General features: G+C 49.8%; 44 protein-coding genes (2 of these 44 only partly in view). 26 read left to right on the top strand and 18 right to left on the bottom strand.

Annotated elements, in window-relative coordinates; all coding sequences use genetic code 11:
• Positions 1-531, top strand: the 3' portion of a protein-coding gene (locus KTO58_RS10525) for a zinc-binding dehydrogenase (protein WP_095839401.1). The gene continues 432 nt to the left of window position 1, outside the view; 531 of the gene's 963 nt are visible here — the last part of the coding sequence; the start codon falls outside the window, past its left edge; its stop codon occupies positions 529-531.
• Between the two features lie 74 nt (positions 532-605).
• On the opposite strand, the gene KTO58_RS10520 is transcribed toward KTO58_RS10525, so the two are convergent.
• Positions 606-1,697 carry an amidohydrolase family protein gene (locus KTO58_RS10520; RefSeq protein WP_095841618.1) on the bottom strand — a complete coding sequence of 364 codons (1,092 nt, stop codon included), beginning with the start codon at positions 1,695-1,697 and terminating at the stop codon, positions 606-608.
• 85 nt (positions 1,698-1,782) lie between these two features.
• Complete coding sequence (locus KTO58_RS10515) at positions 1,783-2,031, bottom strand: hypothetical protein (protein ID WP_225860185.1); 249 nt, start codon at positions 2,029-2,031, stop codon at positions 1,783-1,785.
• 94 nt (positions 2,032-2,125) lie between these two features.
• Here KTO58_RS10515 and KTO58_RS10510 point away from each other — a divergent pair, with 94 nt between their 5' ends.
• From KTO58_RS10510 to KTO58_RS10500, 3 genes are all read left to right on the top strand, one after another.
• Positions 2,126-3,058 carry a phosphoribosylaminoimidazolesuccinocarboxamide synthase gene (locus tag KTO58_RS10510; RefSeq protein ID WP_095839403.1) on the top strand — a complete coding sequence of 311 codons (933 nt, stop codon included), beginning with the start codon at positions 2,126-2,128 and terminating at the stop codon, positions 3,056-3,058.
• A gap of 113 nt (positions 3,059-3,171) precedes the next feature.
• Positions 3,172-4,968, top strand: coding sequence for an ABC transporter ATP-binding protein (locus KTO58_RS10505; protein WP_095839404.1), 1,797 nt, complete (start codon positions 3,172-3,174; stop codon positions 4,966-4,968).
• A 158-nt stretch (positions 4,969-5,126) separates the two neighbouring features.
• Positions 5,127-5,573, top strand: coding sequence for a DUF3276 family protein (locus KTO58_RS10500; RefSeq protein ID WP_095839405.1), 447 nt, complete (start codon positions 5,127-5,129; stop codon positions 5,571-5,573).
• Between the two features lie 76 nt (positions 5,574-5,649).
• Here the strand turns inward: KTO58_RS10500 and pgi are convergent, their stop codons facing one another.
• Positions 5,650-7,302 carry a glucose-6-phosphate isomerase gene (pgi, locus tag KTO58_RS10495; RefSeq protein ID WP_095841619.1) on the bottom strand — a complete coding sequence of 551 codons (1,653 nt, stop codon included), beginning with the start codon at positions 7,300-7,302 and terminating at the stop codon, positions 5,650-5,652.
• Positions 7,303-7,401: 99 nt separating this feature from the next.
• Positions 7,402-8,214, bottom strand: coding sequence for a TspO/MBR family protein (locus KTO58_RS10490; protein WP_095839406.1), 813 nt, complete (start codon positions 8,212-8,214; stop codon positions 7,402-7,404).
• A gap of 198 nt (positions 8,215-8,412) precedes the next feature.
• On the opposite strand from KTO58_RS10490, the gene prfB reads away from it, so the two are divergent.
• The 3 genes from prfB (at position 8,413) to KTO58_RS10475 (ending at position 11,761) form a co-directional block, all read left to right on the top strand.
• Positions 8,413-9,508, top strand: a protein-coding gene (gene prfB, locus KTO58_RS10485) for a peptide chain release factor 2 (RefSeq protein WP_157753040.1) whose coding sequence is annotated in 2 segments (ribosomal slippage) — positions 8,413-8,472 and positions 8,474-9,508 — 1,095 coding nt in all. Because the reading frame shifts where the segments join, the coding sequence is not laid out codon by codon here.
• A gap of 166 nt (positions 9,509-9,674) precedes the next feature.
• The gene (gene pruA, locus KTO58_RS10480; RefSeq protein WP_095839408.1) at positions 9,675-11,306 is read left to right on the top strand and encodes an L-glutamate gamma-semialdehyde dehydrogenase; all 1,632 of its coding nucleotides are present in this window, start codon (positions 9,675-9,677) and stop codon (positions 11,304-11,306) included.
• An 8-nt stretch (positions 11,307-11,314) separates the two neighbouring features.
• Positions 11,315-11,761, top strand: a complete 447-nt coding sequence (locus tag KTO58_RS10475) for a hypothetical protein (protein WP_157753041.1) — start codon at positions 11,315-11,317, stop codon at positions 11,759-11,761.
• Between the two features lie 3 nt (positions 11,762-11,764).
• Here the strand turns inward: KTO58_RS10475 and KTO58_RS10470 are convergent, their stop codons facing one another.
• Entirely contained in the window at positions 11,765-12,286 is a 522-nt protein-coding gene (locus tag KTO58_RS10470) for a peroxiredoxin (protein WP_225860184.1), read from the bottom strand.
• 214 nt (positions 12,287-12,500) lie between these two features.
• Between KTO58_RS10470 and pyrR the strand changes: the two genes are divergently transcribed.
• Positions 12,501-13,031, top strand: a complete 531-nt coding sequence (gene pyrR, locus KTO58_RS10465; protein ID WP_225860183.1) for a bifunctional pyr operon transcriptional regulator/uracil phosphoribosyltransferase PyrR — start codon at positions 12,501-12,503, stop codon at positions 13,029-13,031.
• Between the two features lie 135 nt (positions 13,032-13,166).
• Positions 13,167-14,102, top strand: coding sequence for an aspartate carbamoyltransferase catalytic subunit (locus KTO58_RS10460; protein ID WP_095839410.1), 936 nt, complete (start codon positions 13,167-13,169; stop codon positions 14,100-14,102).
• An 87-nt stretch (positions 14,103-14,189) separates the two neighbouring features.
• On the opposite strand, the gene KTO58_RS10455 is transcribed toward KTO58_RS10460, so the two are convergent.
• From KTO58_RS10455 to KTO58_RS10440, 4 genes are all read right to left on the bottom strand, one after another.
• On the bottom strand, positions 14,190-15,671 hold the full coding sequence (locus tag KTO58_RS10455; protein WP_095839411.1) for a S8 family serine peptidase: 1,482 nt from the start codon (positions 15,669-15,671) through the stop codon (positions 14,190-14,192).
• A gap of 249 nt (positions 15,672-15,920) precedes the next feature.
• Positions 15,921-19,301 (bottom strand): SusC/RagA family TonB-linked outer membrane protein, encoded by a 3,381-nt coding sequence (locus tag KTO58_RS10450; RefSeq protein WP_198314948.1) that lies wholly within the window; start codon positions 19,299-19,301, stop codon positions 15,921-15,923.
• Between the two features lie 52 nt (positions 19,302-19,353).
• Positions 19,354-20,346 (bottom strand): FecR family protein, encoded by a 993-nt coding sequence (locus tag KTO58_RS10445; RefSeq protein WP_095839413.1) that lies wholly within the window; start codon positions 20,344-20,346, stop codon positions 19,354-19,356.
• Between the two features lie 78 nt (positions 20,347-20,424).
• Entirely contained in the window at positions 20,425-20,964 is a 540-nt protein-coding gene (locus KTO58_RS10440; RefSeq protein ID WP_095839414.1) for an RNA polymerase sigma-70 factor, read from the bottom strand.
• Positions 20,965-21,346: 382 nt separating this feature from the next.
• Here KTO58_RS10440 and KTO58_RS10435 point away from each other — a divergent pair, with 382 nt between their 5' ends.
• Complete coding sequence (locus KTO58_RS10435; RefSeq protein ID WP_095839415.1) at positions 21,347-21,664, top strand: carboxypeptidase-like regulatory domain-containing protein; 318 nt, start codon at positions 21,347-21,349, stop codon at positions 21,662-21,664.
• A 124-nt stretch (positions 21,665-21,788) separates the two neighbouring features.
• Here KTO58_RS10435 and KTO58_RS10430 read toward each other — a convergent pair whose 3' ends face one another.
• Positions 21,789-22,118, bottom strand: a complete 330-nt coding sequence (locus KTO58_RS10430; RefSeq protein WP_095839416.1) for a DMT family protein — start codon at positions 22,116-22,118, stop codon at positions 21,789-21,791.
• A 116-nt stretch (positions 22,119-22,234) separates the two neighbouring features.
• Between KTO58_RS10430 and KTO58_RS10425 the strand changes: the two genes are divergently transcribed.
• The 7 genes from KTO58_RS10425 to KTO58_RS10395 all read left to right on the top strand — a co-directional run bounded on the left by KTO58_RS10425 (position 22,235) and on the right by KTO58_RS10395 (position 33,704).
• The gene (locus KTO58_RS10425; protein WP_095839417.1) at positions 22,235-22,798 is read left to right on the top strand and encodes an RNA polymerase sigma-70 factor; all 564 of its coding nucleotides are present in this window, start codon (positions 22,235-22,237) and stop codon (positions 22,796-22,798) included.
• A 193-nt stretch (positions 22,799-22,991) separates the two neighbouring features.
• Positions 22,992-24,086, top strand: a complete 1,095-nt coding sequence (locus KTO58_RS10420; protein ID WP_225860182.1) for a FecR family protein — start codon at positions 22,992-22,994, stop codon at positions 24,084-24,086.
• 252 nt (positions 24,087-24,338) lie between these two features.
• Positions 24,339-27,575, top strand: a complete 3,237-nt coding sequence (locus KTO58_RS10415) for a TonB-dependent receptor (protein ID WP_198314950.1) — start codon at positions 24,339-24,341, stop codon at positions 27,573-27,575.
• A 30-nt stretch (positions 27,576-27,605) separates the two neighbouring features.
• Positions 27,606-29,051: a RagB/SusD family nutrient uptake outer membrane protein gene (locus KTO58_RS10410; protein WP_095839420.1), complete on the top strand. Its 1,446-nt coding sequence runs from the start codon at positions 27,606-27,608 to the stop codon at positions 29,049-29,051.
• Between the two features lie 154 nt (positions 29,052-29,205).
• The gene (locus KTO58_RS10405) at positions 29,206-31,683 is read left to right on the top strand and encodes a PIG-L family deacetylase (protein WP_095839421.1); all 2,478 of its coding nucleotides are present in this window, start codon (positions 29,206-29,208) and stop codon (positions 31,681-31,683) included.
• 5 nt (positions 31,684-31,688) lie between these two features.
• Positions 31,689-31,850 (top strand): hypothetical protein, encoded by a 162-nt coding sequence (locus KTO58_RS10400; protein WP_157753043.1) that lies wholly within the window; start codon positions 31,689-31,691, stop codon positions 31,848-31,850.
• Between the two features lie 144 nt (positions 31,851-31,994).
• Positions 31,995-33,704 carry a sodium:solute symporter family protein gene (locus tag KTO58_RS10395; protein ID WP_095839422.1) on the top strand — a complete coding sequence of 570 codons (1,710 nt, stop codon included), beginning with the start codon at positions 31,995-31,997 and terminating at the stop codon, positions 33,702-33,704.
• Positions 33,705-33,792: 88 nt separating this feature from the next.
• On the opposite strand, the gene KTO58_RS10390 is transcribed toward KTO58_RS10395, so the two are convergent.
• From KTO58_RS10390 to KTO58_RS10370, 5 genes are all read right to left on the bottom strand, one after another.
• Positions 33,793-34,635, bottom strand: a complete 843-nt coding sequence (locus tag KTO58_RS10390) for a DUF2911 domain-containing protein (RefSeq protein WP_095839423.1) — start codon at positions 34,633-34,635, stop codon at positions 33,793-33,795.
• Positions 34,636-34,654: 19 nt separating this feature from the next.
• Entirely contained in the window at positions 34,655-35,317 is a 663-nt protein-coding gene (locus KTO58_RS10385; protein ID WP_095839424.1) for a response regulator transcription factor, read from the bottom strand.
• A gap of 140 nt (positions 35,318-35,457) precedes the next feature.
• Entirely contained in the window at positions 35,458-36,294 is an 837-nt protein-coding gene (locus tag KTO58_RS10380) for a sensor histidine kinase (RefSeq protein ID WP_095839425.1), read from the bottom strand.
• Positions 36,291-36,947 carry a hypothetical protein gene (locus KTO58_RS10375; RefSeq protein WP_157753044.1) on the bottom strand — a complete coding sequence of 219 codons (657 nt, stop codon included), beginning with the start codon at positions 36,945-36,947 and terminating at the stop codon, positions 36,291-36,293. The genes KTO58_RS10380 and KTO58_RS10375 overlap by 4 nt, the downstream gene beginning before the upstream one ends.
• A 43-nt stretch (positions 36,948-36,990) precedes the next feature.
• Positions 36,991-37,452 (bottom strand): hypothetical protein, encoded by a 462-nt coding sequence (locus tag KTO58_RS10370; RefSeq protein ID WP_095839427.1) that lies wholly within the window; start codon positions 37,450-37,452, stop codon positions 36,991-36,993.
• Between the two features lie 415 nt (positions 37,453-37,867).
• Between KTO58_RS10370 and KTO58_RS10365 the strand changes: the two genes are divergently transcribed.
• The 3 genes from KTO58_RS10365 to KTO58_RS10355 all read left to right on the top strand — a co-directional run bounded on the left by KTO58_RS10365 (position 37,868) and on the right by KTO58_RS10355 (position 41,722).
• Positions 37,868-38,764 carry a hypothetical protein gene (locus KTO58_RS10365; RefSeq protein ID WP_095839428.1) on the top strand — a complete coding sequence of 299 codons (897 nt, stop codon included), beginning with the start codon at positions 37,868-37,870 and terminating at the stop codon, positions 38,762-38,764.
• 231 nt (positions 38,765-38,995) lie between these two features.
• Positions 38,996-40,186, top strand: a complete 1,191-nt coding sequence (locus KTO58_RS10360) for a threonine aldolase family protein (RefSeq protein ID WP_095839429.1) — start codon at positions 38,996-38,998, stop codon at positions 40,184-40,186.
• 36 nt (positions 40,187-40,222) lie between these two features.
• Positions 40,223-41,722, top strand: a complete 1,500-nt coding sequence (locus KTO58_RS10355; RefSeq protein ID WP_095839430.1) for a TPM domain-containing protein — start codon at positions 40,223-40,225, stop codon at positions 41,720-41,722.
• Positions 41,723-41,726: 4 nt separating this feature from the next.
• Here the strand turns inward: KTO58_RS10355 and KTO58_RS10350 are convergent, their stop codons facing one another.
• The gene (locus KTO58_RS10350; RefSeq protein WP_157753045.1) at positions 41,727-41,873 is read right to left on the bottom strand and encodes a hypothetical protein; all 147 of its coding nucleotides are present in this window, start codon (positions 41,871-41,873) and stop codon (positions 41,727-41,729) included.
• 577 nt (positions 41,874-42,450) lie between these two features.
• Between KTO58_RS10350 and KTO58_RS10345 the strand changes: the two genes are divergently transcribed.
• Both KTO58_RS10345 and KTO58_RS10340 read left to right on the top strand, forming a co-directional pair.
• Positions 42,451-45,420, top strand: a complete 2,970-nt coding sequence (locus KTO58_RS10345; RefSeq protein WP_095839431.1) for a SusC/RagA family TonB-linked outer membrane protein — start codon at positions 42,451-42,453, stop codon at positions 45,418-45,420.
• A gap of 12 nt (positions 45,421-45,432) precedes the next feature.
• Positions 45,433-47,061: a RagB/SusD family nutrient uptake outer membrane protein gene (locus tag KTO58_RS10340; protein ID WP_095841621.1), complete on the top strand. Its 1,629-nt coding sequence runs from the start codon at positions 45,433-45,435 to the stop codon at positions 47,059-47,061.
• Between the two features lie 87 nt (positions 47,062-47,148).
• On the opposite strand, the gene xerD is transcribed toward KTO58_RS10340, so the two are convergent.
• On the bottom strand, positions 47,149-48,060 hold the full coding sequence (gene xerD / locus KTO58_RS10335) for a site-specific tyrosine recombinase XerD (protein WP_095839432.1): 912 nt from the start codon (positions 48,058-48,060) through the stop codon (positions 47,149-47,151).
• A gap of 295 nt (positions 48,061-48,355) precedes the next feature.
• Between xerD and KTO58_RS10330 the strand changes: the two genes are divergently transcribed.
• The 4 genes from KTO58_RS10330 (at position 48,356) to KTO58_RS10315 (ending at position 55,408) form a co-directional block, all read left to right on the top strand.
• Entirely contained in the window at positions 48,356-51,808 is a 3,453-nt protein-coding gene (locus tag KTO58_RS10330; RefSeq protein ID WP_095839433.1) for a pyruvate carboxylase, read from the top strand.
• Between the two features lie 175 nt (positions 51,809-51,983).
• Positions 51,984-52,934 carry a fascin domain-containing protein gene (locus KTO58_RS10325; RefSeq protein ID WP_157753046.1) on the top strand — a complete coding sequence of 317 codons (951 nt, stop codon included), beginning with the start codon at positions 51,984-51,986 and terminating at the stop codon, positions 52,932-52,934.
• Positions 52,935-53,388: 454 nt separating this feature from the next.
• The gene (locus tag KTO58_RS10320; protein ID WP_095839435.1) at positions 53,389-53,946 is read left to right on the top strand and encodes a hypothetical protein; all 558 of its coding nucleotides are present in this window, start codon (positions 53,389-53,391) and stop codon (positions 53,944-53,946) included.
• A 184-nt stretch (positions 53,947-54,130) separates the two neighbouring features.
• Entirely contained in the window at positions 54,131-55,408 is a 1,278-nt protein-coding gene (locus KTO58_RS10315) for an erythromycin esterase family protein (RefSeq protein WP_095839436.1), read from the top strand.
• 166 nt (positions 55,409-55,574) lie between these two features.
• Here KTO58_RS10315 and KTO58_RS10310 read toward each other — a convergent pair whose 3' ends face one another.
• Positions 55,575-57,671, bottom strand: partial view of an Ig-like domain-containing protein gene (locus KTO58_RS10310; protein WP_095839437.1) — the 3' portion only. It continues 162 nt past the right edge of the window; 2,097 of the gene's 2,259 nt are visible here — the last part of the coding sequence; the start codon falls outside the window, past its right edge; the stop codon is at positions 55,575-55,577.

The raw sequence follows: 57,671 nt of genomic DNA, 5'->3' as shown, positions 1-57,671 counted from the left end.
GATACCATCCTCATCCTTGGTGGCGCAGGTGGAGTAGGCTCACTGGCAATACAGGTCGCTAAATCACTGGGAGCCTTCGTATACACAACAGGACAGACGGTTTTACAGGAGCAATTACAGCGACTGGGTGCCGATGTAGTCATCGACCATCATAGTAAAAACTACATCGAAGAGATACAGACCCATACTAACGGAAAAGGAGTAGATGTAATTATTGATACAGTAGGAGGGAGTACTCTCTCAGACAGCCCGCGTGCCTTGGCCGACTACGGCGCAATTGTAACGCTGGTAGATATCGCCCAGCCCCAAAACCTCCTACACGCCTGGGAACGAAATGCGACCTATCATTTCGTTTTTACCCGCCAAAGCAGGGACGAACTCCATCATATTACCGGGTTAATTGAAACCGGACAGATAAAACCGGTCATAGATAGCAGCTATCCCATGGAAAAGGTGAAAAATGCCCATCAGCGATTAGAAGATGCAAAACGGGACAGACCTCTATTGGGTAAAATAGTACTCTCTGTGTAAAAATATATGCGAAACAGGGCGTCCATCAGCGATGCCCCGTTTCGTGTAATAAACGTAATAAACAAATGCCGGCACTATTGCGGGAAAGCACTCTTATCCACCATCGGGAATAGTTTCAACGCATTTTTGTAGTAGATCTTTTTCAGGATACTGTCAGGCAATTGCATCCCGTACATACGCCAGAAAGCGTGATACTTTTTGTGATAAGGGAAATATTCATCACCCGTCTCCAACACCCGGAAATACGTACCGTATTCCTCCGGCACCCACGAATCCTTCCCAAACAAGATACGGTCCTGGTACTGCTCGAAGAACTGCCGCGCCATCTTAGGCTGCCGCCCCAGCTCCGCAATCACCGCCCCAAACTCCACATACATATGCGGGAAGGTCTGCATCAGCTGCGACAAATGCGCCAGGTCATTCGCATACCAGCCAAAGTGAGCATTGATGAAGGTCGTGCCCGGGTGTCGCTTGAACATACGATGCTGCTCATCGATGATCTGCTGCCACGGCGCAGGATTATCCTTGCCGCGCTGCCTGCCGGGATGCGTAGCCAGCTCCAGCCAGCGCTCATTATGCTCGTCCATATCATCCCAGAAGGACTTCGGATCAGCTGCATGGATCAGCACCGGTATCTTCAACTCCCCGCACTTATCCCAGATAGCATCCAGCCGCTTGTCGTCAATAGCTACCCGCTGACCGTTACTATCCTTCACCGATAATCCCAGGCTTTTAAACACCTTCAGGCCCGCAGCACCATTCCGCACATCCTCCGCCAGCTGCTTCACCGCCTGCTCCGTCCATCCCGCTCGGCCAATACCGGTGAAGTCTATGTTCGCAAACACCAGGAACCGCTTCGGCGCATGCGCCTTGATATTATCCGTCATCTTCTTCAGCGTACCACTGCTGCCACCACTCAGGTTTACCATCACCTGCAGATTCAGTACGTCCATATCCTTCAGCAACTCATTCAGATGCTGCGTACCCATACTCCACTGATGATTATGCACGTCGATAAAGGGATACTTCGCCCGCTTCACCGGATGTTGAGGCACCACCAGCGTCGAGATAGGATCGTATTTCTCAAAATCCATCCGCTGGGAAAAAACAGGTAGCGTGGCAATACTAAGTAATAAAGAGGTCGTAAATGGAATGGCTCGATGCATAGTTTCAGGGATCAATTTGATATCCCCTAAAACTATACAATCCACTGATATTAAAAAGCAGAATTATGTGAGTGGTAATGTCCCGTTAGCAATTGCCCGGCACCGGGATGCCATTGATAGCGATCAGCCGGTCCAGCCGGAATACCGTACCGTTATCCAACTCCAGGAACTCCTCGCCCGAACGGGCGTACACATCCTTGATCCGCGCCGTAACAGTCATCGGCGTATCCTCCGGACCATAAATCGTTATCGCACATTCCGCCTGCGTCGTAGCCCAGGCCTCCAGCCGGTCATAGTAATTACAGTCAATAGGCTGATATTTTTTTTCACTCATAACAGGATTTACTATCAAAATTAAGGGAACCCACGTATTTTTGCGGACCGGAATCTTCCGGATTGATTGTCAATTCTTAATTTTCGATAATACCATGTTAGAATCTAATTTCAAATTTACCGGGCAGACGGCGTTTTACAAAGGAAAGGTACGCGATGTGTACACCATTGATGACAAACTGATGGTAATGGTTGTAAGCGACCGTATCTCCGCTTTCGATGTGGTGTTGCCTAAACCAATCCCCTACAAAGGACAGGTGCTCAACCAGGTAGCCGCTATCATGCTGGAAGCAACCAAAGATATCGTCCCTAACTGGGTAAAATCAGTACCACTCCCCAACGTGACCATAGGCCTCAAATGCGATACCTTCCCCGTGGAAATGGTCGTACGCGGTAACCTCACCGGCCACGCCTGGAGAACATACAAAAGCGGTAAACGCGAACTGTGTGGCGTACCCCTCCCAGAAGGATTGAAAGAAAATGATTTCTTCCCCGCACCCATTATCACACCTACCACCAAAGCCCACGAAGGCCACGATGAAGATATCTCCCGCGAAGAGATCATCGCCCAGGGCCTGGTAAGCAAAGAAGACTACGAACAACTCGAAAAATACACCCTCGCCCTGTTCGAACGTGGTAAAGAACTAGCCGCCAAACAAGGCCTCATCCTCGTAGATACCAAATACGAATTCGGTAAAGTAGGCGATACCATCTACGTAATTGATGAGATCCACACACCCGATTCCTCCCGCTACTTCTATGCCGCCGGTTTCGAAGAAAACCAGGCCGCCGGTAATCCGCAGAAACAACTCAGCAAAGAGTTCGTACGCGAATGGCTCATGGAAAACGGATTCCAGGGTAAAGATGGACAACAGATACCAGAAATGGACGAAGCTTTCATCAACAGCGTAAGCGAACGCTATATCGAACTGTTCGAAAATATCACCGGTCAACAATTCGTGAAAGAAGACGTTTCCGCCGCCGACGCACAGACAAAAATCGAATCTGCCCTCGCAGAACAGAAATAATCAGGCCGACACGCCGCACAAAAAGGTTCGGAGACCGGCTAAGCACCTGTCATCCGGACCTTTCTGCTTATACATAGAATGCACTACCTTTACGGCTTAAAATACGGATACCATTGAAACATCTCGCGGCTCTCAATAAATACTTCATCCTATATAAATGGCGCTTCGGACTGGGTTTATTATTTACAGCTATCTCCATCGTATTCAGCGTATTCCAACCCATCATGGTGCGCCAGATATTCGACCTCCTGGCCCAAAACCTCGATAGCTACCGCATCATCAGCGATACCTCCCTCAAAAGCGCCTTCAGGTCCGACTTTACCAAAGTATTGGCCTTCTACGGCATTTGCATACTACTGTTCGCCCTGCTCTCCGGATTCTTCATGTTCCTCCAGCGTCAGACACTCATCGTCATGTCACGCCTCGTCGAATATGACCTGAAAAACGAAGTCTACGAACACTACCAACGCCTCGACCTTAACTTCTTCAAAATGCATCGCACCGGCGACCTTATGAGCCGTATCACTGAAGATGTATCCCGCGTACGCATGTACGTCGGCCCGGCTGTCATGTACGCCACCCGCACCATCATCATGCTGGTCATCATCGTATACCTCATGCTCAAGGTCAACGTACTGCTCACACTCTACACCCTCGCACCACTGCCCATCCTCGCAGTCACCATCTACTACGTCAACCGCATCATACACCGCAAAAGCGAACGTATTCAAACACAACTTTCCAATATCACCTCCATCGCGCAGGAATCCTACTCCGGTATCCGCGTGATTAAATCATACATCCAGGAAGATACCAGCACCCAACACTTCGAAGAGGCCAGCGAAGAATACAAACAAAGCTCCGTCAGCCTCGCCAAAACAGATGCACTCTACCAACCCACCATGGCCCTCATGATAGGTCTCAGCGTCATCGTTACCATCTTCGTAGGTGGCGTACAGGTAATACAAGGTAACATCACCGTAGGTAACCTCGCAGAATTCGTGATCTACGTCAACATGCTCACCTTCCCATTCTTCTCCATCGGCTGGGTCGCCTCCATGATACAACGCGCCGCCGCTTCACAACAACGCCTCAACGAATTCCTGCAGGTACAACCTGCCATCAGAAACCGCGACAACGCCCGCAACATCGATCTGAAAGGTCGTATCACCTTCCGAAACGTATCATTCACCTATCCGCATACCGGCATACAAGCCATCAAAGACTTCAACCTCGATATAAAACCCGGCCAGAAAGTAGCCGTCATCGGCCGCACCGGCTCCGGTAAATCCACCCTCGCACAACTCCTCATCCGCATGTACGACCCCCAGGAAGGAGAAGTACTCACAGATGGAGTAGATGTCCGCGATATCCGCCTCGAAAGCCTCAGAAGCCAGATATCTTACGTGCCGCAAGATGTATTCCTATTCTCCGACAGCGTCGCCAATAACATCCGGTTCGGCGCACCCGAAAAAGATATAGAAGCCGTAAAACTGGCAGCCAGACAAGCCTCCGTCGAAAAAGACATCCAGGGCTTCCGCGAAGGATTCGATACCATGATCGGCGAAAGAGGCGTCACCCTCAGCGGCGGACAAAAACAACGTATATCCATCGCCCGTGGCCTCATCCGCAATCCCAACGTCCTCCTGTTTGATGACTGCCTCTCCGCAGTAGATGCCCGCACAGAAAAAGAAATCATCGGTAACCTCTACGCATATCTGAAAGATAAAACAGCCATCATCATCACACATCGCATATTCGCCCTCTTCGAATTCGATAAGATCATCGTACTCGACGACGGACGTATCGCAGAATCCGGCACACATGAAGAATTATTGTCATTAAATGGCTACTACGCAGAGTTGTTCACCAAACAACAATCAGGCGAAGAAGAGCCAATAATAGAATGATATTTATTTTGCTACACATATTATAATTAGTACATGAATTGGCTGTTTTGATGATCTTTCAAAATCATTTAAAATTATTTTGATATTTGTAAAACAATAGTATATTTGTTGCTTATTGAAAACTGGTTTGATTCGTTAACACTTAAACTCTATCAACTGTGGCGTACGAAAACAACAATCAACAGGAAAGAAACAACGACAGCATCTTTTCTAAACGATTGAAAGCGGGCAAAAGAAGAACTTACTTCTTTGATGTAAAGACCACTCGGGGAAACGACTACTTTCTGACTATCACAGAAAGCAAGAAGCGTTTCAATGACAATGGCTATGACAGGCACAAGGTGTTCCTGTACAAGGAGGATTTTAACAAATTCCTGAACGCACTGACCGAGACCATCAATTATGTGAAGACAGAGTTGATGCCGGATTTCGACTTCGATGCGTACAACCACGACTACGTGCGTGACGGCGATGAGCTGGAAGACGGAGAAGCTGGTGAAGTAGTGGCTGAAACGGAAACCGCTGCTGTCAGCGTTGCCGCCAGCGCAGAACCCACCCCCTCCGCCGCTGCTGCATCTCACAGCGACGACGTGGACAAATGGTAATCAATTTATTTAACTAAAGATAGTTGACCACCCCCGGACTTCTCCGGGGGTGTTTTGCTTTTAGTATATTCTTTAATTAACTACGCCACTGCTTCCATGCATTGATCAAACCATTCGTAGATGCATCATGGCTGCTGATAACATCCGGCGTCTCCAACTCAGGCAATATCTTGCCGGCCAACTGCTTGCCCAACTCAACACCCCATTGATCAAACGTATAGATATTCCAGATCACCCCTTGCACAAAGATCTTATGCTCATACAAAGCAATCAGCGATCCCAGCGAACGGGGCGTAATCTGCCGCAGCAGGAACGAATTCGTAGGCCGGTTACCCGTAAATACCTTAAAGGGCGACACCGCCGCTATCTCCTCCGCACTGGCACCACTCTTCTCCAACTCCGCCTTCACCACGTCCACATCCTTACCATTCATCAACGCCTCCGTCTGCGCAAAGAAATTCGATAACAACTTCACATGATGATCGCCAATCGGATTATGACTGATAGCTGGCGCAATAAAATCACAGGGGATCAGCTTAGTCCCCTGATGTATCAACTGGTAAAACGCATGCTGCCCGTTCGTACCGGGTTCCCCCCATACTATAGGCCCCGTCTCATAAGACACCGGCACACCCGTACGGTCCACATACTTACCGTTACTCTCCATATTACCTTGCTGGAAATAAGCCGCAAAACGATGCATATACTGGTCGTAAGGCAATATCGCCTCCGTAGAAGCACCAAAGAAATTACCATACCACAAACCAATCAACGCCATCAACACCGGTATGTTCCGCTCAAAAGGGGCCTCCTGGAAATGAAGATCCGTCGCATGCGCACCTTCCAGCAACGCCTTGAAATGATCAAAACCAATGGTCAACGCAATAGACAAACCAATAGCAGACCACAACGAATAACGGCCGCCTACCCAATCCCAGAACTCAAACATGTTCGCCGGGTCAATACCAAACGCCTTCACCGCCTTCTCATTCGTAGACAAAGCCGCAAAATGAAGCGCTACATGCGCCTCCGATTTAGCATGCTCCAGGAACCACGCACGCGCACTGTGCGCATTCGTCATCGTCTCCTGTGTCGTAAAAGTTTTGGAGGCAATCAGGAATAGGGTCTCGTCAGGCGTCACCTGCTTCAGCGTCTCCGCTATATGCGTACCATCAACATTCGAAACAAAAAATGCTTGTATACCTTCTTTCCAATAAGGCTTCAATGCCTCCGTCACCATCACCGGCCCCAGGTCAGAACCGCCGATACCAATGTTCACAATATACCGGATCGGCTTACCCGTATAACCCTTCCACTCACCGGAATGTATACGCGCACAAAATCCTTCCATCTTCTCCAGCACCGCATGTACCGCCGGCATCACATCTGCACCGTCCAGCACCACCGGCTTACCGGAAAAATTACGCAACGCCGTATGCAATACCGCCCGGTGCTCCGTCGCATTGATCTTCTCCGCCCCGAACATCGCTCGGATACCGTCCGCAACACCACACTCGCTCGCCAGCGCCTGTAGCAAAGACAACGTCTCTTCCGTAATCCGGTTCTTCGAATAATCAAATAAAATATCTTCAAATCGCAGCGAATATTTAGCAAATCGCTCCGTATCCTGCGCAAACAAATCTCTCATATGCACCTGCTTCATTTCAGCGGCGTGCTGTTGCAGCTTTTGCCAGGCTTGGGTAGTAGTCGGATTGATCGATGGAAACATAAAACTCATAAATTAATGCACATCAAGAAATAAAGGTATTTGCCTTATAAGATTCAAAGATAAGATGTTGCATTTGGATATTTTCAAAAAATAGAACCGCTAGGAAGATGCCGGTAATCGCCGCCGGTACAACTGCCACGAGATCGCTATCGCAATAATACCCATCGCAATAATACACACCTCCGTGATCAAATGCTGCTCCCACGGACTCCCCTCCCGACGCCGCAACAGGATACCGTAAAATGCCCACATCGCTACCAATCCGTGCGTAATATTGTTACGCCACAATATCATCCACACCGCCAGTAAAGTACCCATACAGATCAATATATTAGTGATCGGTATCTGCGCCTCATCCGCCGTATCAAAGCCCCAGTATACCAGCAACACCGCAAAATTAGCCAACGTCGCTATACTGATCCAGCCCAGGTACAAACTGAACGGCACATGAATAAACACCTGCTCCCGCCCCTCACTCTGAAATGCAATACGGAACCGCCGGTGTATCATCACCAACGAAAACAATAACAACAGAATGATCCCGAATGCCACCGGGATCAGATGATAATGCCAGGCAAATATCCAACAGGCATTCGCCATACAACTCAATAACCACCAGCCTTTCATCCGCTCCATAAAATGCCGCAGACGCTCCGCCTGTGACGGAGAAAAAGCCAGCCAGCATTGGTAAACGATAAAACATAGTAACGTAACATAAATCACACTCCAGATAGAAAACGTAACGTTGGCAGGCGTAAACAAAGTAGGGTAAGCAGCCGATATCTCTCCGGGCGTCTGCCCGTTGATCGGTAATAACACCGCCATGGCATTCACCGCTACAATTACAATATATCCTATGGTATTGAAAATAGCATTCTTTCTAAACTGTAGGGTATCATGGGTAGGCGTCATACTTGGCGTCTTTTTGTTGAATAACTCTCTTTACAGGAAACAGTAAAAACCTTGCACTGCAAATATTGTTCCTGATTAAAATCGTCGCCGCCATTACCTTTATCAATGTCCGATTTAACTGTTTTCCAATTACTTTTATCTATTCTTTTACAATTATCCTTCGTCCTTTGTGCTTTTTATATTACATTTGCGCCCGTTATGACAGGAGAACAACTTAAGGCTATGAGGGACCGTTTACACGTCCTGGGAGGTTTTCTTTAACGTCCAGGACCGCATAGCTAAAATAGAAAACGACAAACAACTTACCTTGGCACCCGGTTTCTGGGATGACAACGCCAGGGCTACTTCCATTCTGAAAGAGATCAAAGTCAACAAATTCTGGGTGGACCTCTATGACCAGGTACAAACGGCCATAGAAGACAGCAGCGTGCTGAACGATTTCCATAAAGAAGGCGAAGCCTCCGAAGAAGAGGTGCAGGATGCCTATAACAAGGCCGTTACCGCGCTCGATGAACTGGAATTCAAAAGCACCCTCAACCAACCGGAAGATGAAATGGCGGGTGTACTCACCATCAACTCAGGCGCCGGAGGTACCGAAAGCCAGGATTGGGCCGAAATGCTCCTCCGCATGTATCGCATGTACGGAGAAAAACAAGGCTGGAAAGTCTCCGAAATCGACGTACAATACGGCGATGGCGCAGGTATCAAATCCGCAACCCTCGAATTCGATGGCGAATTCGCATACGGCCTGCTCAAAGCAGAAAGCGGCGTTCACCGCCTCGTACGTATCTCACCCTTCGACGCCAACGCCAGAAGACACACCTCTTTCGCCTCCGTATTCGTATACCCGCTCGTAGACGATACCATCGAGATATCCGTCAACCCGGCCGACCTCGAATGGGAATTCTATCGCTCCGGTGGTAAAGGCGGACAAAACGTAAACAAAGTCGAAACAGCCGTCCGGCTCAAACACATCCCCTCCGGTATCATCATCGAATGCCAACAGGCACGTACCCAGGGAGAGAACCGCGAAAAAGCACTCACCATGCTGAAATCTCGCCTCTACGAAGAAGAAATCCGCAAACGGGAAGAACTCAAAAACGCCACCAACGCTAATAAACGGAAAATTGAGTGGGGATCACAGATCAGATCTTACGTATTCCATCCGTATAAAATGATCAAAGATCACAGGACCGATTATGAAGTAGGGAACGTACAACCCGTGATGGATGGCGAACTCGAAGGCTTTATCAAAGCATATCTCATGATGCAGAAAGAAGAAGAGACACAATAATACCTCTTCTTCTCGCCGCTTCTATATACATCGTATCCTGTCCGGAAGTACAACACCGGATACCCAGATTGTCAAAAGGTGGTAAATTTGTAATAGGGGAGAACACCCTTTTCCCTTCCTTCATCATACCTTCACATACCAATTAGGAAGAAGTAAATCTAAACCGATGAATACAGGATATTTCGATTTTAAAGCACCAAACAATGAACCGGTTTTAAACTATGCACCGGGTTCCCCCGAAAGGGCCGCATTGAAAAAACAGCTGGCCGCATTCAAAGCAGAACAAGCTGACATCCCAATGTATATCGGTGGTAAGGAAGTCCGCAGCGGCAAAACCGTCGACCTTAGACCTCCCCACGAACTGAAACACAAACTGGGCCACTTCCATAAAGGAGATGCCAGCCACGTCAGCGCCGCCATCGATGCCGCCCTCGCCGCTCGCGAAAAATGGGCCAACACCGATTGGGAACAACGCGCCGCCATCTTCCTCCGCGCAGCAGAACTGATCGCGACCAAATATCGCTATCACATGAACGCCGCCACCATGCTCGGCCAATCCAAAAACCCCTATCAGGCCGAAATAGACAGCGCCTGCGAACTGATCGATTTCCTCCGCTTCAACGTACACTACCTCAGCGAAATATACCGCCAACAGCCTTACAGCCCCCCTGGCGTACACAATAGACTGGAATACCGCCCGCTCGAAGGTTTCGTAGTAGCCGTCACGCCTTTCAACTTCACCGCCATCGCCGGTAACCTCCCCACATCCGCTGCCCTCTGCGGCAACGTTGTCGTGTGGAAACCCGCTAACACACAGGTCTACTCCGCTAATATCATCATGAAAATATTGATAGAAGCAGGCCTCCCCGATGGCGTCATCAACCTCGTATACGCAGATGGCCCCACCATCGGTGATGTATCATTCGCTCATCCCGACTTCGCTGGCATACACTTCACCGGCTCCACCGGCGTATTCCAAACCATGTGGAAAACCATCGGCAACAATATCGCTACCTACAAAACCTACCCCCGCATCGTCGGCGAAACAGGTGGTAAAGACTTTGTAATGGTACACAAATCCGCCCCCGTAGACGTCGTAGTAACCGCCCTCGCAAGAGGCGCCTTCGAATACCAGGGCCAGAAATGCTCCGCCGCCTCCCGCGCCTACATCCCCAGCAACATCGCTGAAGAAGTAAAAAGCAAACTGGCAGCAGCACTCAAATCCATGAAAATGGGCTCCACCGAAGACTTTAGCAACTTCATCAACGCCGTGATCGATGAACGTTCCTTCGATAAGATCGCCACCTACATCGACAACGCTAAAAAAGATCCTACCGCTAAAGTCATCGCTGGTGGTAACTATAACAAAACAGAAGGCTACTTCATCGAACCTACCGTGATCGAAACCACCGATCCTAATTATACCACCATGTGCGAAGAGATCTTCGGACCCGTACTCACCATCTATGTTTACGAGGCCGAACAGTTCGAAGAAACCCTCAAACTGGTAGATAGCACCTCCGAATACGCACTCACCGGCTCTATCATCTCACAAGATAGATACGCCATCGAAGTAGCCAACAAAAAACTGGTCAATGCCGCTGGTAACTTCTATATCAACGACAAACCAACCGGCGCCGTAGTAGGACAACAACCTTTCGGTGGCGCCCGTGCCTCCGGTACCAACGATAAAGCGGGTTCACAACTCAACCTCTACCGCTGGTTAAGTGCTCGTACCATCAAAGAAACACTGGTACCACCCACCGACTACCGGTACTCCTTCCTCGATGAAGCATAAACAATATCATGGATATACCATCGCTCGGCATACCTACCGTATGCCGGACGATGGTTTTTTTATTGCCGATAATCATGGACATCCTCACCGAAACCAATAAGTATCTCTACAGCTCCAGACAGAAAAGCGTAGCCGAACTGGAACAGATACTCATCAAAGTAGGAGTACCCCCCGAACAGGCGCCACTGGAAGCACTCAACGCCTTCGAAACATACTTCTCCCAACAACTAAAGAAAAAGGGCATCACGGCAGCCATGGCCTTCGTAATACCCTTACTGTTTATCTATATCTTGTCCAATTTTATCCTCACACACCACGGCGGCAGAGGCATATTCGCCCAAACACTCTACATCCTGCCACTCGTCACCATGCTCCTATATGGCATCGTCAACGGCATGCGCCTCTGGGCCATCAAAGAAGAAATTACCTCCTTCCGCGAACTACGCAAATTATGACACCTAAGACTTGTGCTTGCTCAACGCCTCCAGCGACTCCGTCACATGCTGCTCCGCATTCATCATCGAATTGAACTGGTGCACGATCACCCCCCGCTTGTCAACCACATAAGTCACCCGCCCGGGTATCATCAGCGTCTTCGGCACCCCGAATAACTTACGTACCTTATTCCCCGGATCACTCAACAACGTAAATGGCAACCGGTGATGCTCCGCAAACTTTTTATGCGACGTCACCCCGTCCGAACTAATACCGATCACCTTCGCACCATACTGCTTAAAACTCTCATAAGCGTCCCGGAAAGAACAAGCCTCCTTCGTACAACCACTGGTCTCATCCTTCGGATAAAAATAGATCACCGCCGGCTGCTTACCCAATACCGTCGACGCATCAAACTCATGCCCGTCCTGGTCCTGCAACTTAAAAGTGGGCACCTTGTCCCCAACCTTCAACTGCGCCTTCGACGAAAAAGAAAATAATCCCATACCGAGTACTAACATAAACAAACTTTTAATCAGGTTCATAGTAATTGATTATACCTTCGAAGTTCGTACATAAATACATGCCACGATTTAACTTGGGTTAAAAAGAAAACACTTCCATAAATTTACTGTAATGTATAAGCATTTTAACAGGTGATTGACAAACACTATCTACGCATAAGATGCGGATTGTTCCGCAGAAAGTTTTTTGTCTGCTCGATTAATCATTATTTTTGAGGCTTAAAATCTTTTGCGCTTGAAGACCATACTGAATGGTACACAACTGGCTATCACTGTAGACCGGCTTTGTCACCAGCTGATAGAGAACCACCTGAATTTTCAAGAGACTGTACTCATAGGACTACAGCCCAGAGGTATATTCCTGTCCGACAGGATCTATCATAAACTCAAACAATTAATGCCAGGTACCCACATCAACTACGGTAAACTGGACATCACCTTCTATCGCGACGACTTCAATAAAGGTACCGCCCTCCACGTACCCAACGAAACAGATATCAACTTCTCCATAGAAAATAAAAAAGTAGTACTGATCGATGACGTACTCTACACCGGCCGCACCATCCGCTCCGCACTCGATGCCATGCTCGACTTCGGACGCCCCGCCGCTGTAGAACTACTCGTGCTGATAGACCGGCGCTTTAGCCGCCAACTGCCCATTCAACCAGACTACACCGGCCGCACCATCGATGCCTTCATCTCCCAGAAAGTAAAAGTACGCTGGCAGGAAAGAGATGGCGCCGACGAAGTCGTACTGGTAGAATAACCGCATACCACCCATCAGGAATGCAATACATACTAGCCTCAGCCATAAAAAAGTGATGAGTTATAACGTGTTGTGTCGTAACGCCGGGAATTTGGATTTTGGTCTTTTGTCTTTGGACTTTATATTTGCATCTTAATGTCACTTTCAGTAAAACATCTACTTGGAATTCGGGATCTGCAGCGTCAGGACATAGAGCTTATTTTTCAAACAGCTGACCAGTTTAAAGAGGTCCTGCAAAGACCCATCAAAAAAGTGCCCACCCTCCGGGACACCACCATCGTTAATCTTTTCTTCGAAAACAGTACACGTACCCGTATCTCATTCGAACTCGCCGAAAAAAGACTCAGCGCCGATACGATCAACTTCTCCGCATCCGGCTCCTCCGTCTCCAAAGGCGAAACCCTCATCGATACGGTCAATAACATACTGTCCATGAAGGTCGATATGGTCGTTATGCGACACTCCGCCAGCGGTGCACCCCACTTCCTGGCCAAACATATCAACGTACCCATCCTCAACGCAGGAGATGGCATTAACGAACATCCCACACAGGCACTCCTCGACGCCTTCTCCATCCGCGAACGATTAGGCAACGTCGAAGGAAAAAAAGTAGCTATCTGCGGCGATATCATGCACTCCCGCGTAGCATTGTCTAACATCTACTGCCTCCGCAAATTGGGCGCAGAAGTAATGGTAGTAGGCCCCCCTACATTAATACCTAAACACATGGCCGCCGCATTAGGCGTACATGTTAGCTACAACATCCGCGAAGCACTCAGCTGGTGCGATGTAGCAAACGTACTCCGTATTCAGCTCGAAAGACAGAACACCCCACTGTTCTCCTCCCTCCGCGAATACTCCCTCGCTTACGGCATCAACAGACAATTGCTCGATAGCATCGGCAAAGACATCGTCATCATGCACCCCGGACCCATCAACCGCGGCGTAGAGATCAACTCCGATGTAGCCGACTCCGGACAATCCATCATCCTCGATCAGGTCGAAAATGGCGTCGCCGTCCGTATGGCCGCCCTATACCTGCTCGCCGGTAAAAAAACAGAACAACAATGATCATAACCCGATCATCCGTACAATAAAAACAAGAAGGGCTGCTTCATATCAAAGCAGCCCTTCCTGTCTTATAACATACCTGCACAACTATCTGATCGGAGTACCAGTGCTGGCAGACAATGACTCAATAGCCGCCTTGATGTTAGGCTGTGGCCCAATATGACCACCACTGCCCTGAGCAATACCCGTATTGATCAGCAACGTACGGATAGCCCGAGGAGCCAGTACATTACCCGTCCTGGATTTATACCACGACTGTACCGCGATCACCGCAGATGCCACAATAGGCGTAGCAGATGAAGTACCGGAGAAATCCTTCGTATAACCAGCATTCGCACCGCCATTATACAAAGAAGTATAACCCGTAGATGTCACCGTCCAGTCACCCCAACCTTGTACATGTACATTGTCACCATAAGTAGAAAAACTGGCCTTATTACGGCCTGACTTAGTACCGGCGCCCACAATAATCGCACCGTTGTCGCCCCTGGCACGGTAACTGGCATAAAACGCACTGTTCAGATCCTGGTTACCATTACCCGCAGCCGCCACAATCACAATACCAGAATCAGTGGCCGCCTTCGTAATATCCCAAACAGACTGGTCATAATCAGCAGGTACATACTGACCTCCCTGACCACCGGTCTGCATCTCATACAGGAACACATCGCCCCGCCTTAATTTTTTCAATCCTTCAGCAATACCACCAGCTCTGCCTCTCACACGCTCAGATACCACATAAAGTGCATCCGCACCATATACCATACCTGTCACACCAAAAGAGTTTTTCTGCCCCAGAAGGATACCCGCTACCGCCGTACCATGATCCTTGAACTGATCATCAGGGGGAGGCAACAACTCCTGCGCACGCGTACCGACCAGGTCCTCATGGTTCTTGTTATATCCCCACTCAATATCCGCAATACGGATACCACCGCCGGTCACACCAATAGACCACGCATATTCCGCATTGATACCGCGTACATTCGTACCGCTGCCATCAACATCATTCTTGTAATATTGCTGCGCCGTAAAATCCGGTGTAGCAGGAGGGGGAGGAGGTGTCAATGGCGATACAACCGCATATTCTACCATATCCAGTTGCTCAAACTCGTTCGCCAATGCCAGCACTTCCGCCGGCTGCATCTGCTCCGCTTCCTTTACATACACCATACCCCGGAACGGATAAGGATTGAACTGCCCGGGCCCAACAGGCATCACCCGGCCCTGTGTCATAGCAGATTTCTCCTGGTCAGTAAAAGGAATGACCTGCTCATAACTGAAAGAATAAATTCCTTGCTTGGACTTACCCCACTGCTCCGCTACCGCCGCAGATCGCTGATTGGAAAATACCGGCTTAGCCTTTTCTACATTCAATACTTCCTCCGCTTTGAACTTTACCAGCAAACGGTACTGGCTCACTCCAGGCAGCAATTGGTTCTGACCCTTCAGACCCACTGGAGGAGACGTGCGCTCCTCCTGGGAATCGGGAGCGTCGACTTGCGTCTTCTTGGTACACCCTATAACGCTCACGCATAGGGCAATGGCTAACAATAGGCGAGTTCTCATATGATTTTATAGTTAAAGTGAATAAAACACACTAGGAGAGGACTCCTGTGATAAGTGAAGGATTAAGACAAAGTCTCATTGGTTGATATGATATGGATCTCAGAACGACTGGTTATTAAATGGTTGTTTGGTTGATGGTGCTGATACTGTAGGCTGGCTGCGGTTATACAAACGATTGGTGGCTTTTACACACTGGGTACCGGCACGTGAAATTCTGTGTCGAATATAGAAAATTATTGGCAATATAAATTAAAAATTAGCATTCACCCCAATCGTAAACGATCGGAAAAATGGATACTCATAACCGTTGATTCCATTCTGCTCAGGATCATAATACCGGATCTTCATCCGGTTTACCTCCCATAGATCCTGCCCCGAAAAATAGATCCGCAACTGCTCTATCCACGACTTCGGCCGCCCGAATTTAAAGGTATAACCCAACTGCAGATTCTTCAACCGGATATACGCCGCATTCATCAGCCAGTGAGAAGAGGGCTCCTGGTTCATATTATATCCCGCATATGGCCTGGGAAATGCCGCCTGGGGATTGTCCGGCCGCCAATAGTCCTGCTGTATATCCCAGGGCTGCCGCCAGCTATCCGTAAAAGGCAGACTATACACCGGCGGGATCAGTAACTTACGCCGGCCAACCCCCTGGAAAAAAATGGCAAAATCAAATCCCTTATACGTAAATCCAGCATCAAAACCATACACATACCGGGGATCAGGACTTCCCAGGTACACCAGGTCACCGTGATCCGACGCCGTATTAGCTCCCGTATTGATACGCCCGTCCCCGTTCACATCCACATACCGGATATCACCAGCGCCCGTTTTATCCGACTGGAAAGCATGCATAGCCACCTCCCCGGCTTGCTGGAAATAACCATTGGCCCTGTAGCCAAACAGCGAATTATAAGGATATCCTTCCAACCCGCTGTTCAATCCCGCCTGGTAACGCATCGGCCCGTCATTACGGAGTATCTTGTTGTTATCATCGAAAATGTTCGCATTCACCCAATAATTAAATGCACCCTTACGATCCCGCCAGCCTACATTCAGCTCCCATCCCTTCGATCGTAACACCGCCGTATTATAAGTCGCTGGCAACAAACCAGGCACATAGGCATTTTGGACCAATACCTGCATATTGTTATTGCGCTTCAGGAACATATCCAGCGTTACATTAAGCCGGCTGCGGAACAATCCAATATCTATCCCGGCATTGACAGATGTGATCTTTTCCCAGCTGCTGGCGCCAGGCATATACCGGTTATTACGCAAATAAGCCTCCAGCGGTAACTCCTGCTGGTAATACAGGTTCTCCCGGTACTGGTAATCATTCAGTCGCGCATAACGATTAAAACTACCTACCTGCCCCCACGAAGCACGCAACTTCAACTCATCCACAAAAGGCATCGCCTCCTTGAACCATCGCTCGTTATTGATACGCCACCCAGCCGCAATAGAGGGGAAAAATCGCCACCGGTCCGTCGGGTTTTGCATACCGCCGAAAGTCTCCAAATGAGCCGCCACCAGGTTAGCCTCCAACAAATAACGCTCGTCATGGTTCCAGTTGAAACGGGCAAAATAAGAAGACAGGAACCCACTCCCCGTATACCCCGTCTGTGTAGCCCGCTGCCGGTCTGCTATACGAAGTTTCGTTAGCTCCGTCGGACTCACCTGCGTCGCCCGGTAAGTAGTCAGCTCATGCGAATAACTGTCCAGCGAATAACCTCCGAGCAAATGCAGATGATCATCCGCAGCAACCGGTAGCTCATAGTCCGCCAGCAATTGCAGGTTATGCTGCACCGTCGTCAGACGGGTATCCTTCAAAGAATTAGGCCGGTACAGATTGCGCACAAGCCAATCACCGTTCCATAATGGGATCGTTCGCCGCGCCAGCCGGTCATCATATTGCTGCCATTGCGGACTATACACCGCCTTCAACGTCAACCCGGGCAGCAGATGCTCCGCCTTCAGCGTGAACACACCACTGGCATATCGTGTCATCTCATCCCGCTTCCCACCGTCCTTCAATACCGCATAAGGATTGAATATCCCAGTGTACTTCTCCGTACCAGGCACAAACACCGGAATATTCGAGGGCGCCTGGTACAGGTAGTTCAGCATCCCATAGTTACCGTCCACCGGCCAACTGGGTGATACCGTATGATTCTGCACATAAGTCAACCCCGATTCCAGGCTCAGATGGCTACTCAGCTGGTTGTTCATATTGAAGCGTACATTCGTACGCGAAGTATTATCCGGTCCTATACGGAACAACCCCATACGGGCAAAATGCCCGACAGACAACAAATATTGATGTCGCTCACTGCCGCCCTTGACCGTAATATTATGTTTCTGTGTAGTACTGCTACTTCTCGTCAACGCCTGCAACTGGTTCAAGTCACCGTAATACTCAAAACGACCGTCCGGCAACCGGATCGCATTGATAGCCGGATCTTTTAACAACACCAGCTGCTCCGGACTCCAGAACGGTGGTAAGCCCGCATTCGCTGCGGCTACATTCAACTGCTCCGCCTCCTCCCAGGCATGCAAACGCTTCGGCAGATTGATAGGCCGCTCCACACCGGCAAGACTGCCATACTCCACACTCAACTTACCGGCCTTGGCACGTTTAGTCGTCACCAGCACCGCCCCGCCTGCCGCCAACGGCCCATAAATAGACACCGCCGCCGCATCCTTCAGCACCGATACCGATTCAATATCCTCCGGGTTCAGCAGCGTCAGCGACCCAACCGCCCCGTCAATCAGCACAAATGGCTCACTATTATTCACAGAAGATAAACCGCGTATCTGTATGTTAAACCCTTCCTTTCCTGGCTGCCCGTTACTACGGGTCACCAGCAATCCCGGGGCAGTACCTTGCAACGCCGCCAGCACATTAGAAACAGGCCGGCTCTTCAGCCTTTTCCCTTCCACCCGCGCAATAGCACCAGTGATATTAGCCCGGTTCTGCAGATCATACCCGATGATTACCAGGTCGTTCAATACCTTCGTATCCCCTTGCAACACCACCGCCAGGTTCTTCCGGTCCTTCAACACCACCTCCTGCGGAATATAGCCGATCAGCGAAAATTGTAACACCGCCGCCCCACTGCCCACCTCCAGTTTGAAATAACCGTTACCGTTAGTGCTGGCCCCGTTCCGCGTGCCTTTCTCCCGCACCGATACCCCCGCCAGCACATGCTCCCCGTCCGTCACCACACCACTCACCGTCACTGCCTCCGCATGGTTCGTACTCCCGCGGATAGAGCGGGAGAGAAGCGGAGAGCTCGTCTGCGGATACACAATGATCTGCTTGTTACGGATCTCGTAAGCATAGTTAGTATAGGCAAACATCTTACCCAACACCTGCTCCAAAGGAGCGTCTTTCACTTGTAAGGAAATAGGGGGCGCATTGTCAAGCGCCGTAGTGGAGATAGCAAAAGTAAGCCCCGTCTGCTGCTCTATCAGCCGGATCACCTGCTTCAGGTTCGCCCGGTACACCCGGATCGTCACCTTGCCGTTCCCATCCGCAGCCGGCACCACTTGGCTCATCACCGGCATAGCCATAAATAACGAGATGCCCATCGGCAAAAAAAACCGTGGGCATAGCCGTGCCATAGTGCGCAGCACCTGATATAATGCATGTAGGATAGCCACCATATCGGGTCTGCTAGTAAATTTCTACGAGACTGTCTTTTTGTGTTACCTCGACCTGTAAGGCCTTTGAGATAGTACGTAATACCTCCGGCAGCGACTCCTGCTGGAAAGAAGCTACCAGCTTTTTATCTGCCAGAGATGGGTCTTTTATATTAACCTGTACATGGTACACATTTGATAATACTTCACCTACCTCTGATAAAGGGGTGTCCTCAAATATCAAACGCCCCGTTTTCCAGGCAATGACATTACTGTTCTTAAGATGCTCGCGCGTACTGATCGTCTCATGCGCCTGCAACATATAAGCCTCCAGCCCCGGCGTTAAGATGACGGACTTTTTCGTCTTCCGAAAATAAGCTTGCACCTTACCACTCTGTACATACACCTTCACTCCCGCAGCCGTCTGCTTGAGGTCAAAAGCCGTCCCCAACACCTGCACATCCACATCCTCCATATGCACCACAAATGGCTTCTCCGGCATTTGCGCCACGTCCAGGAATACCTCCCCGTGCTGCACATACAGATCACGGCTGTTACCCTTGAACTTAGGCGGATATTTTACCTTAGTATGCGCATTCATATACAAAGCCGTCCCGTCAGGCAACCGCAAACTGTCCGTATGCTGCGCCGTCTGCTGCACCCGCAAAGCCGGTGGCTTTAACCATAATACACCACCCACCACTACGACTACCGCCGCTGCTGCCCACCATATACGCGATCGCATCAACCGGACCTTACCAGTCCTCACCGCCGGTACCTCCTGTATCTTCACCGCCTCTTCCGGCAACACCAACTGCGGAGCCAATAACTCCCATTCCAGCTCCACCTGGTAAGCAGGCGCCGCCGGGATCGCTTCCCCTTGCCATAAGGCCTTGGTTTCCAGGAAAATATCCAGGTTAGAGGGGTCCCGCTGCAACCAGGCATCCAGTGCCTGCTTGTTCTCCTCTGATGCTGGTTCCTCCAGGTAGCGGATCACTATATCAATATCGGGTGTCGTGTTCATCATGACGCTTCATAATATAATACAATCAATAATGGAGTTACCATTAGGGTAACACCAAAAAAAATAACAGCACCTGGAGGACTATTGTTGGTTGAGTAGTTCCACGCGGATCCTTTTTAAGGCATTCGTTAGATGAGTATACACCGTATTAATAGATATATTCAGCTGGGTCGAAATCTCAGTAGGGGATAATCCACTGAAACGGCTCATTTCAAATACCCGCCGGCACTGGTCCGGCAACTTCTCTAATATTGCGTGATATTTCGCTTCCAATTCCTTGTACTCTAGGGATAAACTCTCCGCAGCTGGCGCAGTAGTATGCAGCTGCTCCTTCGTATACTGTTGCTGTCGCTGGTTCTTCTTGATACGGTTTAGACAGGTATTCACCGTGGCTCGCGCCAAATAATGCTGCAATGGCGCACGCTCATCCAGATTGTCCGCCGTACGCCACAAATTGAGAAATACATCCTGTACCATGTCCCGCGCCTCATCCTGGTCCTTCAAATACCGAAAGGCAATACTGAACATAGCCGGCGAATATTCCTTAAACACAATCCCATATATCTCCCGATCCCTGTTACGGATACCCTGCACAATTTCTGTATTACTAAGCGGCAACATCCTTTCTTTGGCTTTTATTTAATAGGTTCTGATCGTTATTTTGACTTCCAGTGGGCTATGGGCTTGCAGATCACAATTGGGCAAATTTAAATTATTATCATTAATAGGCCCATTATTTATCAACCGTAGCACGATCTTGCAGCAAGTAAGATGCCACATTAGTGTTATACCCACAAAAACTTACAGATATCACAAAGAATCCCCTTTTTTCTTAAAAAAAAGTTAAAGCCGCACTTTTTACACCTACCGGCTAATGGTAACCCACCAACCTGATGTATAGTTAGTAAAGGGACAATACAAATGCCTGCTTAACAGGCACCATTAAAAAGTCACAACAATTATTATACGTAATCTTTATTACAAAAACCTAAAAGTCAACGCCATGAAAAAGACGAGAATCGGTATGCTGGCACTAGCCGCATTGGCATTTGGAACTTTCGCATTCAAAGGTGCAGAAGGTGGAAGCATCAGCGGTAAAGTAACACCGGCTGAAGGCGCCCAGGAAGTATGGGCCATACAGGGTACAGATACCCTCAAAACAGTAGTAACAGATGGAGCCTTTAACCTCCAGAATGCAAAAGCAGGTACCTACACCGTCATCGTTGATGGTAAAGATCCCTACAAAGATGCAACCCTGCAGGAAGTAAAGGTAGAAGATGGCAAAGCCACCGACCTGGGTGAAATAAGGTTGGAAAAATAAATACCCTGCACCCGCAGATAAAATAGCTTTTCTCTAGGCATGATAGAAAAAGTTGGACCTACAAAAGGCCGGTTAGTACCCCCGTACTGCCGGCTTTTTATTTGCCAAAACAACAGCCCCTCCGCTATTTCTTGAACATAAAATATACCGCCGCCAATATACAGGCAAACGATACCAGGTAGTTCCAACGTAATGGCTCCTTCAAATAAAAGATCGCAAACAACGCAAATACCGTCAGCGTCACCACCTCCTGTATCGTCTTCAACTGAAACCCGCTAAACCCCTCCTGTGCCCCATAACGGTTCGCCGGTACCATAAAACAGTATTCAAAAAATGCAATCCCCCAACTGATCAGGATCACCTTCCATAAAGCCGTCCCCTGATACTTCAAATGCCCATACCAGGCAAACGTCATAAACGTATTCGATACTAATAACAAAAGAATGGTACGCATGACCCCAATATATATAATCTTATGGTTTATTAAACATCGCCGCAATACGATGCTTGGAAATTTTACTTTTACCTAGTATTTTTATCTCGAACAGTTTATGAACCTAAACCTGCAGAGTGGGGGACACAGCCTATACACAATTACTAATAGAAAGGATCGCTACCTTGGCAGACCAAAATGCCTATAAGGAGCTGTTCCGTACCTTCTACAAACCACTCAGCCAATTCGCAGATTCCATCCTTAGAAACAAAGAGTCTGCCGAAGAAGTGGCCTCCGACGTTTTTGTGAACGTCTGGAAAAACCGCGAACGCCTCCTCAACATTGCTAACATCAAAGTATACCTCTACGTCTCCACCAAAAACACCGCCCTCAACTATCTCGCCCGCGAACAAAAAACCAAACATTTCAGCCTCGATGACCTCACCGTCGAAGTATCTCTCTCCGATATCTCCCCGGAAGAACTCCTCATCTCCCGCGAAATGATGCGCAAACTCCAAATCGCCGTCAACAGCCTCTCCCCAAAACGCAAATTAATCTATAAACTAATCCGCGAAGATGGCCTCCGCTACAAAGAAGTCGCCCAGATACTCGATATCTCTGTCAATACTATCGATGTCCATATGGCACATGCAACCAAACATATTGTGAAATGCATGACGTTGACTATTAATAAGTTGTAAATGTGCCTACCGGCAAATGCACTCCCATGGCCACTCTTGGCATCACGTCCACCTCTCCTGTATCATTCGTATAATTAACCTATAGCATTCCTATAACCATCCCCCCTAAATCACCCGCAAAAAAAAAATTAAAACATAGTAGTAGAAGATCCAAAAAACATTGTCCTAACTATAACAAGCAGCTGTAAATTCCATGGAACAAGAAAGAATCTGGTGGCTAATAGGCCGGAAAATAGGTGGAGAAGCCACACTGGATGAGTTGCGGGAATTGGAAGAATTGCTAAAGCAGGATGCCGCATTGCGATACAGGATCTCCCTCATAGAACCCGTAGAGCATAAAAAAAAGGAAATAGACGTCCATACCACCCAGGCGCTGTCACGTCACATGCACCGGATGGAAACACTATTTCCCCACGACTTTAAAGAATCAGGTACCACCATACCGCCAGCAATAACACCGGCTCGCCGGAAAATACCACTGCTCATCATAGGAGCAGCAGTCGCATTACTCGCCGCCGGCAGCTCGTACCTGTTTCGTCAACACGACAGTACACCGCCCGCCATCGCGCAGGAAAGACAACTGTCCACCTTGAATGGATCAAAAACTAAAGCCGTCCTGCCAGATGGCACCATCGTATGGCTCAACGGGGGAAGCCACATCTCGTACAAACAATCCTGGAAAGGAGAAAAAAATAGAGAAGTCACCTTAATAGGAGAAGCATTCTTTGATGTAGCTAAAGAACCTTCACAACCTTTTATCATACATACCAATAACATCGAAGTGAGAGTACTGGGCACTTCCTTCAATATCAAAGCTTACCCGGAAGATAAAACCATCGAAACATCCCTGGTAAGTGGCGCAGTAGAAATTTTGATCAAAGGCGAACAACAACAACGCATTGTACTAATGCCAAGCCAAAAACTCGTTATACCAAATAAAGAATATATTAACACGACCGCAACAACAGTAGCCGAAGTGGGACAAAAGAAACCAATACCAGTATACCAGGTCGAACCGCTCACCGTCAACCCGGTAGATAGCCTCGTCGCCGAAACCGCCTGGCGCGATAACTACCTCGTATTCGAAAATGATGGCTTCAACGAGATCGCTGCCAAACTGGAAAGATGGTTCGGAGTCAAAATACACTTCGAAAACAAACAACTGTTGCAATACCGGTTCACCGGCAAATTCGAAAAAGAAACAATAACGGAAATATTGAACGCATTACAATTCACAACACCCTTCCACTATAGGGTAGAAGAACAGGAAATATTTATCAACCAATAATAGAACGATTGAATAAGTGGCTTATGAATAATAAACATTCCGGATTTTAAAATATCGCCAACAATTAAGAAGGAACAAAAAGAGGAAATGCTGCAACATTTCCCCTTGTAACGATCATCTCAGGCAGTAGGCGCATTCGTCATGTATGCCTGCCTGGAATTTATTGACCTATCACAATCTAAAAGTATGCAAAAAAACAGACTTAATGTCCTTCCATTGTCCCCTTACACAATCGGAAAAGCATTTTTGCTGATGAAACTATCTTTCTTCATTGTCCTGTTATCCTGCATGCAGGTATGGGGTAACGCCAACGGACAACGCCTGATCACTGTCAATCTCAACGATGTGCAGTTAACCAAATTGCTCAAAGAGATCGAAAAACAAAGTGACTTCCGCTTCGTTTACCGCAACGACATGATCCCCACCAATCGCAAAGTAAGCCTGCATGCAACCAACGCCAGCCTCGACCAGGTAATGGCCGCCGTATTGTCTAAAACAGACCTTACATACCGCCTGCTCTCCAGCAATCTCGTGGCCATCGCTCCCGAAAATGCCAACATAGCAGAGATCACCGTAAAAGGTAAAGTGACCAACGAACTGGGGCAACCACTGCCCGGCGTATCCATCCGCATCGTCAACATTAACCGCGGTAGCTCCACCGATGCCAATGGCGAATACGAAATAAAAGCACCTTCTACTGCCGTACTCGAATTCACCCACATCGGCTTTATCCAGCAACGTGTACCCGTCGAGAACCGTAAAGTCCTCAACATTACCTTGAAAGATGATGCCAAAGGTCTCAGCGAAGTCGTGGTAGTAGCCTATAATACACAAACAAAGGCGTCCTTCACCGGTTCCGCCTCCACATTGAAACCCCAGGCCTTCGATAAAGCCCCCAGAGCCAGCTTCCAGGAAGGCCTCCAGGGTAACATCGCGGGCGTACAATCCGTAAATGGCTCCGGCCAGCCAGGCTCCGTTCCCAACATCCGCATCAGAGGCGTCGGATCCATCACCGCCGGTAGCACACCACTATATGTAATAGATGGCGTACCCGTAGTCAGCAGCTCCATCACCGACTATAACGTAAATAACCTCGCAGGTATCAACGGCGCCGACATCGAGTCCGTAACCGTCCTCAAAGATGCCTCCGCAGCCTCCCTCTACGGCTCCCGCGCCGCCAACGGAGTAATACTCATCACCACCAAAAAAGGGAAATCAGGCAAAACATCCTTCAGCATATCCGCTCAACAGGGTGTCAACCTCCTCACCATCCCTAAAAAAGATCGCCCCCTTAACACCAGCGAAATGGTAGAACTACTCCGCGAAGGATTCACCAACCGCTACCCGGGCAAAGTAGATTCCTTCAATAACGTAGTCCTTAAAAACGCAGGGATCGATACCACCGTCAACACCGACTGGATCGACGCACTCACCCGCTCTGGCAACTTCTCGCAGGTAAACCTCTCCGCTTCCGGTGGCAACGACAAAACACGCTTCTACGCCTCCGGTGGTATCTATAACTCTAAAGCCGCCCTCAAAGGCGTAGGATACAATCGCGCTACCGCTAAAGTAAATGTCACCAACACCGCCAACGATCGCCTGTCTTTCGACCTCAACCTGGGCCTCAATTACCAAAAAGGAAATGCCGTGGGTGACGCCGGTGGCTTCGCCAACCCGGTACGTTCCCTCTACCGCCTCCAACCATGGTTGCGCATTTATAACCCGGATGGCTCCTACGACTTTAGCTACAACTCTACCTTCAACCCGGTAGCAGTTAACGAAGCAACTACCCGCGAAGCCGCCATCTACGGCCTCCTCGGTAGCGTAGGCGCTAAATATAAAATTATGGACTGGCTGAGCTTCGAAACCAAACTGAGTCTCGACCTCAACTATGTACAAAATAGCTACTTCTATCCCCCCGAATTCGGCGATGGCCGCACCGTCAACGGTAGAGGCTCCTTCGGTACCAGCTTGTGGAACAACTGGGTAAGCACCAACATCCTCCGCTTTAATAGGAAATTCGGCGTCGACCATGGCGTTAGCGCTTTCCTGGGTTACGAAGCACAACGCACCCGCAACAACACCAGCACAACCGTCGCCTCTAACTTCCTCCCGGGTAAAACAACCTTGGCCAACGCGTCCAAACCCGAAGGCACAGAAACTACCCAAACGGAAAACGCATTGACAGGGGCATTCGTAAATGCCAGCTACAACTTCCGCGAAAAATACTACCTGAGCGGCTCCGTACGCCGTGATGGCTCCTCCCGGTTCGGCGCCGACAGACGCTTCGGTACCTTCTGGTCCCTAGGCCTCGCCTGGAACGTCCACATGGAACCTTTCATGCAATCACAACAAACCTTCAGCGAACTGAAACTGCGCACCAGCTACGGTACCAATGGTAACCAGGATATCGGCAACTTCGCCTCCAGAGGCCTTTACAACAGCGGCTCCGACTACGATGGCAGACCAGGATACGCCCTCTCGCAATTCCCTAACAGATACCTCACCTGGGAACAAAACAAACCATTCAACGTAGGCCTCGACTTCGGCCTCTGGAAAAATCGTATCACCGGTACCATAGAGTACTATGAACGCGTAACGTCCAGCCTCCTCCTCGATGTACCCGTATCCTCCGTTAACGGGGTTACCACCGTCGCCCGCAACGCCGGTAGCATGAAAAACAGCGGATGGGAAATCACCTTGTCATCCCGCAACATCATCTCCGACAATGATGGGGGCTTCAACTGGAACACCGACTTCAACATCTCCACACAAAAAAATCGCATCACCCAACTGGATAACGATATGACCGGTACCTTCCTGCGTACCGTAGGCAACGACTTCTATCAATATTTCATGCAGGGATTCGCTGGCGTAGATCCGCAAACAGGAGAAGCCCTCTGGTATAAAGATGGCTCCAAATCAGGTACCACCAAAAATTATGGCGAAGCACAACGCTTCACTCAGGGTAGCGCATTACCCAAATTCTTCGGCGGCCTCACCAACTCCTTCGGATACAAAGGATTCTCCCTCAGCTTCCAGGTCTTCTTCAACTGGGGAAACAAAGTATTCGATAGCTGGGCCTCCTTTACCGAATCAGATGGTAGCAGCGGCTTCAACGCCACCGGCAAAATGTCCCGATACCTCTACAACAACCGTTGGCAGAAACCTGGCGATATCACCGACGTACCTAGAGTATTCTACCTCGGCAGACAAACAGGATTGTCCAACCAGAACTCTTCCCGCTTCATCTACGATGGTAGCTACATCCGCCTCAGAGACGTCACCTTCGCATACCAACTGCCAAAAAGCTGGCTGCAAAGCGCTAAGATCAAAGATGTCAAACTGTACGTAAGAGCCAATAACCTCTTCACCTACGTAAAAGACAAACACCTGACCATGGACCCGGAAGTACCGGTAACAGGTGTTTTCGACCAGAGACCTCCCGTGTTCAAAACTCTCCTCGCTGGTATCGACATCAACTTCTAACCTTTATAGCTTGACCAAAAAAACAGAACTATGAATCGCTTCTCCTCTAAATATAAATACCTGTTACTCGCCTTGGCAGCTCCGGCACTAATCACCGCTTGCAGCAAAGACTTCCTGAGCGTAAAGCCGGAACAGGCCACCGAAATACCCGACGCAATCGTCGACCTCCCCACCATGAGAGCCGCCGTATCAGGAGACTACAACTTCCTCCAAAGCGAAAGCTATTACGGACGAACCTACTCCATTATCCCAGAATTAATGTCGGATAATGCTTTCATCAGTGTATTAAATAGTGGTCGCTACCGCAGTCAGGATCAGTATGTTGTAATTGCAACTGAAACTACTACTTCAGATACCTGGAACCTGCTCTATCGCGTAGTCGCCAATAGCTGCCTCCTCATCCAAAAAGGCCCGGGCATCAAATTGACCGAAACACCGCGCGATACCGCCGAAGCCAGACAACTGCTCGGAGAAGCATACTCCCTCAGAGCATTCGCTTACTTCGACCTCTGCCGCCTATACGCACAGCCTTACAACGCTACTCAGAATGCCGGCCACATGGGCGTACCGATCGTAACTACCATCGATCCCGATCAACCACAATTCCCGGCACGTAGCACCGTCAAACAAAACTATGACCTCATCATAGCCGATCTCAATAAAGCATTGGAACTACTCCCGGCAAACGTAGGCACCAAAGGCCGCTTTAACATACATGCCGCCCGCGCCCTACTCAGCCGCGTAATGTTATATAAAGAAGATTGGACCGCAGCAGAAGCCACCGCCACCGAAGTGATCACAAAGGGTGGATACACACTCCTCGACAACTCACAGGTAATTACCGGTTTCAAAACAAATGCAAACACCGAAACTATCCTCGAAGTAGTAAATACACCAACCGACAACAGAGGCACTAACTCCCTCGTATATATGTACGCCCAGGGTGGCTACGGCGATGCCATCGCCACCGCCGACCTCTATAACGCCTACACCGCCACCGACGCCCGCCGCCAATTCATCACCAGAGGCAGACGCACCGGAAGCGGAGGAGAGAACCCGGGTTATATCATCAATAAATACCAAGACATCAACAACTTCAGCGAAAACCTGAAACTCATCCGCCTCGCAGAAATATACCTTAACAGAGCCGAAGCACTCGCCCGCCTGGGCCGCGACGCAGACGCACAGAAAGATCTCAACCTGATCGTGAAAAGAGCAGATCCCACCGCTCCCAATATCACCCTCACCGGCAACGATCTCCTCAAAGCGATCTGGAACGAACGCCGCAAAGAACTGGCCTTCGAAGGATTCCGCCTCTTCGACCTCAACCGCACCAAACAGAACTTCACCAAGTTCTTTAGCGGCAACTCAACCCTCGCTATCACCTATCCTAATGATAAAGTCATCGCTCCCATACCTCAACGGGAACTCGATGCCAATCCAAACATCAGAGGACAGCAGAACAAAGGTTACTAGACCAACCTCCTCATCTGTCTCGAATAAATACGCTCCGGTACCAACAGTATCGGAGCGTTGTTTTTTTATCCACAACTCCCCCCGGCTATCACATTTTTATCGCAGCGCACAATTAATTATTATTTTTGACGATCTGTAAACCACGTACCTGTATATGCTTTTGAGAAATTGTATCGCACTGTTAATAGGATTGACAGCCGCTATCCCAGCTTGGGCACAACCTTCGCCCTCGCTGAATGCTGCTGAGATTAAACTGAAACTGCGTAAACTGGACACCTTGGGTAGCGTACTGTACGTCGCCGCCCACCCGGATGATGAAAACACCAGGTTGCTGGGATACCTCGCCCAGGAAAAGTGCTACCGTACCGGGTACCTTTCCCTCACCCGCGGCGACGGCGGCCAAAACCTCGTCGGCGACGAACAAGGAGAACTCCTCGGCCTCATCCGCACACAAGAACTGCTCGCCGCCCGTCGTATAGATGGCGCCGAACAATTCTTTACCCGCGCCCGCGACTTCGGATTCTCTAAAAACCCGGCAGAAACATTCACCATCTGGGATAGAAAGAAAATACTCGGCGACGTCGTATGGGTCATCCGCAAATTCCAACCCGATATCATCATATGCCGCTTCCCGGCCGATAGCAGAGCAGGCCACGGCCACCATACCGCCTCCGCCATCCTCGCCGCCGAAGCATTCGACGCCGCCGCCGACCCAAAACAATACCCCGAACAACTGCAATACCTAAAACCCTGGCAGGCCAAACGCCTCCTCTGGAACACCTACTCCTTCGGCTCCATCAACACCACCGCCGACGATCAATTCAAGATCAACGTAGGCGTATTCAATCACCTCCTGGGTAAAGGTTATGGAGAAATAGCGGCAGAAAGCCGCTCCCAACACAAAAGCCAGGGCTTCGGCGTACCAGCCGCCCGTGGCACAGCCCTCGAATATTTTACCCCCATTAAAGGCCCCGCTCCGAAAAATAACCTCCTCGATGGCGTCTCCACCTCCTGGGATAGAATACCCAATGCCGGAAACATCCCCGCCCTGGTAGACAATGCCACCGCCGCATATAATATGGATAACCCCGCCTCCGCCGTTCCTGCCTTGCTCGAACTCCGTAAAGCCTTGCAACAACTACCACAGAGCTATTGGCGCGATATCAAACTGAAAGAAACAGAACAACTGGTCATCGCCTGCACCGGCCTCTGGGTAGAAGCCTATAGCCAGCAACCTACCCTCACTCCCGGACAGAACGCCCCAGCATCCGTACAACTCATCGTCAACAGTAATATCAATGTACAACTGTCCAGCCTGCACATCCCCGGCAAAGACACCGCATTGAATAACACCTCCCTACAGCCAGGACAACTAATCACCTTCCCGCAACAACTCAACGTACCCAATACCACCGTATTTACCCAACCGTACTGGCTCCGCCAGGACCATACCGCTGGCGAATACGGCATCCCCGACCCAATGTTGGTAGGATATCCTGAAAACATACCGCCGCTGGAAGCGTCCATCGACCTCACCATCGCCGGCCAACCATTCAACATCCACAGACCCTTCCAATACAAATACACCGACCCGGTTAAAGGAGAACTGTACGAATCCCTCGTCATCGCTCCCCCCGTAGTCGCCACATTGGCCACGCCAGTATGGATATTCACCGACACAAAAGCCCAGGTGGTACCAATTAAATTGAAGGCCATGACCACCGGCGCCAAAGGAGCCGTTACCTTACGCCTCCCGCATGGATTCTCCGCACAGGAACAAACCCAGCCTTTCGAACTCTCCGGCAAAGGCGACGAAAAAGAAATACGCTTCCACGTCGCGCCCGCAAAGATCAATGGTGCCAATAAAACCGACTCCTTCACCGTAGTAATAAATGTCAACGGCAAAGAATACACGCAAAGTATCCTCCAGATCAACTACGACCACATCCCCTCCATCACATTATTCCCCACCGCCCAGGGCAAGCTGGTTACCGTCAGCCTGCAACACAATGGCAACAAATTGGGATATATTGCAGGAGCAGGAGATAAAGTGGCCGCCGCCCTCCAACAGGTAGGGTATCAAGTCTCCCTCCTGGGCGAAAAAGAGATCATGGATGGATCACTCCAACAGTACGATGCTATCATCACCGGCGTAAGAGCGTATAATACAAACCCTCGCCTCAAATATTGGCAACCCAGACTGCTCGAATATGTGAAGAATGGAGGAACACTCCTGGTACAATACAACACCAATAGCCCGCTGGTAACCACCGAACTGGGCCCATACCCATTCGCACTCTCCAGGGACAGGGTCACCGACGAAAACGCATCCGTGCAAATACTCGATGCCGCCAAAGACATCATGCAGTATCCCAACAAATTGTCCCAACAGGACTTCGATGGCTGGGTACAGGAAAGAGGACTGTACTTCCCGGAAAATATAGATAACCGGTATGGTAAACTCTTCTCCATGCAAGACAAAGACGAACCGCTCCGCGACGGCAGCACCATCATCGCCCGCTACGGAAAAGGCAGATACGTATACACCGGCCTGTCTTTCTTCCGCCAATTACCAGCCGGCGTACCGGGAGCTTATCGCTTATTCATAAATTTGCTCTCCGATAAAAAATAAATATTATGGCAAAAAAGCCGGATAGCTCCCGCCGCTCCATCGCCGCCGGACTGTGTATAATACTAGGCATTGTGATAGGGATCGCTATCAAACGGGTACACATAGGCCTGCTCATCGGCCTCGGACTCGGTCTGCTGGGTGGTGGACTCCTCTCCGGAAGAAAATAATGAACCTGTAATCTAAACCACTTAATACAACATCATGAAAGAACGCCCGCCATTATTCCCGGCCTGGTGGATGTGGTATGCACTGGTCATCCTTACCCTCGTCGCATTAATACTGTTTTTCTATTTCTTCACTAAAGCTTTTTCATGAGTATAGCAGATTGGATCGTGCTGATAGGCACACTAACCGGCATCATATGTTATGGTATCTGGAAAAGCAGAGGCCAGCGGGACATCAGCGACTACTTCCTGGGTAGCCAATCCATGCCTTGGTATATCGTACTATTATCCATCATAGGCACACAGGCAAGTGCCATCACCTTCCTGTCCGCACCAGGCCAGGCATTCACCGATGGCATGCGATTCGTACAATACTACTTCGGATTGCCACTCGCAATGGTCATCCTCTGCATCACCTTCGTACCCATCTTCCATAAATTGAAAGTGTATACCGCCTACGAATACCTGGAGATGCGATTCGACCTCAAAACACGCACACTCACCTCCGCACTGTTCCTCATACAGCGCGGATTATCCACCGGTATCAGCATTTACGCCCCGTCCATCATACTGTCCTCCCTGCTGGGCTGGAATATATATTGGACCAATATCGTCATGGGCGGACTACTCATCGTCTATACCATGGCAGGAGGAACCAAAGCCGTCAGCTACACCCAAACCCTCCAGCTAGGGATCATCTTCGTCGGTATGTTCCTCGCCGGATGGATGGTCATCCACCTCCTCCCCGCAGACATCGGCTTCAAAGATGCCCTCATGACCGCCGGCAAAATGGACAAACTCAACGTCATCGTCACCGACTTCCAATGGAAAGACCGCTATAATATATGGAGTGGCCTCATCGGTGGGTTCTTCCTCGCATTATCCTACTTCGGCACCGACCAGTCCCAAGTAGGCCGCTACCTCACCGCCCGCTCCGTCACCGAAAGCCGCCTCGGACTCCTCATGAATGGCCTGGTAAAAGTACCCATGCAATTCCTGATACTACTCCTCGGTGCCCTCGTATTCGTATTCTATCTCTACTTCAAAGGCCCCGTTTTCTTCAACCAGGCCCAACTAAACAAAGTATACACCACCGCAGAAGGCCCGGCCCTCAAAGCACTCGAACAGGAACATGCCGCCCTGGCATCCCGCAAACAACAACAGGTGAAAACATTGGCCGCTTCCCTCAAACAAAAAGATGAAACAGCCATCGCCAACGCCAAAAGCCAACTCAAAGCAACAGAAATGGCTTCCGACAAGGTCCGCATGAAAGCCGTCGAGCTCATTAAAAAAGCCGACCCTGCCGCCGATACCAACGATACCAATTATATATTCCTTCACTTCGTGGTCAATAACCTCCCCAAAGGACTGGTAGGATTGCTCATCGCCATCATCTTCCTGGCCGCATGGGGCAGCATCGCCGCCGCACTCAACTCACTGGCATCCACCACCGTGATCGATATCTATAAACGGATGATCAGCACCGGCAATACCGAAGAACATTACCTGTCCGTCTCCAAATGGTGGACATTGGTATGGGGCGTCTTCTGCGTCGCCGTCGCCCAGTTCGCCAGCCAGCTGGGAAGCCTCATCGAAGCCGTCAATATCCTGGGCTCCCTCTTCTATGGCGTCATACTCGGCATATTCCTCGTCGCTTTCTATATGAAATGGATAGGTGGGACGGCCATCTTCTACGCCGCCATCATCTCTGAAGTACTCGTCATCACCGTCTATAAATCAGATATCGTCTCCTTCCTCTGGCTCAACGCCATCGGATGCCTGCTCGTACTCGTACTGGCAGCTATCATCCAACTATTCTGCAAACCAGCTATGAATAGGGAAGAAGAATGCTACTGATCATACACACCGACATACGATCTCATAACGAAGAAGGGCTGACCATCACGGTCAGCCCTTCCATTTAATGAGATAGTAAGGGTATCAACTACAAAGTAGCGATCAGTTTGTTGTTCAACGCTACATAGTCATCGTTACCGGCAGCTTTAGCCAGTTCGATAGACTGAAGCGCAGTAGCTTTCGCACCGGCTTTGTCGCCCATAGCAGCCTGCAGCTTCGCCTTATTATGGAATACCCAGAAAGCTTTCGGGTTCTCCTTGGCAGCAGCATCCAGCCATGCAAGCGCCTGCTTCTTATCACGGCCAGTCTCCATATAGAACATAGCCGCCTGGAAATAAGGCTTCTTGTCACCTTTCATCGCAGCATCAATAGCAGCAGCGATCTTACCGTCGATCTCCGCTTTGATCTCAACAGGTACCAATATACGATCCCACAACAGCATCATGGTCATCTTATCCGCACTGATCTCGTCAAAGTTGATCATAAAGCTCTCTACCGCAAATGGCATCTCCACAGGAGCTACCTTCACACGAACCACATCGTTCTCCTGCTTGTAAGCAGAAGGAGAGGTCACATCCAGGCTCTTGCTCAGGATCACCGTCCACTCGCGTTGGCCCGGAATAGTCAGCAAACCATACTTACCTGCTTTTACAGGGGTACCGCCGAAGATCACATCCTCACCGAAAGTGATCGTAGTCGCATTATTAGCACCGGTTCTCCATACCTTGCCATATGGAACCAGGTCGCCCATCACCGTACGGCCTTTTATCGCCGGACGGGAATAACTAACCTCTACAGAAGAAAGTGCAAAGTCCTGTTTAATAGTCTGAGCAGGAGAGGGCGCGGGCGTTTTCAGACCCTGTGCCACCGATGTTTGTGCCCAGCACATCAGCGCACAGCCCGCAAGGGTAAAGTAACGTAACGTTTTCATATTAGGGTGTTTAATTCTGCTATTCTATCATGCCATTCCGGAAAGCGTACAACACCAGCCCTACCGTATTTTTTACATTCAGCTTCTCCAGCAATTTCTGCCGTATACCCTCCACCGTACGAGGACTTAGAAAGATCTGCTCAGAGATCTCCTGCGTCGTACACTCATTGCAAATAAGACGCAATACCTCCAGCTCCCGCTCATTCAACTGTATCTCGTTATTGTTGAACGTCGGCTTGAACTGCTGCTTGCTCTTATGCAATACCTTCTTCAGCAATGCCAGGTTCACATTCTCATTGAAATAGAAACCCTTATCATACGTAGTGCAGATAGCCTCGTAGATCTCCTCCGGCTCCGCATTCTTCAACAGATACGCATTCGCCCCGTTCTCTACCAGGTGGACAATAAAATTGTCATCCTCAAACATCGTCAGTATAATGATCTTCATCTGCGGATACTTCTCCTTCACCCGGATAGTCGCCTGTATCCCATCCATATTAGGCATCTTCAGATCCATCAGGATCACATCCGGCAAATGCTCATCCAGGTGCTCCAGCAAATGAGCACCATCCTCTGCCTCCAGCACAACATTGATGTTATCATATGGAACCAGCGTATTGATCACGCCACTGCGAAATATTTTATGATCATCCGCAATAGCTACTTTGATATGGTTCGCCATAGGGGGGACGTTTTATTGCTTGTTATTAAAATGACAGTTTGCATTAAAGATGGCTGTTTAACCATTAATAATGAGCAAGTTACTGCATTAGTCATATTCATGCCAAGTAATGTTTTCAGATTCCCGGAATTATCGGTGCCCTAAAAGGGGGTTAAAGACCTGGAAACAGGCGCTTCCTGCATAGGTTGATAGTTTTCCAATTTGATCTCAGCAATTGTACCATGAGGCTCCTTCCCGCTGAAACGGATAGCCCCGCCTATAATATTTAACCGGCTCTCAATGTTTTTCATACCCAAACTGCCCGTCTTCTTACGCGACTCATCCAACGTCCGCAACAACTGACCATTACCATCATCCTCCACATGAATGGTCAGCATACTCGCCGTACTCTGGTAAGTGATCAGGATATGCGACGCCTGCGCATGCTTCAGGATATTATTAATAAGCTCCTGCACCACACGATACACGTTCAACGCCTTCTCCTTATCCACCTGGTGCGTATTACCACAGGTCTTATAAGAGATCTGCACCTGCTTGTTCTTGTTCATCAGGCTGCAGAAAGAATCCAACGCATGAGATAACCCCAGGTTTTCCAACGCCTGCGGATGCAGACTCTGACTGATAAAACGTAACTGCTGGATAATCGTATCCGTAAAGTCCTTGGTCTCCTTCAACCGCTCCATCTCCCCATTGCCATTCTTCAGATGATGCTGCAACTGACCAATGTTCAGCTTTAACACCGACAATTGTGCCCCCACCTCATCATGCAGATCCTCCGCAATACGCTTACGCTCCAGCTCCTGCCCCTGGAGAACAGCCACCAGCCGTTCCCGTTGCAGTAACAGATCCTTGTCCCGTAAAGCCAGTTTGTGCTGTATTACCTGCTTCTGCTGAAGAATGACCAGTATCACTACCAGTACCCCCAAGGTGAACATGAACGCGGTACCAACCACCAGTATATCCACTATGTTCATCATGTCCTCGCCTTTTTGATCTTTTGAAGCCCAAGATAAAAAAGAAATATCTGAATTATACCAGCTACATAATTAAATGCCAGTACCACCAGGGTTAACTCTTTCTCGGCAGGAGAAGTGCCGTGCAGAAAATTTGCACTCAGACCAAATAGAAATGAACTACACAGATAAATAAAAAGTCCGGCATTAAACCAGAAAGAAGGTAAGGAGTTAATGTAAATGGAACGCCTTATCAGGTCGTCATCACGTAATAATTGCCAGAAAAATACAATGCCATAAGTAATAAGGATAGTATTCCGGACGGTTGCAGAAATGGAATTAAAAAAGCCTTTCCCCTCCAACACAAAAAAATCAGCTAATACCACAAATAATACAACACCTACCGCAATCTTAATACCCAACTTAACTGCCGGTTGCCGTATTACCTGTATGTAAAAAAGAGAAAGGATCGCAAACTGCAGATAATGCATGATCGTAAACAACCACATGTTGTTATGATGAAAGTGGGAGAGCAGTATAGAACCTCCGGCAAAAATGATACTGCTGATCAGATAATAATAAATAGACTTGGCTGACCGATCTAATTGATTCCATTTTATGCTGAAGGGGATCAAAAGTAAACATTCGATCCCCAGCATTGCATAAAATATATTCACGCTTACTGCTTTTAATGTTGTCACCTATCCGATTGGTTTAGACTTAACAATGATCTGGACAGGGCCATCCGCCATCCATGCCACCGCCATTGAATGGATCATCCTCCATCGGTGGGGCCGCCTTGGCTACGGAAAAATCCGCCGACTCAGCAGGCTCGGACAGGTCCGCCGCTTCCAGTTTTGCCTTCACTTTGAAAGGCTTGATGTGTATATCTTTTCCATGCTTATCCACTGGAAATATGATCATTTTCTTGTCCTCAATACCATCACCGTCAACATCAATACCATAATAAATACGGATACCTACCGCATTTTTGTAGTCCAGCAAATGCTGTATCTTGTCCTTCCCGAAAAAATAAGCCTTTACGAACTTTTCCTGCTTTCGCTGCCGTTGATGCTGCTCATCATACTTATCTCTCCATTTGTTACATTTGTCAATGGGCACGAATTCCCCTACATCCGTAGGAAATTCAATTTTCTTCTTCTTCATTTCGTTAGTACTCATGTGGGTATAGTTTTTAGTGCGGTAAAATTATTATAAATAATTACTTATGCACTATCGCACCCGCATAACATTTTTGTGTCATGAATTTTCCGCAATTTTGACACAGGCCCTGTAGGCACAGCTCAACACGCTTTTTATTCCCATCCCCATATCCACAGATCAGTAACTTTCTCGAAAAAATGCGTATAAATACGCATTTCAAATTTACAGCAGCTTAACGCTTGTCCCGATGAGCTTTCTACCCCACCTTTGCATTAGTGAAAGAGAGGTAATTATCAACCAGAAGTGTATCCCGGTCGCCTAGTTTTGGCCTTTTTTCCATGTTTGTTTTCAGTATGTAAGCAGAGGGTGCGGCTGTCACCATTTACAGCCACAATAGGTTCAGCTCGTTAACCCCCTTTTAAAACTTACAACTATGAGTTACCTGTTAATAGGAAACATCTCTGCGCTGATCTGTGATGATGGCATCGAGCCGCTGGCAAACGCGCAAGTGAGAGTATACCTCCCGGAACTATCCGGCAAAACATGGGCAAACGCCCGAAAAGACATGTATAACGATCTCAGACAACTCACAGATAAAGAGGTGGCTGAAAAAGGAAAACGATTGCTGGCAGAAGGAACACTGGATACTCAAGGCAACTTCAGCATCTCCTGGCCACAAATACACCTGTTCACCGAACCGCTCGAAATAGATGTCTGCATCGATTGCCTGCATGGTAAACAACTACCTGCCTGCGAAACCAGACACTATCACCTGAGCAGCATCGCGCCGCACTGGAAAAAAAATACCAACGGAGGATACGTAGCCGCATACGCCTACGTCATCCCCTCCGATAAATGGAACGCCCTCAGGGCATCCTTCAATACCTGGGTCATCACCGGCACCGTCCGATTTCAGGGATACCGCGCAGGTCAGCCCATGCTCAAAATAGAAGCCTTTAACGCACGAAATGGTAGCATGCTCGGTTGTACCTACACCAACGCACAAGGAAGATTCAAACTGAATTATAAAAATATTATAACGGGGGACAAAGGGCGTCAGTCTGCCTACCGACAAAGTAACAACGCTGGCCCCGACGTATACTTCAAAGTATACCGGGAAAAACAATTGATATGGGAAGAAAGCGAACGCAGTATACTACTGCCGGGCAGAAAAGCCATCGCTCCGTGTACCACGCTCAATATCGTGATCAAACCTTCCGTATTCCGAAAGGCTACCTCACAGTTGTCTAACTGGCTTAACGTACTGACGCCTATTTCAAAGTCCGGGAAAGGAAATTTCGGCCAATATGGCCTCTGCTATCTGCCCTAGGGCTATCCCGTTATTCACCTATGTATGGTTGTTTGAGAACCCCTCTTGATGCACACACACAAAAACAGCTACCACTCAGCCAAATTTCTCCGGTAGCTGTTTTTCTTTTTTACAAACCTCTTCTTTTCGCCATTCTTTTATATCGATTAGATCCCGGCTTCCGCCGGGATTTCCAATTTATCGGACTATATTTATACCCATAGAACAACAGAAGCCTCAATCTAATACGCTATGGAAAAAATACGCCGCCGCGAATTCCTACGGTCATCCGGCCTGTCACTACTGCCCGTGATCATCCCCGCACCACTGACCGCGGCAATAGCAAACAGCCAGGATAATATCCCGCCCGATCTACCCATGGTCAACTTCGTCAGCGATACCCTCCTCGTAAACCCGGGTGAACAACTGGCACAACTGCAAAAAATACAACAAACAAAAGCCATCGAAGCCGACTTCTACGGCCGCAGCGGCGTCGTAGCAGCACTGGAAAAACGATGCGCTGACATCATGGGAAAAGAAAGTGCTAAATTTTTTCCCTCCGGCACCATGGCCAACCAACTCGCACTCAAAGTCCTCAGTGGAGAAAATACCAAAATATTCGTCCAGGAAACCAGCCACATCTTCCGCGATGAAGCCGACGCCGCCCAGTCCGTACATGGAAAACGCCTTATGCCCCTCGCCAAAGGAGCACCGGCCTTTACCCTCGAAGACCTCCAGCAGGCAGTCGAATACCAGGAAAAAGAAGAAGTGTTCCACAGCGGCATCGGCGCCGTCTCCATCGAATGCCCCGTACGCCGCTGCGATGGCAAACGGGTACCCTTCAACGAAATCAAACGCATCTCCGAATGGTGCCGCCAGAAAGGATATAAACTACACCTCGATGGCGCCCGCCTCCACCTCGCCGCCGCATTCGGCAATATCCCCCTCAAAGAATACGCCGCCCTCTTCGATACCGTCTATATATCATTATATAAATACCTAGGCGCCATGAGCGGCGCCATACTCTGTGGCGATAAAGCCCTGACAGAAAAAATGGACCACCTCATCAAAATACATGGGGGCGCCATCTATCAAAACTGGCACAACGCCGCACTGGCACTCGATGCCATCGATCAATTCGAAGCCCGCATCAGAAAAGCCGCCGACATCGCCTCCGCCTTGTTCAACCGGCTGAACAAACGTGCCGAACTGAAAATATCCGCCCTGCCCGAAGGCACCAATATCTTCCATATGAAATTGCAGCCGGGCATCGATCTCGCAAAATGGGCAAACATTTTGCGTACTTCCCATAATATCGTCATCCCCCGTCGCATGGGAGAGGACGTAGTCCGATTATTCGTCAACGAAAGTATATCGCTCCGCGATTCCTCCCAGTTGTACGATGCCTTTGTCAACAGCCTGGAGCAGGCAAAAAAAGCATAACCTGGATCATCATCGTCCGTACTGTATTGATTGTCTATGAAGAAGATTTTATTACAACAGCATGCCTGGCTCATCATCGGCTGGCTGATCTGTTCCCTGAACCTCCACACCTATGCACAAGTCGCATATAGCGTAGAGCAGATACCAGATCCCAAGAAAACAGGTACCGGGTATATCAGCAACCCCGATGGTATCCTCGATCAACTCAGCGTCAGCTCCATCAACAGCGAGATCGCCCGCCTCGAAAAAGAAACAGGTGTACAGATGGCCATCGTCATCGTCAACGACTTCGACCTCCAACAGGATGACTTCACCTTCGCAATGAACCTGTTCCGCACCTGGAAGATCGGCGCCGGCAAAGCAGACAATGGCCTGCTGCTGCTCATCGCAAAAGATCGCCACCGCTACCGCTTCATCACCGGATATGGCGTAGAAGGCCTGCTGTCCGATGCCGTTTCCAAACAGATCGGAGAACAACAGCTCAAACCTGCATTCCGCGAAGACCACTATGCAGAGGGCATCACCGATGCCGTAAACGTCATCATCGGTATCCTCACCACCCCGGAAGCAAAAGAAGAACTCCGGCAGGTCATGGAAAAAGGCGCCGGCACCCGGCCCCAACCAGTATCATGGTACATAATGACAGCCGTCATAGCCATCTGCTTCGCTATCGCCTGCTTCATCATCGGCAGGACCAATAGTAAAACCTCCCTCAGCCAGGGCAAAACACATAAACTGATCAGCGCCGCCGGCAGCGCCCTGTTAACCATCGCAGTCCTGCTCCTGTGCATCATGCTGTTCAAAAAGTGGCGCTACGTCCTCAAACTCGAATGGCTGCCCATATGGGCATATATATTTACCGCCTTCATGGTCTGGTATTTCTACCGGAAATATAGCCGCTTCCTGGAGGGCTACTTCAGCGATGAATGGAAACAGTACGAAGCCATGCTGGCCCTGCACAAGGATTGGAAAGTATGGATACCTGCTTCTCCATTCCTCCTGCTCCATGCCATCAGCTGGCAGAAAAAACGCAAATACTGGCAACACCGATTCGCCCCCCGCTACGACGAACAAGGTAACCCCCTGCAAAGAGTTTCGGCAAACAGCGAAGCAAAATACCTCAACGATGGACAACGGTTGGAACGGAAATTAAAATCCGTCAGCTACGACGTATGGCGTAATGCCGACGGAACAGCCACCCAAATAGTCCCCTGGCCAGGCAAAACATCAAAATTCTACGGTATATGCGAAGCATGCAGCTTCCATACCCTGGATAAAGCATTTGATGTCACCATCAAACATGCCACCATATCCAGCCAGGGATTAGGAAAAAAAATGCGTAGATGCCGTAAGTGTGGTAATGAAGTAGATATGGGAGAGTATATTATTCCAATGGTGGTAGCCGCCAGCGCCTCTTCTGGATCATCCTCATCTTCGTCTTCCTCTTATTCCTCTTCAGGAGGGAGCTCCGATAGCGGCAGCAGCGATTGGGGAGGAGGTGATAGCGGTGGAGGAGGAGCCGGCGGCGATTGGTAGCCGGTTACGGCTTCAAAACAGGCGGAATGTCTAAGGTGCAAAGTTCAAAGAAGGTTTCCCGGTGTTTCGGCTGACTGACTTGAGCGGTCTTGGTTAAATGAGCAATACATACCTTTTTCAAGGCAAGTCTGGAAGAACGTTGCTTTTTCATAGAGTTAGTTTGAGCTTGTTGGGCACAGGTAAAAAACTAAAGCTAGCCAATAGTCCTGCAACTAAACTGCAGCTGGCCAGCAGTGGCAGGACCAAAATACCCATTTCCCATCTGCAAACCTAACGCTCTGATCTTTTTTTGACTATTGATTAGGGAATAATTACCTAATCAGGATAAATTTATAGCAGCAGTTTTGATACGAAAAAAACTTATCTATTTTTAACGCACCAATAGCACAATAAGGGTTATAAATTCATCAAAATCAATTCGTCAAATGTTGCTTGTATTCTAGCTCAACATCACCAACTTATTATCCAGCAGAATTATTATTATCAACCATTAACCAATTAATCTTACTTGCGAACTATGAACTGATCGTCACAACATCAACAAAAAAACACCGTTTTTCCATCACAACAGAGGATCCCACGCACAGGATCTTTTTTAAGTAGCGGTTGCTAAAACGTTTTTGCAATCCATACTATTGAACATTGAAGTGCATATTCCACGTTAGCACCGCAGCGTCCAGGCCTGCCTTGCTACTCCCTACATTTTAGGATAACCAAAATCAACTAATATGAAGAAAACTACACTTTTTCTTTTTAAAGTGTGCGCGCAAAGTAGTGTCTGGCTGTTGCTGGCATTATCCATTTACGCACAGTCGAAAGTCATCACCGGCAAGGTGACCGACTCACAGGATAACAGCCCGCTGCCGGGCGTTACCGTACAGGTCAAAAATGGCAAGACAGGTACACAAACAGGCGCCGATGGCTCCTATCGGCTGACCGTCCCGGCAGATGGAAACACCATCATATTCTCCTTCGTCGGCTATCAGCAATTGGAACGCGCCGTTGCCAGCGCCGGCACCATCAACGTAGCATTGGTAGCAGATGTTAAATCCCTGCAAGACGTAGTCGTAGTCGGCTATGGCACACAAAAGAAATCCGAAGTAACCTCTGCCGTTACCTCCGTAAAAGCAGAAGACTTCCGTCAGGGAGGTGCACGTAACGCACTGGACCTCATCCAGGGTAAGGTAGCGGGCCTCGCCATCACCCGCACCTCCGGTACCAACCCGAACTCCGGTGTTGCCATCCAGTTGCGGGGCGCTACCTCCCTCACCGGTAGCATCTCTCCACTGATCGTAATCGATGGGATACCGGGTGGTAACCTGGACCTGCTGCAGCAGGATGATGTCGCTTCCATCGACGTTCTGAAAGATGGCTCTGCAGCTGCTATCTACGGTACACAGGCTAATGGTGGCGTTATCCTCATCACCACCAAACGTGGCCGCTCAGGTCCTATGAAAGTAGACTATGCTTCCTATATCCGCAAGGAATACGTACAACGCAGACCTAAGTTCCTGACCGGGGAAGAATTTGCAGCTAAAATTGCCTCCGGAGAGATCAAAACAACAGACCGTGGCAACCGTACCGACTTCCTCGATCTGCTCATCAACCACGCTAACCTCACACAGAACCATAACCTGGCTTTCTCCGGTGGTAACGACAAAAGCACCTATCGCGTAAGCCTGTACTACCAGGATCTCCAGGGTATTGCCAAAGAAAATGCCCGCCAGCAGTATGGTGGCCGTGTCAGCATTACCAGCCGTGGCCTGCAAGACCGCCTCAGCCTTCAGCTCAACCTGACCACCAACTTCAACAAAGCCAACATGCTGGGCGGCGGCGGATGGGAAGGCTACCTCACTGCCAACCCCACCACCTCTCCCTACAATCCGGATGGCTCCTGGCTGTTCGAACGGAATGGTACCAACGAACTGGCTCGCCTGTCTCAGGAAACCAATCGCCGACAGCAACAAACCACCTCCGGTGACGCCAAACTGGGACTGGAAATCATCAAAGGACTGAAAGCCTCCATCTTCGCTTCCGTACAACGCGATAGCTGGCTGGATGGCGCCTACCGCCTGCAGAAATCCGAGTCCTCCAAAGAGAACTACGACTCTTCCGGCTACGCCTCCCAGAATACAGAGCTGAAAGTGAACTACGCTGTAGAACCTACCCTGGAGTATGTAACGACCATCGCTAAAGATCATAACCTGACCGCTATCACTGGTTATAGCTACCGCTATGGCGTAGAACAGGGCTTTAACGCCAACAACTGGGGTTTCCTCAACGACGTATTCCAGGAGAATAAACTGGATGCCGGCTCCAAACTGACCGAGGGTAAAGCAGGTATGAACTCTTATAAGAATGATAACACGCTGATTGCATTTTTCGGAAGAGTGAACTATGCCTATAAGAATAAATACATGGCGCAGGTCATATTCCGTAGAGAAGGTTCTTCCCGTTTCGGTGCCAACAACAAATGGGGAAACTTCCCGGCCGTATCCGCGGGTTGGAATATTAAAGAAGAACGTTTCATGAACATGGTACCCGTGGTAGATGCATTGAAACTGAGAGTAGGTTACGGCATCACCGGTAACTCCGGTATCGCCAACTACGCCTCCCTGGTAACCATGGGCACCGGTGGTAACTACATCTATCCAGATGGTTTCTGGAGACAAACGTATGGTCCTAACCGTAACCCCAACCCGGACCTGAGATGGGAAAAGAAAAAAGAATGGAACATAGGGGTGGACTTTAGCCTGTTCAAAGGCCGGTTGAGCGGTGCGATAGATGTATACAAACGTACGACAGAAGACCTGCTGGAAACATTTACCTCTCAGCAACCTCCGTTCATCAGAGAATCTATATATGTGAACGTTGGTTCTATCTCTGCCCGCGGTGTGGAACTGACACTGAGTGGTATCCCTGTGACCAACAAAAACTTTACCTGGAACGTAGATCTCGCGGCGAGCACCAACAACACCCGTCTGGATAAATTCTCCAACGATCTCTACAAACTGGACTTCAAAACCTATGGTGATATTGGCGGCGCCGGCGCATTAGGTAATGCTATCCGTACCAATGAAGGGGAAAGACTGGGTAACTTCTATGGTAAACGTTTTGCCGGATTTACTGACGATGGCAAATGGCTGTTCTACAAAAAAGATGGCTCAAAAGTAACATTCGACAAGATCAACTCTCAACAGGATCACGTGGTATTGGGTAATGCTATTCCCAAGTTCTACGCTTCACTCACCAACACTTTCCATTATAAAAACCTGGATCTGCGCATCTTCATGAGAGGCAAATTCGGCTATAAGATACTGAACACGATGGAGCTGGCATATGGTAACAAAGTAGCGGTACCTAACAACGTACTCCGTACTGCATTTACCAAACATGCGAAGCTGAATGATACTTATCAGTACTCTGATTACTACCTGGAGAAAGGCGACCACGTGAAAATAGACGAGATCACCCTGGGATATAATTTCAGTTTCAAAAACACGCCGATCATCCGCAACCTGCGGGTATATGTAACGGGTGGTAACCTGTTTACCATCACCGGATATAGCGGCAACGATCCTGATTTCATCAGGGATACAGGCCTGAACCCAGGTATCGATGCGCTGAATACTGCTGACAACCGCAGCCCTTATATCAGCACACGCTCTTTTATGATAGGACTGAATGTTGGATTCTAAAAACTGATGACCATGCAAACATTAAGAAAGATAACTACTGCAATAATAATAGGTTTACCGCTGTTCCTGGCCAGCAGCTGTGCCAAAAAACTTCAGGAAACGCCTTATGACCAGGTGGTGACTGATAACTTCTATAATAACAAGAACGAGGTATTGTCGGCTGTATTAAGGCCGTATACTCATGCTAATGCCTGGGCGACACCCGGCCAGGATGGCTGGTGGCGCCTCAGCGAACTGTCTGCCGACCAACTGGCATGGCCTGTGAAAGGAAGGCACGGACAGGATGGTGGTAAATGGTTACGCCTGCACTATCACAGCTGGACACCCGATGATGATTTTGTAACCGGTGCATGGAGATTGATGTGGTGGGGATTAGGGCTTTGTACAGACCCTATCCAGAACCTGGAAAAACGCAGTAACACCCAGATGGGTATTACCCAGCAGGAGAAGGATGCTTATATCGCAGAGCTGCGCCTGCTGCGTGCATTCCACTATATTAAACTGCTGGATCTGTATGGTAACATTCCTATCGTAACGAAGATCGGTGAGCCTGCCAGTCCGCCGACTGCGCCCAGAAAGGATGTATTCAATTTCATCGAGAAAGAGATCAAGGAATGTATCGACAAAGCGCCTTTACTTTCCCGCGCTATGCTGGGCCGTATGACACAGGCTGGTGGTTATGCTATGCTGACAGAGCTGTACCTCAATGCCGAAAAATGGAGTGGTACGCCTCGTTGGGATGACTGTATCGCAGCAGCCGACAAGCTGATAAACGGACAAGCGGGTGGCCTTAATGGCGCTGCCCAGCTCGATGCTAACCTGATAGATACCTACAAACCTACTAACTTCGAATCCAAAGAGATCCTGTTCCAGATCGCCTATGAATTCCAGATATCCAACTTCCAGCCGCAATGGCCTGGTGATTTCTATCACTTCGACCAGGACAAGATCTACGGTGGTAACCGTACCGGTAATGACGGCGTCGTGATCATCCCGGGTGTATACACCACTTTTGACAATGCGGACAAGCGGAAGAAGGAATGGATACTCGCAGGTCCTATGTGGCGTTACGACAACCCTACGCAACCGGTGATTTGTACAGGTAATAATGAATACAAAGACGAGCAGCTGGTGTTCGTGGATAATATCCGCAAGAACAAACAGAACAGTACGGTGTCTGATATGACACAGGGGGAGGAGAACAGTGGCGTGAGGTTCAACAAATATAAACTCGGGCCCACTACCGACAAGAACTATAACAGCACGGACTGGGCAGTATACCGTCTTAGCTGGATCTACTTTGCCAAGGCAGAAGCGATCATGCGTAAGAGTGGCGGCATCGCTACCCAGGAGGCGGTGAACCTGGTGAATGCGGTACGTCAGCGGGCGTTCACGCCGGAAGATTGGGCAACGAAAGCCTATACGACCACTACGCTTACTATAGATGAACTGCTGGCAGAGCGTGGCCGTGAATTCATATTCGAAGGCTTCCGTCGTCAGGACCTGATGCGCGCCGGTAAGTTCAGCACAGGCATCTGGTGGGATCACCAGCCTACGCAGCCTTATCGTCAGCTGTTCCCCATACCGAGGAACCAGCGTAACATCAATAAGAACCTGCAGCAGAACGAAGGGTACGATTGATAACAGTCAGTATCAAGTGTTAAAACAGCAAGGCAGCCGCATCATGGCTGCCTTGCTGTTTTGTGCCGTTTTAAATAGCGAAGTATCTTATGAAGAAGTCCTGAATCCCGGATGGAAACGCTGCAAGGTATCGCGCAGGTATTCCCGGTCGAGGTGGGTATATATCTCAGTGGTGGTGATGCTTTCATGGCCTAACATTTCCTGGACGGCCCGCAGGTCGGCGCCGCCTTCTACCAGGTGGGTGGCGAAGGAGTGGCGGAAGGTATGCGGAGATACCTGCTTATTGATGCCGGCAGCAGCTGCCAGCTCCTTGATCACGAGGAAGATCATGATACGGCTTAGGGCGCTGCCTCTGCGGTTGAGGAAGAGGAAATCTTCCTGTCCTTTTTTGATCGGCATATGTACCCTTACCTCGTCTTTATAGATATTGATATACTTGATAGCGGCGCTACCGATAGGTACGAGCCGTTCTTTATCTCCTTTACCCACTACCCGTATGAAGCCGGCATCGAAATGCAGCTGTGATATTTTGAGGGCTATGACCTCGCTCACGCGCAGTCCGCAGCTGTACATGGTTTCCAGGATAGCACGGTTACGTTGCCCTTCCGGGGTACCTGCTTTGATACAACCGATGATCTGTTCTATCTCTTCGAAACTCAGCACATCCGGCAGCTTGCGGGAGGTCTTGGGAGCTTCCAGCAACTGGGTAGGATCTTCGGTGATGATATTTTCCAGCAGCAGGTATTTGTAGAATGCTTTGATGCCGGAAATGATACGCGCTTGTGAAGTGGCGGTCATCCCCAGTTCCGCAATCCATTGCACACAACCTTGCAGGTGCGATAAGGTGACCTGCGTAGGAGACAGCGAGGACGCTTTCGTACTATCGAGGTATTGGATGAGTTTTTCTATATCGTGCAGATAAGCGGCGATGGAATGGGCAGAGAGCGAACGTTCGAGTTGCAGATAAGTCTTAAAGCCATTGAGATAGGAGCTCCACATGTTGCAAATTAAAGGCGAAAATTTGTAAAGTGGTAAAGTTGTATCAGTCTGCAGGGTATTTGCTAATCGTTTAGCACACCAACTCCTCCTTGTTATATTTTGATTAATTCTATATTTGAACAAACAAGCTTTTAGCGGATATTTAGTTGGGTGATGTTTAATAAATCACAGATATTATTAGTAATGGTCTAACAAAAACAAGGCTTCTTTTACTATTTTTATTGTCAGGAACCAGTCTGCGTTTCTATTCTTTTAGCATACTATTTTAGCATAATCCCATATTTATTTCACAGTTATGTCAGCAATTACACTGAAGAAGATTCAGAAACTACTCGTTGCAAACAGAGGAGAGATTGCCGTACGGGTACTACGTGCCGCGGCGGAACTGCGGATACCCACCGTGGCTATTTTCACTTACGAGGACCGTTATTCTCTGCACCGCTACAAGGCGGACGAGGCTTATCAGATTGGCAAAGACGATGATCCGTTGAAGCCGTACCTAGATATTGAGGCGATCATTCACCTGGCGAAAGCGTATGAGGTGGATGCTATCCATCCGGGATATGGTTTTCTAAGTGAGAATGTACAGTTCGCCCGACGTTGCCGGGAGGAGGGGATCATATTCGTAGGGCCGACACCGGAGGTAATGGCACAGTTGGGGGATAAGGTGGCGGCTAAGATGCTGGCGAGAGAAGCGGGGGTGCCGCTGATAGAAGATAGTGAAATCAAGCTGGAGACGGCAGCGCTGGCATTACAGGAAGCCAAACGTATCGGCTTTCCGGTGATGTTGAAGGCGGCGGCCGGTGGTGGTGGCCGTGGGATGCGGGTAGTACGGGATGAAGCGGCGTTGACAAAGGCATTTACGGAGGCAAAAAGTGAGGCCGGCAAGGCCTTTGGAGATGATACTATCTTTATAGAGAAGTTCATAGAAGAGCCCAAACATATTGAAGTGCAGCTGATGGGCGACAACTATGGCAATATCGTGCACCTGTATGAGCGCGACTGTTCCGTACAACGTCGTTTTCAGAAGGTGGTGGAGATCGCGCCCAGCCCTAACCTGCCGTTAGCAACACGGGAGGAGATCTACGAATACGCATTACGGCTGGCGCATAAGGTGAACTATAACAATGTGGGAACGGTAGAGTTCCTGGTAGACCGTCAGCATAAGGTGTATTTCATCGAAGTGAATCCACGTATACAGGTGGAGCATACGGTGACGGAGGAGGTGACCGGTATCGATATTGTACGCAGCCAGATATTGATAGCCGGCGGCCATCGCCTGTCTGACCCGGAGATATTCCTGAAGGGGCAGGAGGATGTGAGGCTGAATGGCTTTGCAATACAATGCCGTATCACGACGGAAGATCCGGAGAATAACTTTACGCCGGACTATGGTACGGTGATCGCTTATCGCAATGCTGGTGGTTTTGGTATACGCCTGGATGAGGGCAGTACTTATTCCGGGGTGAAAATCTCGCCTTTCTTTGACAGTATGCTGGTGAAGGTGACGGCCTGGGGGCGTACGCTTTCGGGGGCAGCCGGCCGTTTGCACCGTACGCTGCGGGAGTTCCGTATACGTGGGGTGAAGACCAATATCAGCTTTCTGGAGAATGTGATCTCGCATGATGTATTCCGTCGCGGTAATTGTACGGTGGCGTTCCTGGAGCAATACCCCGAGCTGTTTAAGCTGGAGCCTATCCGCGACCGGGCTACCCGTACGCTCATGTACCTGGCAGACGTAACGGTGAATGGTCATCCGGATGTGAAGGTCAAAGACGCCACCAGGAAATTCCGTGTTCCGCAGATACCAGCTTTCAATGCACAGGCGCCAGTACCACCGGGAAGCAAGCAACAGCTGGAGAAACTGGGGCGGGATGATTTCGCCAGGTGGCTGCGTGATGAAAAGCCGGTATACTTTACCGATACGACTTACCGTGATGCGCATCAGAGCCTGCTGGCTACCCGTGTGCGTACCAAAGATATCATGGCGGTAGCCGAAGGATATGCCCGGCATAATCCGCAGCTGTTCTCCATGGAAGTATGGGGTGGTGCTACCTTTGATGTATCGATGCGGTTCCTGCATGAATGTCCGTGGAGGCGCCTGCAGCAGATCCGTAAGGCGATGCCCAACCTGTTGTTGCAGATGTTGTTCCGTGGGTCTAATGCCGTGGGATATTCTGCTTACCCGGAAAACCTGATCGCCAAGTTCATCGAAGAGTCGGCGGCGAATGGCATCGATGTGTTCCGCATATTCGATTCGCTGAACTGGGTAGAAGCGATGGCGCCAAGTATTCGCTTCGTGCGGGAGTACACCCCCGCGCTGGCGCAGGCGGCGATCAGTTATACCGGCGACATCCTGAAAAAAGATAACCAGAAATATACGCTGCAATATTATATAGACCTGGCCAAGCGGCTGGAGGATGCCGGTGCACATATGCTGGCCATCAAGGATATGGCCGGTTTGCTGAAGCCGCAGGCCGCCACGGTGCTGATCGGCGCATTGCGGGAGGCGATACAGCTGCCTATTGTGCTGCATACGCATGATACTGCTTCGGTACAGGCCGCTACCTATCTGAAAGCGATAGAGGCCGGTATCAATGTCGTGGATGCCAGCATCGCATCGTTGAGCGGATTGACAGCGCAGCCCAACCTGAATGCGTTGGTGGCGATACTGGAAGGTCATGAGCGGAGTATGCCCATGAACCTTTCTTCGCTGAATGAATACAGCAACTATTGGGAGGATGTGCGGGAGTTCTATTATCCATTTGAATCGGATATGAAAGCCGGTACGGCACAGATCTATGAGAACGAGATCCCCGGCGGGCAGTATTCCAATCTGCGGCAGCAGGCGGAGTCGCTGGGGTTGGGGGATAAGCTGGAGACGATCAAAAAGAACTATGCGGTGGTCAACGAATTGTTCGGCGATATTGTGAAGGTGACCCCCAGTTCGAAGGTGGTGGGTGATATGGCGTTGTTCATGACGGCCAACGGGCTGACGAAGGCCGATGTGCTGGATGAGACGCGTAACCTGGCATTCCCGGCTTCGGTGACGGGCTTTTTCAAAGGAGAACTCGGCGTGCCGTATGGCGGCTTTCCGGCTACCTTGCAACGCATCGTGCTGAAAGATACGCCACCGTTGAATGGGCGTCCTAACGAGCATTTACCGGCGGTGAACTTTGAAGAGGATTTCGCTGCTTTCCGCCAGCAATATCCACTGGCGGAGTTCCTGGACTACCTGAGCTACCAGATGTTCCCGAAAGTATTTGACGAATATTATCAGCATGCGGGCATATATGGTAATGTGGAAGCGATCCCTACGCCGGCATTCTTTTACGGGCTGAAACTGGGGGAGGAGATCCTGATCACGCTGAGCAAGGGTAAAACTATTATTGTAAAGCTGCTGTATATACTTCCTGCCGATGAAGCCGGTATGTCTACTGTTGTGTTCGAGTTGAACGGTTATACGCGCCGGGTGCAGGTAAGGAATAAGGCGGCCGCCAGCCTGGTAACGGAGAACCGGAAGGTGAGCAATGCGGAAGTGGAGATAGGAGCGCCGTTGCAGGGTAAACTGTCGAAGGTGCTGGTGCAGCAGGGGGAGGAAGTACGCGCCAATACGCCCTTGTTCATCATCGAGGCGATGAAGATGGAAACAACTGTCACTGCTACACGTAATTCGGTGATAAAGAGCATTCATCTGAAAGAAGGAGCGATGGTACAACAGGACGATGTGATAGTAGAACTTGCTTGATAACCATAAATTGCCTAACTTAAGATCCATTGCTTCCGGAAGCAGTATGAAAACACGTTAGGTCAGCCAGAATTCCATAGAAAGACAACAAAGAACCCATAGCGCAATCTTTCCTTATGCTGGATTGGTCCATCCAGTAACGTAATTCCATTACCCTATTTAAAAGTCATCAAACATGAGAACATCAATATCGTGGTTTGTGACCGGGTGTGCTATGCTTATAGGCACCGGTCTGTTTATCTATTCCTGCAGGGAGTCTGCGACGGAAAAGGTAACACCTGATACGAGACCCGGGACCAGGGAAGAGTCGTTGCGTGTGCAGGCAGCGGCCGTATCGGTAGGACAGGTAGTGAGTCTGAAAGGCTCGAATGGTCAGTATGTAAGTGGTAAGGACGGGGTAGCTGCCATGATGGCCAACGCCGGTGGGACCGGAGATGCGGAGCGGTTTACGATCGTAGATGCCGGCGGTGGCAAGGTGGCTTTGCGCAGCAAAGGTAAGTATGTATCATCAGAGAACGGTGCGGCGGCGATGCGTTGTGACCGGGATGCTATCAATGATTGGGAGCGGTTTACGCTGGTAGATAATGGGGACGGTACGATCTCGCTGCGAGGCAATAATAACCAGTATGTGTCTTCTGAAAACGGTGTGGCGGCGATGAACTGTAACCGGCCGACGGTACAAGGCTGGGAGAAATTTACGGTAGAAACCGGCGGTACCACTAATCCTGGTGGTACCTGGCGCAGGGCTAACCTGACCAACTTCACCTCTTATCCTGATCCCGGTAGTGAAGAGTGTATCAAGTTCAACGGATGTACCTGGGCTGGGTATTTTGCCTTTGTAAATGGCAAGATGCCGGAGAGCTGGGTAGCGGCTAATAACATCATTGCGATACATTCTAAAGACGCCGATCAGTATAAGCTGAAGACATTCCGCTTGCGGCAGGGCAGCCGGCAGATCGATGTAAAGGTGTATGATATGTGTGCGGATAGTGATTGCAGCGGTTGTTGTACGGCTAATGCGAACCAGAACGGTATCGGCTTCCTGATCGATATTGAAAAATATACGATGCAGCGTTTCGGTTCTGGTGATGGTATTGTAGAATGGATGTGCCTGGATTGTAATTGATCATGGTGCTATCCTCCGTTCGCGATATCAGGGGCTGCTCTTCCGGAAGAGCAGCCCCTGGCTGTTTGTAGCGACAGTTGATGCGGCCGGATGCAGATAAGGACGGTATTAAATACCGGTAAAAAGCGGTAAAGGGATGATAAAGCAGCAATTTATTGGAAACGTTTGCATAATTGTATTTTATTTCCTATCTTCAAGGTGTTGTTACCAGACGTTATGAACATTTGAGCATTCCACGAACACTGATAATTATATCTACGAGCGAACAGACTGTTATATTCCACTAACGAAAGGATTCCTTTCGTGTATCGTATGCTATCAGGACATTCCGGACCCACTATTTTAAGAATTCTATCCACGCAATACTTGGACCAGGACACGCAGATTGATTTATTGATCACCGAAAGGAAGCATTACACTGTTAATCATTTTATCTATCAAAACTCTATTTGACATGAAACACGTTAAGACGTTCTATGCAATTGCCTGTATTGCACTATTGGCCAGCGCCCTGGTAATTTACTCCTGTAACAAAGCGGATAATGCGCAACCCAGCCAGCAAGGCGCGTCCCAGACTCAAAGAGAGCAGGCAAACACCGAGAAAGCTGCTGCTGCTATCACCTGGAATAAAGCGAATCTTACCAATTTTGAATCTTACCCTGATCCGGGTAGTGAAGAGTGTATCAAATTCAACGGCTGTCAGTGGGCAGGTTACTTTGCCTTCGTAAGTGGTAAAAAGCCTGAAAGCTGGGTGAAAGCCAACAACATTGCTGCTGTACATTCAAAAGATGCAAACAAGTACAAATTAAAGACTCTTAGATTAAGAAAGAATGGTAAAACCATTGATGTAAAAGTATACGACATGTGTTCTGATAGTGACTGTAGTGGTTGCTGTACACAGAATGCCAAACAGAACGGCCTGAACTTCCTGATCGATATTGAAAAATACACTATGCAACGCTTTGGTACCGGCGACGGTATTGTGGAATGGTATTGTGTAGACTGTAACTAAGGTCAACAGCGTTGTCAGTCAAGTATTCGTGACCTACTTAGTTAGCTCCATTCATCCTGTTGAAACACGCAATTAAGTAAAGGGCGGCTGTCTCATATCTATGAGACGGCCGTGTTTGTTTTGGGATGAGCGGTGTAGTAAATATGCAGGGGAGTGCTTATGTTTATGCGCCTAAACCTTTTGCATGACACGTTATGTACCCCTGGCCACGGTAGTGGCATTGTTTTGTTGTCTGTCCCTTTCCCTGTATGGACAATCCTTATGGCCTGCCGGAGCGGTGAGTGCCATCCGTACCATTTCCCCATCAGATACTGGCTACGCCGACCTGGAGCCATTGCAGGCAGCTATTGGTGATGCCCGTATTGTACTGCTGGGAGAGCAGACACACGGGGAGGGGAGTACGTTCCTGGCGAAAACGCGGCTGATCCGGTTTCTGCATGAGCGGATGGGCTTTGATGTGCTGGCATTTGAGAGTGGGTTATACGACTGCGGACGTATCTGGGAGAACACCCGTACAGGCGCCCGCATCCGGGAGGAGGTATCGGGTAGCTTATTCTTCATGTATGCCGGCAGCCGGCAGTTGCTACCGCTTTTTGACTATATACAGGAGCGGGTAGGACGCCGGGATGAATTGACGGTAACGGGATTTGAAAGTCAGCATACGGGCTTGAAGGCGAAGACGGTGTTGTTTCCCGATTTTGAAGCATACCTGCGTGGGCGGGATGCCCGGCAGGTGGATACGGCATGGGAGGTATTCAGGAAGGTGGCGCTGGCGACTATGCAGTCGCGCCAGTACCGGCCGGGGGCGGCGGAGCAGGCGACGTTTTTCCGGAAGTTGACATCCCTGGAGCAACTGCTGGCAGATGGGGAGGTATCGGCGGACAATCACTTTACCGGCAGCGGAGGATTCTGGTATCGGGTGTTGCGTAGTATCCGTTCGCAGGCGTTGCGTTATTGGGGCGTGACAGCAGGTAATGAGATGAATGCCCGTGATGAGGAGATGGCGAACAACCTGATCTGGCTGGCGGAGCGAGCGTATCCGGGGCGGAAGATCATTGTGTGGGCGCACAATGGGCATATTGCGAAACAAACGGCTTCGCTGGTGACGGCGGATAGTGGTTATCACCGGTTCCTGTCTACCTTTAAGCCTATGGGAAGTATCATACATCAGCATTTCGGGAAGGCCGCTTATGCAATCGGCTTCAGCGGGTTTTCCGGGCGATATACGGACTTTAACAGCGGGGAGGTAGTACCGGTGCCACCGATGGCAAAAGAGAGCCTGGAAGGGCAGCTGGCTGCTAAATTCGATTATGCCTTTGTACGTTACCGGGATGTGAAAGGAAGTATCAACGGGCAGCAGGTAGGGTCGCTGATGGATTTTAGCCGGAGCAGGGGTATCTGGCCGGGCGTACTGGATGGAATCATATTTATTCGTACTGTAGATCCATCTGATAAGCAGTAGCTTACAAAGCCCTGCTTATACAACAGTTATACGAATGCTATACGAATGTTATAGGAAAGCTATAGGATAGTGCAGGAAAAGTTATCATGAAAGAGGGCCGGCTGGTGATTACCAGGCCGGCCCTTTTTTGCTACTATGTGCCGGGGAGGAGCGGTCCGCCGGGAGTTTAAAGTCGGATTATTTTGGTGGTATGCACTTTACCGGAAGCGGTGTGGCTTACTTTGAGCAGCCAGGTGCCTGCCGGTATGCGGCTTACGTTTACGCGCAACGGTTGTGTGCCTTTGGCGGAGAGCGTTTGTGACTGCCGGAGCAGTGGTTGGCCGCCTTTGATATCGAGGATCTCGATGATAACGGCGGTGCCTGGCTGGCCGGCTACTTTGAGCTGCAGTTCGTTGCCCTGTACCGGGTTAGGATAAGCGGTGAGCGGCGTAGGAGCCTCTGTGTCGGCCAGGGTAGCGGCCGTTGTAGCGGCGGGGATGCTGCCGGTGCAGGCACCCAGGTCTTTCCACCACCAGTAGTAGGCGGTGCTGGGCGGTACGTTGAACAAGCCATCAACCAGGCATTCCCAGAGGCGGTTGTTGTATACGGCCTTGTCGCCGCTGCGGTATACGGTGGGGTAGCCGGCGTAAGGCGGTACGTTGTTGCAATTGCCGCCACCGGTGCCATTGACGGTGATGCTTACGGGAGCAGAAGTGGTGATAGCGCCCTGGTTGTCGGTAGCCCTGGCGGTGATGGTGTAGGCGCCTGCGGCTACATTGGTCCAGGAGAAGCTATAGGGGGCTACGTTGTCGATGCCCAGGCTGGTGCTGCCATTGAAGAATTCTACCTGGCTGACGGTGCCATCGCTGTCGGAGGCGTCGGCGCTGATGTTGACGGTTGCCGGGGCATTGAAAGTGCTGCCGCTGGCGGGTGCGGTGATGCTGACAGCCGGCGGTTGATTGCCGCCGCTGGTACCCGGCACGATGGTGCCGGTGATGGAGTAGGTACCCAGGGAACCGTAGTTGGAATAGCCGGTGTTGGCGGCAGCGCCTGCACCGGTGCCGGTAACGGACACGAAGTAATTGCCCGCTGCGAGGCTGGTGCTGATACTGGCGCTGAGGCCGGCGGGGTTGGACGTACTGACGGCGGTACCGCTGCTATTGTACAAGGTGGCGAGGATGTCGAGGTCGGGGTGGCGGGTAGCGGTGTTGAAGTTGAGGCTTACATTGCCACCGGCGGTGCTGAAGGAGAAGACATCCACGTCGCCGGTACGTTCGATCAGCCCGTTGGTGTTAACGCTGCCGGCGGCGTTGACGGTGAGGGGGCTGGCGCTGGCGGTGGTGTTGCCATAGTCGTCGGCGCGGTATCCTACGCCATAGGTGGCGCTGGTGATGATGCTGAGGTCATCTTCGCGGTTGTTGGCCGATGTATATTCTCCTTTGCTCCACTGCACGATGGTTTTGGTATAACCAACGCCCATAATGGGCGCCCAGCTGCCATGGCCCTGGTAGTATTCTTCCCGCGGGGAGGTGCGGCCATCGTGATTGAGGCCGAGGGTATGGCCGGCTTCGTGTGCACCTGCTTCTCCGCCCGCTTTGGCGCCGGCGTTGAATACCCAGCAAGGGGTATCATCGTTCCAGCTGAAGGATTCGAGGTAGGCGACGCCTCCGGCGCCCGGTGCGGCGGTGTTGGTAGGGGTGAAGATGACCCGCATGCGGCGGTTTTTGGCGTAGGTGTTGAACACGGCTTCGTTGGTCGTGATGTTGACGCTGAACGGCTTATAGTCTTCGCTGATCAGCTCCCAGGCTTCCCTTATCTCGGCATCGGACAACTGTGCCGGCTGTGCGTTGATGGGCTGTCCGTTATTCCAGGGGGTACCGGATACGTATTGGCCATCGAAGTCGAGCAATATGCAGCCATTGGCGCCCGGGAAACTTTCCAGCTTGAGCAGGGCGGGGTCGATGCGGCCGCTGCTGCGCGGGGTAAGGGCTTTGCCGGTGGCAGGCGCCTGCTCATAGTCGATACAGAGGATCTTGTTGATATCTGTTTCGGTGATGTAGGCATTGCCCTGCGAGTCGGCGCTGTATTTAAATGCCTGCCGGGTTTGCAGCAGGATGATATGCCCTTTCAGGGTGTTACCATTGATATCGATAAAGAAGGAGCTGTTAGGCTGGCCGGCGATGGCGCCTATGATGCGGGTGGCCTGCGGGGCGTCGGCTTTGTAAAACTGCACGCGGCCTTCCAGTGTCCGGGAGTGGGGGAGCCGGAGGGAGATGAGCTGTTG

This window comes from Chitinophaga pendula (assembly GCF_020386615.1).
Lineage (GTDB): Bacteria > Bacteroidota > Bacteroidia > Chitinophagales > Chitinophagaceae > Chitinophaga > Chitinophaga pendula.
The sequence above is the reverse complement of the archived record's forward strand: the minus strand, read 5'-3'. Positions and strand labels throughout refer to the sequence as shown.

Bases quoted from the DNA above. Each gene is read 5' to 3' on its own strand.
- KTO58_RS10460 (WP_095839410.1), top strand. From the start codon at position 13,167: ATGTCACTTTCAGTAAAACATCTACTTGGAATTCGGGATCTGCAGCGT.
- KTO58_RS10350 (WP_157753045.1), bottom strand. From the start codon at position 41,873: ATGAAAAAGCAACGTTCTTCCAGACTTGCCTTGAAAAAGGTATGTATT.
- KTO58_RS10400 (WP_157753043.1), top strand. From the start codon at position 31,689: ATGGCAAAAAAGCCGGATAGCTCCCGCCGCTCCATCGCCGCCGGACTG.
- KTO58_RS10430 (WP_095839416.1), bottom strand. From the start codon at position 22,118: ATGCGTACCATTCTTTTGTTATTAGTATCGAATACGTTTATGACGTTT.
- KTO58_RS10455 (WP_095839411.1), bottom strand. From the start codon at position 15,671: ATGAGAACTCGCCTATTGTTAGCCATTGCCCTATGCGTGAGCGTTATA.
- KTO58_RS10520 (WP_095841618.1), bottom strand. From the start codon at position 1,697: ATGCATCGAGCCATTCCATTTACGACCTCTTTATTACTTAGTATTGCC.
- KTO58_RS10415 (WP_198314950.1), top strand. From the start codon at position 24,339: ATGAAACTATCTTTCTTCATTGTCCTGTTATCCTGCATGCAGGTATGG.
- KTO58_RS10515 (WP_225860185.1), bottom strand. From the start codon at position 2,031: ATGAGTGAAAAAAAATATCAGCCTATTGACTGTAATTACTATGACCGG.
- KTO58_RS10355 (WP_095839430.1), top strand. From the start codon at position 40,223: ATGAAGAAGATTTTATTACAACAGCATGCCTGGCTCATCATCGGCTGG.
- KTO58_RS10435 (WP_095839415.1), top strand. From the start codon at position 21,347: ATGAAAAAGACGAGAATCGGTATGCTGGCACTAGCCGCATTGGCATTT.
- KTO58_RS10490 (WP_095839406.1), bottom strand. From the start codon at position 8,214: ATGACGCCTACCCATGATACCCTACAGTTTAGAAAGAATGCTATTTTC.
- KTO58_RS10450 (WP_198314948.1), bottom strand. From the start codon at position 19,301: ATGGCACGGCTATGCCCACGGTTTTTTTTGCCGATGGGCATCTCGTTA.
- KTO58_RS10380 (WP_095839425.1), bottom strand. From the start codon at position 36,294: ATGATGAACATAGTGGATATACTGGTGGTTGGTACCGCGTTCATGTTC.
- KTO58_RS10325 (WP_157753046.1), top strand. From the start codon at position 51,984: ATGAGAACATCAATATCGTGGTTTGTGACCGGGTGTGCTATGCTTATA.
- xerD (WP_095839432.1), bottom strand. From the start codon at position 48,060: ATGTGGAGCTCCTATCTCAATGGCTTTAAGACTTATCTGCAACTCGAA.
- KTO58_RS10360 (WP_095839429.1), top strand. From the start codon at position 38,996: ATGGAAAAAATACGCCGCCGCGAATTCCTACGGTCATCCGGCCTGTCA.
- KTO58_RS10330 (WP_095839433.1), top strand. From the start codon at position 48,356: ATGTCAGCAATTACACTGAAGAAGATTCAGAAACTACTCGTTGCAAAC.
- KTO58_RS10365 (WP_095839428.1), top strand. From the start codon at position 37,868: ATGAGTTACCTGTTAATAGGAAACATCTCTGCGCTGATCTGTGATGAT.
- KTO58_RS10420 (WP_225860182.1), top strand. From the start codon at position 22,992: ATGGAACAAGAAAGAATCTGGTGGCTAATAGGCCGGAAAATAGGTGGA.
- KTO58_RS10390 (WP_095839423.1), bottom strand. From the start codon at position 34,635: ATGAAAACGTTACGTTACTTTACCCTTGCGGGCTGTGCGCTGATGTGC.
- KTO58_RS10385 (WP_095839424.1), bottom strand. From the start codon at position 35,317: ATGGCGAACCATATCAAAGTAGCTATTGCGGATGATCATAAAATATTT.
- KTO58_RS10370 (WP_095839427.1), bottom strand. From the start codon at position 37,452: ATGAGTACTAACGAAATGAAGAAGAAGAAAATTGAATTTCCTACGGAT.
- KTO58_RS10395 (WP_095839422.1), top strand. From the start codon at position 31,995: ATGAGTATAGCAGATTGGATCGTGCTGATAGGCACACTAACCGGCATC.
- KTO58_RS10440 (WP_095839414.1), bottom strand. From the start codon at position 20,964: ATGTTGCCGCTTAGTAATACAGAAATTGTGCAGGGTATCCGTAACAGG.
- KTO58_RS10470 (WP_225860184.1), bottom strand. From the start codon at position 12,286: ATGAACCTGATTAAAAGTTTGTTTATGTTAGTACTCGGTATGGGATTA.
- KTO58_RS10320 (WP_095839435.1), top strand. From the start codon at position 53,389: ATGAAACACGTTAAGACGTTCTATGCAATTGCCTGTATTGCACTATTG.
- KTO58_RS10475 (WP_157753041.1), top strand. From the start codon at position 11,315: ATGGATATACCATCGCTCGGCATACCTACCGTATGCCGGACGATGGTT.
- KTO58_RS10445 (WP_095839413.1), bottom strand. From the start codon at position 20,346: ATGATGAACACGACACCCGATATTGATATAGTGATCCGCTACCTGGAG.
- KTO58_RS10345 (WP_095839431.1), top strand. From the start codon at position 42,451: ATGAAGAAAACTACACTTTTTCTTTTTAAAGTGTGCGCGCAAAGTAGT.
- KTO58_RS10340 (WP_095841621.1), top strand. From the start codon at position 45,433: ATGCAAACATTAAGAAAGATAACTACTGCAATAATAATAGGTTTACCG.
- KTO58_RS10315 (WP_095839436.1), top strand. From the start codon at position 54,131: ATGACACGTTATGTACCCCTGGCCACGGTAGTGGCATTGTTTTGTTGT.
- KTO58_RS10405 (WP_095839421.1), top strand. From the start codon at position 29,206: ATGCTTTTGAGAAATTGTATCGCACTGTTAATAGGATTGACAGCCGCT.
- pgi (WP_095841619.1), bottom strand. From the start codon at position 7,302: ATGTTTCCATCGATCAATCCGACTACTACCCAAGCCTGGCAAAAGCTG.
- pruA (WP_095839408.1), top strand. From the start codon at position 9,675: ATGAATACAGGATATTTCGATTTTAAAGCACCAAACAATGAACCGGTT.
- KTO58_RS10510 (WP_095839403.1), top strand. From the start codon at position 2,126: ATGTTAGAATCTAATTTCAAATTTACCGGGCAGACGGCGTTTTACAAA.
- KTO58_RS10410 (WP_095839420.1), top strand. From the start codon at position 27,606: ATGAATCGCTTCTCCTCTAAATATAAATACCTGTTACTCGCCTTGGCA.